Origin of the sequence: Antrihabitans spumae (genome assembly GCF_043944905.1) — a bacterium.
GTDB lineage: Bacteria > Actinomycetota > Actinomycetes > Mycobacteriales > Mycobacteriaceae > Antrihabitans > Antrihabitans spumae.
Window position 1 is genome coordinate 1 of sequence record NZ_JBIMSN010000003.1, and the last position, 56184, is coordinate 56184.

Annotated in this window: 59 protein-coding genes and 1 pseudogene (1 of these 60 only partly in view); 46 read left to right on the forward strand and 14 right to left on the reverse strand. The window is 64.2% G+C overall.

All coding sequences use genetic code 11. The features are described from left to right. Positions 1-71: 71 nt before the first annotated feature. The 4 genes from ACHIRB_RS00625 to ACHIRB_RS00640 form a co-directional block, all read right to left on the reverse strand. A complete protein-coding gene (locus tag ACHIRB_RS00625) occupies positions 72-1868 on the reverse strand; it encodes an acyl-CoA dehydrogenase (protein ID WP_395123214.1) in 1797 nt (598 codons plus the stop codon). A gap of 32 nt (positions 1869-1900) precedes the next feature. Then, entirely contained in the window at positions 1901-2680 is a 780-nt protein-coding gene (locus ACHIRB_RS00630) for a class I SAM-dependent methyltransferase (RefSeq protein WP_395117191.1), read from the reverse strand. A gap of 9 nt (positions 2681-2689) precedes the next feature. Next, positions 2690-3199, reverse strand: coding sequence for a DUF2505 domain-containing protein (locus tag ACHIRB_RS00635; protein WP_395117193.1), 510 nt, complete (start codon positions 3197-3199; stop codon positions 2690-2692). 61 nt (positions 3200-3260) lie between these two features. Continuing rightward, the gene (locus ACHIRB_RS00640) at positions 3261-3764 is read right to left on the reverse strand and encodes a DUF2505 domain-containing protein (RefSeq protein WP_395117195.1); all 504 of its coding nucleotides are present in this window, start codon (positions 3762-3764) and stop codon (positions 3261-3263) included. On the opposite strand from ACHIRB_RS00640, the gene ACHIRB_RS00645 reads away from it, so the two are divergent. The 4 genes from ACHIRB_RS00645 (at position 3763) to ACHIRB_RS00660 (ending at position 7206) form a co-directional block, all read left to right on the forward strand. Beyond that, on the forward strand, positions 3763-4881 hold the full coding sequence (locus tag ACHIRB_RS00645) for a UDP-N-acetylmuramate dehydrogenase (RefSeq protein ID WP_199704470.1): 1119 nt from the start codon (positions 3763-3765) through the stop codon (positions 4879-4881). The two genes, ACHIRB_RS00640 and ACHIRB_RS00645, sit on opposite strands and share 2 nt — an antisense overlap. 45 nt (positions 4882-4926) lie before the next feature. Continuing rightward, positions 4927-6183, forward strand: a complete 1257-nt coding sequence (locus ACHIRB_RS00650) for a L,D-transpeptidase (RefSeq protein WP_395123215.1) — start codon at positions 4927-4929, stop codon at positions 6181-6183. 79 nt (positions 6184-6262) lie between these two features. Continuing rightward, a complete protein-coding gene (locus ACHIRB_RS00655) occupies positions 6263-6634 on the forward strand; it encodes a TA system antitoxin ParD family protein (protein ID WP_395117199.1) in 372 nt (123 codons plus the stop codon). Beyond that, positions 6631-7206, forward strand: a complete 576-nt coding sequence (locus tag ACHIRB_RS00660) for an AAA family ATPase (RefSeq protein WP_233529042.1) — start codon at positions 6631-6633, stop codon at positions 7204-7206. Before ACHIRB_RS00655 ends, ACHIRB_RS00660 begins: the two co-directional genes overlap by 4 nt. 5 nt (positions 7207-7211) lie before the next feature. On the opposite strand, the gene ACHIRB_RS00665 is transcribed toward ACHIRB_RS00660, so the two are convergent. Next, positions 7212-7949, reverse strand: coding sequence for an SDR family NAD(P)-dependent oxidoreductase (locus ACHIRB_RS00665; protein WP_395117201.1), 738 nt, complete (start codon positions 7947-7949; stop codon positions 7212-7214). A gap of 40 nt (positions 7950-7989) precedes the next feature. Next, complete coding sequence (locus ACHIRB_RS00670) at positions 7990-9015, reverse strand: TauD/TfdA dioxygenase family protein (protein WP_395123216.1); 1026 nt, start codon at positions 9013-9015, stop codon at positions 7990-7992. Positions 9016-9349: 334 nt separating this feature from the next. Here ACHIRB_RS00670 and ACHIRB_RS00675 point away from each other — a divergent pair. After that, positions 9350-10628 (forward strand): annotated as a pseudogene (locus tag ACHIRB_RS00675) (ROK family protein). Positions 10629-10653: 25 nt separating this feature from the next. Here the strand turns inward: ACHIRB_RS00675 and ACHIRB_RS00680 are convergent. Continuing rightward, entirely contained in the window at positions 10654-11682 is a 1029-nt protein-coding gene (locus ACHIRB_RS00680) for a tocopherol cyclase family protein (protein ID WP_395123217.1), read from the reverse strand. Positions 11683-11756: 74 nt separating this feature from the next. Continuing rightward, on the reverse strand, positions 11757-12155 hold the full coding sequence (locus ACHIRB_RS00685; protein WP_395117204.1) for a PaaI family thioesterase: 399 nt from the start codon (positions 12153-12155) through the stop codon (positions 11757-11759). A 69-nt stretch (positions 12156-12224) separates the two neighbouring features. On the opposite strand from ACHIRB_RS00685, the gene ACHIRB_RS00690 reads away from it, so the two are divergent. The 8 genes from ACHIRB_RS00690 (at position 12225) to ACHIRB_RS00725 (ending at position 19065) form a co-directional block, all read left to right on the forward strand. Beyond that, positions 12225-13073 carry an SDR family oxidoreductase gene (locus tag ACHIRB_RS00690; RefSeq protein WP_395117206.1) on the forward strand — a complete coding sequence of 283 codons (849 nt, stop codon included), beginning with the start codon at positions 12225-12227 and terminating at the stop codon, positions 13071-13073. A 12-nt stretch (positions 13074-13085) separates the two neighbouring features. Next, positions 13086-13922, forward strand: a complete 837-nt coding sequence (locus ACHIRB_RS00695; RefSeq protein ID WP_395123218.1) for an alpha/beta fold hydrolase — start codon at positions 13086-13088, stop codon at positions 13920-13922. 22 nt (positions 13923-13944) lie between these two features. Beyond that, positions 13945-15297, forward strand: a complete 1353-nt coding sequence (gene mshA / locus ACHIRB_RS00700; RefSeq protein WP_395123219.1) for a D-inositol-3-phosphate glycosyltransferase — start codon at positions 13945-13947, stop codon at positions 15295-15297. Continuing rightward, the gene (locus ACHIRB_RS00705; RefSeq protein ID WP_395123220.1) at positions 15294-15815 is read left to right on the forward strand and encodes a type III secretion system chaperone family protein; all 522 of its coding nucleotides are present in this window, start codon (positions 15294-15296) and stop codon (positions 15813-15815) included. Before mshA ends, ACHIRB_RS00705 begins: the two co-directional genes overlap by 4 nt. 4 nt (positions 15816-15819) lie before the next feature. Further along, entirely contained in the window at positions 15820-16584 is a 765-nt protein-coding gene (locus tag ACHIRB_RS00710) for a phosphoglyceromutase (protein WP_395123221.1), read from the forward strand. 150 nt (positions 16585-16734) lie between these two features. After that, complete coding sequence (locus tag ACHIRB_RS00715) at positions 16735-17982, forward strand: sensor histidine kinase (protein ID WP_199704482.1); 1248 nt, start codon at positions 16735-16737, stop codon at positions 17980-17982. Continuing rightward, positions 17979-18668: a response regulator transcription factor gene (locus ACHIRB_RS00720; protein WP_199704483.1), complete on the forward strand. Its 690-nt coding sequence runs from the start codon at positions 17979-17981 to the stop codon at positions 18666-18668. Before ACHIRB_RS00715 ends, ACHIRB_RS00720 begins: the two co-directional genes overlap by 4 nt. Before the next feature lie 154 nt (positions 18669-18822). After that, positions 18823-19065, forward strand: coding sequence for a hypothetical protein (locus ACHIRB_RS00725; protein ID WP_395117217.1), 243 nt, complete (start codon positions 18823-18825; stop codon positions 19063-19065). Positions 19066-19138: 73 nt separating this feature from the next. Here the strand turns inward: ACHIRB_RS00725 and ACHIRB_RS00730 are convergent, their stop codons facing one another. Then, positions 19139-19915, reverse strand: coding sequence for a DUF3109 family protein (locus ACHIRB_RS00730; RefSeq protein ID WP_395117245.1), 777 nt, complete (start codon positions 19913-19915; stop codon positions 19139-19141). 66 nt (positions 19916-19981) lie between these two features. Between ACHIRB_RS00730 and ACHIRB_RS00735 the strand changes: the two genes are divergently transcribed. The 3 genes from ACHIRB_RS00735 (at position 19982) to ACHIRB_RS00745 (ending at position 23168) form a co-directional block, all read left to right on the forward strand. Beyond that, entirely contained in the window at positions 19982-20935 is a 954-nt protein-coding gene (locus ACHIRB_RS00735; protein ID WP_199704485.1) for a Ppx/GppA family phosphatase, read from the forward strand. Continuing rightward, positions 20932-22101 (forward strand): prolipoprotein diacylglyceryl transferase, encoded by a 1170-nt coding sequence (locus tag ACHIRB_RS31210; RefSeq protein ID WP_417282099.1) that lies wholly within the window; start codon positions 20932-20934, stop codon positions 22099-22101. Before ACHIRB_RS00735 ends, ACHIRB_RS31210 begins: the two co-directional genes overlap by 4 nt. Positions 22102-22202: 101 nt before the next feature. Continuing rightward, complete coding sequence (locus ACHIRB_RS00745; protein ID WP_395117247.1) at positions 22203-23168, forward strand: sugar phosphate isomerase/epimerase family protein; 966 nt, start codon at positions 22203-22205, stop codon at positions 23166-23168. Here the strand turns inward: ACHIRB_RS00745 and ACHIRB_RS00750 are convergent. Next, a complete protein-coding gene (locus ACHIRB_RS00750; RefSeq protein WP_199704487.1) occupies positions 23127-23543 on the reverse strand; it encodes a hypothetical protein in 417 nt (138 codons plus the stop codon). The genes ACHIRB_RS00745 and ACHIRB_RS00750 overlap by 42 nt on opposite strands. A 95-nt stretch (positions 23544-23638) precedes the next feature. Between ACHIRB_RS00750 and ACHIRB_RS00755 the strand changes: the two genes are divergently transcribed. The 7 genes from ACHIRB_RS00755 (at position 23639) to ACHIRB_RS00785 (ending at position 29142) form a co-directional block, all read left to right on the forward strand. Further along, positions 23639-24286 carry a MerR family transcriptional regulator gene (locus ACHIRB_RS00755; RefSeq protein WP_395117219.1) on the forward strand — a complete coding sequence of 216 codons (648 nt, stop codon included), beginning with the start codon at positions 23639-23641 and terminating at the stop codon, positions 24284-24286. Between the two features lie 38 nt (positions 24287-24324). Further along, a complete protein-coding gene (locus ACHIRB_RS00760) occupies positions 24325-25161 on the forward strand; it encodes a thioesterase family protein (RefSeq protein ID WP_395117249.1) in 837 nt (278 codons plus the stop codon). Between the two features lie 82 nt (positions 25162-25243). Further along, positions 25244-26059, forward strand: coding sequence for a pyrroline-5-carboxylate reductase (gene proC, locus ACHIRB_RS00765; RefSeq protein WP_395123222.1), 816 nt, complete (start codon positions 25244-25246; stop codon positions 26057-26059). Positions 26060-26185: 126 nt separating this feature from the next. Next, positions 26186-26428 (forward strand): helix-turn-helix domain-containing protein, encoded by a 243-nt coding sequence (locus ACHIRB_RS00770; protein ID WP_199704490.1) that lies wholly within the window; start codon positions 26186-26188, stop codon positions 26426-26428. Positions 26429-26656: 228 nt separating this feature from the next. Then, positions 26657-26758 carry a 30S ribosomal protein bS22 gene (locus ACHIRB_RS00775; RefSeq protein ID WP_003402602.1) on the forward strand — a complete coding sequence of 34 codons (102 nt, stop codon included), beginning with the start codon at positions 26657-26659 and terminating at the stop codon, positions 26756-26758. A gap of 279 nt (positions 26759-27037) precedes the next feature. Further along, a complete protein-coding gene (locus tag ACHIRB_RS00780; protein ID WP_307829621.1) occupies positions 27038-28129 on the forward strand; it encodes an NAD-dependent epimerase/dehydratase family protein in 1092 nt (363 codons plus the stop codon). Further along, positions 28126-29142, forward strand: coding sequence for a lysophospholipid acyltransferase family protein (locus ACHIRB_RS00785; RefSeq protein ID WP_395123223.1), 1017 nt, complete (start codon positions 28126-28128; stop codon positions 29140-29142). The genes ACHIRB_RS00780 and ACHIRB_RS00785 overlap by 4 nt, the downstream gene beginning before the upstream one ends. Before the next feature lie 11 nt (positions 29143-29153). Here the strand turns inward: ACHIRB_RS00785 and ACHIRB_RS00790 are convergent, their stop codons facing one another. Continuing rightward, on the reverse strand, positions 29154-30146 hold the full coding sequence (locus ACHIRB_RS00790; RefSeq protein ID WP_199704492.1) for an HAD family hydrolase: 993 nt from the start codon (positions 30144-30146) through the stop codon (positions 29154-29156). Positions 30147-30226: 80 nt separating this feature from the next. Between ACHIRB_RS00790 and ACHIRB_RS00795 the strand changes: the two genes are divergently transcribed. The 12 genes from ACHIRB_RS00795 to ACHIRB_RS00850 all read left to right on the forward strand — a co-directional run bounded on the left by ACHIRB_RS00795 (position 30227) and on the right by ACHIRB_RS00850 (position 40741). After that, complete coding sequence (locus tag ACHIRB_RS00795; protein WP_199704493.1) at positions 30227-30487, forward strand: glutaredoxin family protein; 261 nt, start codon at positions 30227-30229, stop codon at positions 30485-30487. Positions 30488-30656: 169 nt separating this feature from the next. Continuing rightward, on the forward strand, positions 30657-31535 hold the full coding sequence (locus ACHIRB_RS00800) for a redox-sensing transcriptional repressor Rex (protein WP_395123224.1): 879 nt from the start codon (positions 30657-30659) through the stop codon (positions 31533-31535). Then, on the forward strand, positions 31532-32953 hold the full coding sequence (locus tag ACHIRB_RS00805) for a glutamyl-tRNA reductase (protein ID WP_199704495.1): 1422 nt from the start codon (positions 31532-31534) through the stop codon (positions 32951-32953). Before ACHIRB_RS00800 ends, ACHIRB_RS00805 begins: the two co-directional genes overlap by 4 nt. Continuing rightward, a complete protein-coding gene (gene hemC, locus ACHIRB_RS00810; protein ID WP_199704496.1) occupies positions 32950-33936 on the forward strand; it encodes a hydroxymethylbilane synthase in 987 nt (328 codons plus the stop codon). The genes ACHIRB_RS00805 and hemC overlap by 4 nt, the downstream gene beginning before the upstream one ends. Before the next feature lie 105 nt (positions 33937-34041). Beyond that, positions 34042-35604 carry a bifunctional uroporphyrinogen-III C-methyltransferase/uroporphyrinogen-III synthase gene (locus ACHIRB_RS00815; protein WP_199704497.1) on the forward strand — a complete coding sequence of 521 codons (1563 nt, stop codon included), beginning with the start codon at positions 34042-34044 and terminating at the stop codon, positions 35602-35604. Between the two features lie 85 nt (positions 35605-35689). Continuing rightward, positions 35690-36679 carry a porphobilinogen synthase gene (gene hemB, locus ACHIRB_RS00820; protein ID WP_395123290.1) on the forward strand — a complete coding sequence of 330 codons (990 nt, stop codon included), beginning with the start codon at positions 35690-35692 and terminating at the stop codon, positions 36677-36679. Then, positions 36676-37200 (forward strand): hypothetical protein, encoded by a 525-nt coding sequence (locus tag ACHIRB_RS00825; protein ID WP_395117235.1) that lies wholly within the window; start codon positions 36676-36678, stop codon positions 37198-37200. The genes hemB and ACHIRB_RS00825 overlap by 4 nt, the downstream gene beginning before the upstream one ends. Positions 37201-37594: 394 nt before the next feature. Continuing rightward, on the forward strand, positions 37595-38062 hold the full coding sequence (locus ACHIRB_RS00830) for a hypothetical protein (RefSeq protein WP_395117237.1): 468 nt from the start codon (positions 37595-37597) through the stop codon (positions 38060-38062). Next, positions 38052-38300 (forward strand): hypothetical protein, encoded by a 249-nt coding sequence (locus ACHIRB_RS00835; protein ID WP_395117238.1) that lies wholly within the window; start codon positions 38052-38054, stop codon positions 38298-38300. Before ACHIRB_RS00830 ends, ACHIRB_RS00835 begins: the two co-directional genes overlap by 11 nt. Before the next feature lie 46 nt (positions 38301-38346). Further along, positions 38347-38628, forward strand: a complete 282-nt coding sequence (locus ACHIRB_RS00840; RefSeq protein ID WP_199704501.1) for a metal-sensitive transcriptional regulator — start codon at positions 38347-38349, stop codon at positions 38626-38628. Positions 38629-38757: 129 nt separating this feature from the next. Further along, positions 38758-39897: a PQQ-dependent sugar dehydrogenase gene (locus tag ACHIRB_RS00845; protein WP_395112957.1), complete on the forward strand. Its 1140-nt coding sequence runs from the start codon at positions 38758-38760 to the stop codon at positions 39895-39897. Between the two features lie 4 nt (positions 39898-39901). After that, positions 39902-40741, forward strand: coding sequence for a cyclase family protein (locus ACHIRB_RS00850; RefSeq protein ID WP_395123225.1), 840 nt, complete (start codon positions 39902-39904; stop codon positions 40739-40741). A 69-nt stretch (positions 40742-40810) separates the two neighbouring features. On the opposite strand, the gene ACHIRB_RS00855 is transcribed toward ACHIRB_RS00850, so the two are convergent. Further along, positions 40811-42712 carry an acyl-CoA dehydrogenase family protein gene (locus ACHIRB_RS00855; protein WP_395118345.1) on the reverse strand — a complete coding sequence of 634 codons (1902 nt, stop codon included), beginning with the start codon at positions 42710-42712 and terminating at the stop codon, positions 40811-40813. A 96-nt stretch (positions 42713-42808) separates the two neighbouring features. On the opposite strand from ACHIRB_RS00855, the gene ACHIRB_RS00860 reads away from it, so the two are divergent. Together ACHIRB_RS00860 and ACHIRB_RS00865 are read left to right on the forward strand one after the other, a co-directional pair. Next, positions 42809-43498, forward strand: a complete 690-nt coding sequence (locus ACHIRB_RS00860; RefSeq protein WP_395118347.1) for a TetR/AcrR family transcriptional regulator — start codon at positions 42809-42811, stop codon at positions 43496-43498. Positions 43499-43545: 47 nt separating this feature from the next. Beyond that, entirely contained in the window at positions 43546-44760 is a 1215-nt protein-coding gene (locus tag ACHIRB_RS00865) for an acyl-CoA dehydrogenase family protein (RefSeq protein WP_395118384.1), read from the forward strand. A gap of 54 nt (positions 44761-44814) precedes the next feature. Here ACHIRB_RS00865 and ACHIRB_RS00870 read toward each other — a convergent pair whose 3' ends face one another. Next, positions 44815-45309 carry a group II truncated hemoglobin gene (locus ACHIRB_RS00870; protein WP_395118349.1) on the reverse strand — a complete coding sequence of 165 codons (495 nt, stop codon included), beginning with the start codon at positions 45307-45309 and terminating at the stop codon, positions 44815-44817. 65 nt (positions 45310-45374) lie between these two features. Between ACHIRB_RS00870 and hemL the strand changes: the two genes are divergently transcribed. The 7 genes from hemL (at position 45375) to ACHIRB_RS00905 (ending at position 54517) form a co-directional block, all read left to right on the forward strand. Then, on the forward strand, positions 45375-46697 hold the full coding sequence (gene hemL / locus ACHIRB_RS00875; RefSeq protein ID WP_395118386.1) for a glutamate-1-semialdehyde 2,1-aminomutase: 1323 nt from the start codon (positions 45375-45377) through the stop codon (positions 46695-46697). 11 nt (positions 46698-46708) lie between these two features. Beyond that, positions 46709-47359, forward strand: coding sequence for a histidine phosphatase family protein (locus tag ACHIRB_RS00880; protein ID WP_395118351.1), 651 nt, complete (start codon positions 46709-46711; stop codon positions 47357-47359). Beyond that, positions 47356-47994 carry a TlpA disulfide reductase family protein gene (locus ACHIRB_RS00885; protein ID WP_395118353.1) on the forward strand — a complete coding sequence of 213 codons (639 nt, stop codon included), beginning with the start codon at positions 47356-47358 and terminating at the stop codon, positions 47992-47994. The genes ACHIRB_RS00880 and ACHIRB_RS00885 overlap by 4 nt, the downstream gene beginning before the upstream one ends. Then, positions 47991-48800 (forward strand): cytochrome c biogenesis CcdA family protein, encoded by an 810-nt coding sequence (locus ACHIRB_RS00890; RefSeq protein WP_199704508.1) that lies wholly within the window; start codon positions 47991-47993, stop codon positions 48798-48800. Before ACHIRB_RS00885 ends, ACHIRB_RS00890 begins: the two co-directional genes overlap by 4 nt. 13 nt (positions 48801-48813) lie before the next feature. Further along, the gene (gene resB / locus ACHIRB_RS00895) at positions 48814-50454 is read left to right on the forward strand and encodes a cytochrome c biogenesis protein ResB (protein ID WP_395123226.1); all 1641 of its coding nucleotides are present in this window, start codon (positions 48814-48816) and stop codon (positions 50452-50454) included. A gap of 16 nt (positions 50455-50470) precedes the next feature. Further along, on the forward strand, positions 50471-51430 hold the full coding sequence (gene ccsB / locus ACHIRB_RS00900) for a c-type cytochrome biogenesis protein CcsB (protein WP_395118388.1): 960 nt from the start codon (positions 50471-50473) through the stop codon (positions 51428-51430). Between the two features lie 255 nt (positions 51431-51685). Further along, positions 51686-54517 (forward strand): aminotransferase class I/II-fold pyridoxal phosphate-dependent enzyme, encoded by a 2832-nt coding sequence (locus ACHIRB_RS00905; RefSeq protein WP_395123227.1) that lies wholly within the window; start codon positions 51686-51688, stop codon positions 54515-54517. Here ACHIRB_RS00905 and ACHIRB_RS00910 read toward each other — a convergent pair whose 3' ends face one another. Further along, positions 54518-54979, reverse strand: a complete 462-nt coding sequence (locus tag ACHIRB_RS00910; protein WP_395118361.1) for a winged helix-turn-helix transcriptional regulator — start codon at positions 54977-54979, stop codon at positions 54518-54520. Between the two features lie 85 nt (positions 54980-55064). Here ACHIRB_RS00910 and ACHIRB_RS00915 point away from each other — a divergent pair, with 85 nt between their 5' ends. Together ACHIRB_RS00915 and ACHIRB_RS00920 are read left to right on the forward strand one after the other, a co-directional pair. Continuing rightward, positions 55065-55751: a nitroreductase gene (locus ACHIRB_RS00915; protein WP_395118363.1), complete on the forward strand. Its 687-nt coding sequence runs from the start codon at positions 55065-55067 to the stop codon at positions 55749-55751. A gap of 88 nt (positions 55752-55839) precedes the next feature. Next, on the forward strand, positions 55840-56184 hold the beginning of the coding sequence (locus ACHIRB_RS00920) for a lactate 2-monooxygenase (RefSeq protein ID WP_395118365.1). 822 nt of this gene lie beyond the right edge of the window; the window shows 345 of its 1167 coding nt (coding positions 1-345); its start codon is at positions 55840-55842; the stop codon falls past the right edge of the window.

Consider the following 56184-nt stretch of genomic DNA (forward strand, 5'->3'; position numbering starts at 1 on the left):
AACAACGCCGAAAACACTCGCCGCTTGACTCTTAAAGCCTAGGGATGTCTCACGAGCGGCGTAGCCGCCTGCTAGAACCAGGCGTCCGACATATCCAAGGTAGTGCGGTCGAGGCTCGCGAGCAGATCGAGTTGCGGGGCCGTTTTCGGAAGTTCGTAGCGATAGAAGTACCGACCAGCCTGTCGTTTGCCGTCGTAGAAATCGCCGGTCTTCCCGTCGGCCGCCACGAGCTGTTCCAGCCAGATCCACGCCACGACAACGTGACCGAATGCCTCGAGATAGATCGAACTGTTCGCCATGGCGGCTTCGATGTCGCCGCCCGCGAACATCTCCGCGGTCACGGCAAGCAGCCGCTGCGACGTCGCCTGCAGAGCCACCCCGAGTTCCGCGAGCTCGCCACCGCGCTCCGTTGCCGCAGCCAGGGTCCCGGACAACGCGCCACCGAAAGCCAGCAGGCTCGCGCCACCATTCTGAACTGCCTTGCGCCCCAACAGATCCATACCTTGGATGCCATGGGTGCCTTCGTGAATGGGATTGAGCCGGTTGTCTCGGTAGTGCTGTTCGACGTCGTATTCCCGGGTATAGCCGTAGCCACCGTGTACCTGGATCGCCAAGCTGTTCGCTTCGAGGCACCACTGCGACGGCCAGCTCTTCGCGACCGGCGTAAGAATATCGAGCAATGCTGTTGCTCCGGAACGCTCGTCTTCCGATTCGGCGGTGTGCTGAAGGTCGACGAGGCGCGAACAATAGAGGTTCAACGCCAACGCGCCCTCGACATAAGACTTCTGCGCCAGCAACATTCGCTTCACATCTGCGTGACCGATGATGGGAACCTGTGCGGCACTTGGGTCCTTGCTCAGCGGCGAGCGGCCCTGCTCGCGAGATCGGGCGTACTCGAGCGACTTCAGATATCCCGTGTAGCCGAGACTTGTTGCGCACAAGCCGACTCCGAGGCGAGCCTCGTTCATCATGTGGAACATGTACGCGAGTCCGCGATGCGGCTCGCCGACCAGATAGCCGACCGCACCAGCCGCACCGCCGGGCGTGTACCTACCCTCACCGAAATTGAGCACGGTGTTGGTCGTGCCGCGAAACCCCATCTTGTGATTGAGCCCGGCGAGCACGACGTCGTTGCGTTCGCCGATCGAGCCGTCCGAGTTCACCAGAAAGCGGGGTACGACGAACAGCGAGATACCTTTCGTACCTGCCGGACCGCCGGGGATCTTCGCAAGCACCAGGTGGACGATGTTCTCGGTCAGTTCGTGATCGCCGCCGGAGATCCACATCTTGTTACCGAACACGCGGTAGGTGCCGTCGTCGCGAGGCTCGGCGCGGGTGACGATGTCGGCAAGCGAGGACCCGGCCTGCGTCTCCGACAGGCACATCGTGCCGAAGAAGCGGCCGTCGAGCATCGGGCGGACATAGGTGTCGATCAGTTCCTCGGAGCCATGTGCCACAAGGAGATTGGCGTTGCCGAGCGTGAGGAACGGATAACCGGACGTGCCGACGTTCGCCGCCTGGAACCAGGCGAAGCACGCTGTCCCGACCGTGAACGGCAACTGCGCACCGCCGAACCTGTTGTCGAACGTCATACCGAGCAGGTCGGCCTTCGCGAAGGCGTCGAGTGCGGTCGCTACCTCGGGGATGATCGTCACACGATCGCCGTCGAACGTGGGTTCGTTGGCATCGTTGAGCTTGTTGTGAGGTGCGAAATACTTTGTCGCGACCTGTTCGCAGAGGTCGAGGACCCCATCGAAAGTCTCGCGTGAGTGGTCGGCGAACCGCTTCCTTGCCGTGAGCCCCTCGACGTCCAGCCATTCGTAGAGCAGGAAGTCGAGATCTCGTCGCGACAGCAGTGTCGAGCGCATACTTTCACCTTTCACCGGGGTCCTATCGCAGGCTAGCTCGCCGGCGCAACTGCGTCCCACGGGACGGTCAGTACGTTGTCGCGCATGCGCCTGCGTTGGACCGTCACCGGTACACCGGCCGAATGCAGCAACTCCAGCGCCGACCGCCACCGGACCCGCGGACCGAACGGTGCGACCGCTGCCGCTGACGCCCAGGCGCGGTCTGCGGCGGCCAGCAATTCGTGGACCCGCTCACCGGGAATGTTGCGATGGATCAACGCTTTCGGGAGTCGCTCGGCGATGTCGGACGGTCGCTCGACGGCGAAGGGATCCCATGCGAGGGTGAGCGAGACCGGGCCGTCGGCGTCGAGCAGAATCCACGAACAGCGACGACCGATCTCGTCGCAGGTGCCGTCGACGATCAGGCCACCCGGCCCCAGACCGGATCGCAGCCTCGCCCACGCATCCTCGACCGACTCTTCGGGGTACTGACGAAGAACGTTGAAGGCGCGCACCAGAACCGGTCGCAGGCCCGCGAGTTCGAAACCGCCACGGGCGAACGTGACGCCGTCCTGGCCGGCAACGACACGAGCGGGGTCTATTTCCAGACCGACTACCCGAACGACGGCTCGGACGGTCCGCAGCCGTGCCGCCAGTTCGAGTGTCGTGACCGGACTTGCCCCGTAACCGAGATCGACCACCAACGGGTCCTGCGCTGCACCCAACACCGACCGAACCCGATCGTTGTGAACGAGCCAGCGATCGCTGCGGCGCAGTCGGTTGATCCCGGTGGTGCCTCGGGTGATCACCCCCTGCGGGGCAGGCGGGCGCACCGGATCAGGTCAGGACGCTGTGAGCTTGTCGAGCCAATCGACGGTCACTTCGGCTTCGCCGCGGAACAGGTCGATCACGTTGACGAGCATGAGTTGCTCGAGCTTCGGTCCGAATCCGGGGATGTATACCTTGGCCTCCGAGGAGGTCCGCAGTGTGCAGCCTGCCTCGGTCTCGAACAGTCGCATCGTGCCTGTGAGGCTGCCGGGACCTCCAGGAATCGACGCCGCGTACTGACCCGTCACCTCGGGGCCGAACGGCGAGAAGCTCTGCTTACGGGTGATGACCATGTCTTTGCGCATCACCGTCTGTGCGATCTCGGGCAGCAGTTCTCGCGGGAGGATGTGGTGGAACACGAGGTCGATACCCGACGGTCCGACCTCGAAGCTCTCGATGTGATTCGGCGAGAACTCGCGCATCTTCTCGACGATCGCTTCCCAATAGTCACGGTTCGTCAATGCCGAATACACCTGCTCGGTGCTGTAGTGATACCGGGCGGAATAGTCGATTCGGCGGGCCATGGGCATTTAGATTACCGGGCCGCCGAACCCCGTTCGAACGAGCGTCCGCCCAACAGCGCGGTCAGGTTTGCTCCGACGTCCAATTTTCGGTGAACGCGTCTTCCTTCTCGTTGAGGCGCCGCAGCTGCTCTGCGATCGCCTCTTCGATCTTGCCGCCGAAGAACGGAATGTCGACGGTGACCGTGCCTTCGATGCGCAGCAGGGAACCGGTGCCGTCGGTCGTGAGCGTCAAAGTTCCGTAGATCTTGCCCGGTGCGCCTTCGGTTCGGACGGAGAATGTTCCCGTCGCCGAGCCGTTGCGTAGGGGTCCCCAGGACTCGGTGCGATCGATTCTGAGGTCGCCTGGGCGGATCCTCGTCACCATCGGCGGCAGATGTTTGGCTGCGATGCCCTGGATGAGGGTGACCGAGAACGTGTCCGAATCCATGCGCGCTTCGACCAATTCCGCACCTGGGCCGCCGATCTCGGCAAGCCGGTCCTTCCAGTACTGCTCGGTGGTGAAAGCTGCGTGCAGAGCATCGACGGATTTCGTGTGCCGAGCGGAATGCTCGATGCGGTGTCCCATGCGCGGCACGCTACCGTTTGCAGTTGTGTTGAATCCACGCCTGCGTGCCGAACTCACTTCGGCGGGCGCTGTGCTGTCGGAGCAGGTCCCGCTCGCGGACCTCACGACGTTGCGCGTCGGCGGACCCGCGCGTGTTCTTGCCGAAGCGTCCACGACAGCGGCGTTGGTCGCAACGGTCCGCCTGCTCGATGCGGCAGGTATCCCGGTGCTGGTGCTTGCCGGTGGCTCCAACCTGCTGATTTCGGACGAGGGCTTCGACGGCGTCGTCGTGCGGGTTGCCAACGACGAGATTCGGATGGACGCAGCGAGCGTGTCGGTCGATGCGGGTGCCGAATGGGATCGGGTGGTCGCCGAGACCGTCGCCGCTGGTCTTGGCGGACTCGAATGTCTTTCCGGTATCCCCGGTTCCGCCGGTGCGACGCCGGTACAGAACGTCGGTGCCTATGGCGTCGAAATATCGTCGCTGCTGACGAGCGTCGACCTGCTCGATCGTGCGAGCGGCGACGTCCGAACCGTTGCTCCCGACGAACTCGGGCTCGCCTACCGGACCAGTGTGCTCAAGCATTCCGATCGTGCGGTCGTCCTGTCCGCGACGTTCGCGTTGCGCTCGGACGGGACGAGTGCGCCCCTGCGATTCGGCGAACTCGCTCGCGTCCTCACCGCAGACGAAGGTGAAACCCGCCCTGCGGCGCAGGTACGAGACGCGGTCCTCGGGCTCCGCCGCAGCAAGGGAATGGTCCTCGCGGCAGACGACAACGACACCTGGAGTGCCGGCTCGTTCTTCACCAATCCGGTTGTGGCAGAAGAGGACCTTTCGACCGTATTGTCCGCAATCGCCGACAGAGTGGGCGAGGTCACGGTGCCGCGTTTTCCCGCTCCCGATGGGGTGAAACTGTCCGCCGGGTGGCTGATCGAGCGCGCGGGATTCGCGAAAGGCTTCCCCGGCGTCGACGCTCCTGCTCGTTTGTCGACGAAACACACGCTTGCCTTGACGAATCGTGGTTCAGCACGGGCGTCGGACATCGTCGACTTGGCCCGAACGGTTCGCGCAGGGGTGCACGCGGCCTTCGGGGTGACACTCGAACCGGAGCCGGTGACCGTCGGCCTTTCGCTGTAGCCGGATCTCCTCGGTAGGGGAGAGCTCGCAGGTAACGTGGAGCGAGTGACTAGACGCAGTGCTCGGCAGATCTGGGGTAGAGCGTTCGCAATCGTGACGGCATTGCTCGCCACGCTGGCGCTGCTTGTCGGCTGCAGCACCAAGTCGGACACCGAGCAGCCTCCCGAAGCCAAGGGTCCGCAGATCGTCTACGAACCCGCGGCCGATGCCGACGACGTCAGTCCGATCGCACCGGTTTCGGTGCGGGTCGAAGACGGCACGCTGCGCGACGTCACCCTGACGAACCCGGCAGGCAAGCCCGTCAAGGGCGCCCCGAGTGCCGACCTGACGACGTGGACTGTCGGCGAGCCGCTGGGCTACGGTGTGACCTACACCTGGTCGGGCACCGCGGTCGGCGCGGAGAACAAGACAGCGCCCATCGAGGGCAGCTTCACGACTCTGACGCCGGATTCGCGGACCTCGGCAAACATTCAGATCGCCGACGGTCAAGAGGTCGGCATAGCGGCGTCGATCATCGTGCAGTTCGATGCGCACGTCGAGGACAAAGCCGCGGTCGAGAAGGCGTTGACGGTGAAAACCGATCCGCCGACCGTGGGCTCGTGGGCATGGTTGCCCGACGACAACGGCTCGCGCGCACACTGGCGCCCGCAGAACTACTGGGTGCCTGGCACCAAGGTCAGCCTCGACGCGAAGCTCTACGGCGTGAACTACGGCGACGGCGCCTACGGCGATTCCGACATCACGTCGAACTTCTCGATCGGCCGCAGTCAGATCGTCAAGGCCAGTGCGCCGAGCCACCGCATGCAGGTGATTCGTGACGGCGAGGTCGTCTTCGACTTCGCGGTCAGCTACGGCGAAGGCAACGAAGACCGCAACGTCACTCGCAGCGGTGTGCACGTCGTCAGCGAAAAACACGAAGATTTTCTGATGTCGAATCCGCCGTTCTACGAGAACGTTCGCGAACGCTGGGCAGTTCGTATCTCGAACAACGGCGAGTTCATCCACGCCAATCCGGAGACGACCGGCGTGCAGGGCTCGTCCAACGTCACCAACGGTTGTATCAACCTGTCACCGGAGGACGCTGCGGTGTACTTCCCGACCGCGCTGTACGGCGATCCGGTCGAGGTGACGGGAACGCGGATCGACCTGTCGGCGGCGGACGGCGACATCTACGACTGGACCATCGACTGGGACACCTGGAAGTCGCTCTCGGCGCTAGCCGAGAAGCCTGGATCTCCGGTGTCCGCGACCGCGGTCAAGCCGGCGCCCATTCCGGCACAGCCGTCGACGCCCGGTCGCTGATCCGCGTTGTGACGTGGTAAAACTCACCTTCGCCTGCGCTGTTGCAGACTGCTACAGTTGATCGGAGGAGGTCACTGCCATGGCGACTACATCACCGACACGGATCGACAACGAGCTCTACGCGTCCGCGAAACTTGTTGGCGGAGTGATGAGCCGCAGCGCCGCTCAGCAAATAGCGCACTGGGCGCGGATCGGCCGCGAACTCGAATCCTCACACAGCGTCTCGCACAGCACCATCGCCGACGTTCTTGCCGGCCGCAGAGAATACGACGCGCTTACCGAGCGTGAGCAGGCAGTGGTCCGCGCGGAATGGACCGAACGAATCGGCGCCCGCCGTGAAGAGCTGAACCTCGCCGCCGAGTTCTCCAGCGCTGGACGCTCGTACGTCGAACTCGACGCAGACGGCAACGTCGTCCACCATCCCCGTGCCGACGAGTCGGGAAGGGCTTGAGCCCTGACCCTGTCCTGCACACCATCGCGGGACCCAACGGTGCCGGGAAAACCACCTTCTACAACCGTGTGCTCGGACCAGCCACTCGATTGCCGTTCATCAACGCCGACGTCATCGCGGCGCAGCGGTGGCCGGAGCACGCCGCTGAGCACTCCTACGATGCCGCGAGGATTGCCGCCGAAGAGCGTGCGCAGCAGATAGCCGACCGGCGCTCGTTCGTCGCCGAGACCGTGTTTTCCCACGAGTCGAAACTCGAGCTGCTCCGCGACGCGAACGCGGCGGGTTTTCACGTCAGCGTCCACATCGTGCTGATACCGGAGCAATTGGCAGTCGCCCGCGTTGTCGACCGGGTAGCGAACGGCGGCCACTTCGTCCCCGAAGACAAAATTCGAGAACGCTTCGGTCGGCTGTGGGGATTGCTCGCGATCGCGATAGCCATGGTCGACCAGGCCTACGTCTACGACAACACAACCGCAGCCAACCCCTTTCGGCTGGTCGCGAGCTTCGCCGACGGCCGCCCAACCCATATGCCGGTGTGGCCGAAGTGGACGCCCGCCGAGCTGCGTGGCTGAGCCGGTCAACTCCGCCGATTGAACCTGCCTGCACCTGCCTGGTCGCGCGGTTGCACAACGATCTGATCGAGGTTCACGTGCGACGGTCGCGATGCGGCGAACGACACGATCTCGGCGATGTCGCTCGCGACAAGGGGATCGATACCCCGATACACCGCGGCGGCTTTGTCCTCGTCGCCGTCGAATCGGACGAGGGAGAACTCGGTTTCGACGGCACCCGGCGCAATCTCGGTGAGCCGCAGGGGTTTTCCGAGTAGCTCCCCACGCAGGGTGCGATGCAGCAGGGCCTGCGCATGTTTGGCCGAGGTGTAGCCAGCCCCGTTGTCGTAGGAGACGAGCGCGGCGATCGACGTGATCGTGACGATCAGACCGTTGCCCGATTCGATCAGCTTCGGCAGCAACGCCTTCGTGATCCGCAACGTGCCGAGGACGTTGGTTTCCCACATCCACCGCCAGTCGTCGAGATCGGCGTCTGCAACCGAGGCGACGCCCTTGGCGCCGCCCGCGTTGTTGACCAACACGTCGACCCGGGGAATCACGGCGGTGAACGCCGCGACGGAGTCTTCGTCGGTGACGTCCAACTGCAGCGCCGTTGCGCCGATCTCGGCTGCGAGCTCTTCGAGTCGATCGACGCGCCGGGCTCCGATCACGACGTCGAAGCCGTCCGCCGCGAGAGCGCGCGCGGTGGCTGCGCCGATCCCAGAACTTGCTCCGGTGACGACTGCTGTGCGGTTCGTAGTCATGGTCGCGATCGTAATGCGAGGCGTCCTCGGTCCTCGCTACTCAGCCCTCGATCACCGAGTAGTGCTCGGCGTCGCCGGTGATGGACCGACTACGTTCGCCGTGCACGTCGACAGGTACGTCGCCTGCGAGCGTGATGCGGTTGAGGCGTCGGTACTGGTCGTCGTAGTCGGCAACCGCGTAGTGCTGGGTTGCCCTGTTGTCCCAGATCGCGACGTCGCCCACCGCCCAGTTCCAGCGGGTCGTGAACTCCAGTGTTGTGACGCGGTCCTGCAGGAGCGAGAAGATCGCCTGTGATTCCTTCGAGCCGAGACCGACGAACTGCTTGACGAAGTGACCGAGCAACAGAGTGCGCTCGCCGGTTTCGGGATGTATGCGCACGACAGGGTGAACCGTCTCGAAGTAGGTCGATTCGAACTCCGCTCGGTACTCCCGCGTCTTCTCGTCGGCAGCAGTTCGAGCCGATGCCGCGGCGTAGTCGTAGCGGTTCGTGTGCACTGCCCACAGGTTCTCGACAAGATGCTTGAGCGGTGTCGGCAGCGCCTCGTAGGCCGCGGTCGTCGACGCCCATGTCGTCGTTCCGCCGTACTCGGGCAGGGTGACCGCGCGGAGTATCGAGGCCTTGGGGATGCGATCGACGAACGTCACATCGGTGTGCCAACTGTTTGCCTTGCCGTATTCGGAATCGATCGCGAGGGTCTTCGTCCCGCGGGAAGTGACGGTCGGATGCGGTGTGGTCGGCGTGCCGAGCAACTGCGCGAACTCGTATTGGGTGTCGTCGTCCAAGTGACCTTGATCGCGGAAGAACACAACCTTGTGCTCGAGGATCGCGTTGCGAACGAGCTCGACGGTTGCTGGATCCAGGTCGCCGCCGAGCGTGATTCCGTCGATGCGGGCGCCGATGTGCGCACCGAGTTTCACCACGGATGGTGTTGTTGGAGAAGACGTTTCCGCTGACGAATAGACATCGATCGACACTGGGTGACCTTTCGGATGGGGGTGCGCGTACGCGGGCTGCAATGCCCTACGCAACCAGCGCTTGCTCGCGCCGCCCATCCTTTCGGTCACGCTGATCACAAGCGGCCCGACCTGCGCCGATTGGACAACATGTCGCGGGGTGCTAGATTTTGCCTATGTCTACCGGCCAGTCGACCGCTCTGCGGGTCACCTATGTGACCTCCGCACTGGGTTCACGGCTGCCGCTCGCGCGCGAACTGTGTTGTCGCTGTCGCTGTAGCTGTCGCTAGCGCGCTGCGCCATCGCCTCGCCTTCGGGTGAGCCCGGCTTTCCTCGACGAGTCGATCAGGTGCCGCTGCCAGCGTGGTTTCACCAATCCAGCGCCAGATCCCAGTGATCGCCTAGACACTTCCCGCAGCCCGGGACTCGAACAAGGAACTACTTTATGTCGACTCCAACACTTGCAGCACCGGCACTTGCAACACCGTTAGAACTGTCGCGCGTCGTCTCCAATCGCGCACCCGCACGCGTTCAGATCGTCGCACCGGAGCTGCGAATAGCTGACAATCCGGCCGCCGCAGTACTCCGTTCGGCATCGACGCAAGGCCCCATATCTCGTGATACCGCTGCTCGCACAACAGGATTGAGCATCGCGACCGTGAACAGACAGGTCGCAGGTCTGCTTGGGGCCGGACTCCTGCGCGAACGTGCCGACCTGACGGCGTCCGGCGCGATCGGTCGCCCGCGGGTGCCGTTCGAGGTCAATCACGAGCCGTATTTGACCGTCGGCATTCACGTCGGTGCCGTGGTCACCAGTGTCATCGCGAGCGACCTGCGCGGTCGCATTCTCGGTGGCGTCGAGATTCCGACACCTCGCGCGAACCAGGACGTCGCGCTCGCAGCAATCGCCCGCAGCGCAAAGGCTTTCACCTCCAGATGGCATCGCAGACAGCCACTGTGGGTCGGCGTGGCACTCGGTGGGCGGGTCGATTCGGCCACAGGTACCGCAGACCATCCTCGGCTCGGCTGGCAAGGGGGCACGTGTCGGCGCGATCGTCGGTGAGACGCTCGGCCTTCCCGTGTCGGTCTCGGCGCACGTCGAGGCAATGGCGGCCTCGGAGTTGTTGCTCGCGCCTCGCAGCCCGGACGACCGAGATCCGGTCGGCACCAGCCTGTACTTCTACGCCCGCGAAACCGCAGGCGTCGCCTTGACCATCGACGGCAGGGTCCACACGCCGAACAACGGCCCCGGTTCGATCGTGCACCTACCGACCGGCTCGGACGCGACGTGCGAATGCGGCCAGAAAGGTTGCTTGGAGGCGACGGTCAGCGACCGCGCGCTCCTGCGCCGGGCGATCGCCGAGGGCATACTCGTCGGTGATTCCCGCCCCGCGATCGGCAGCCTGTACGACGCAGCGGCAGCGGGTTCGACTGCGGCGCACGAACTTCTGGTCGAGCGTGCCCAGATTCTCGGGCGTACGGTCGCAATGCTCCGCGACCTGTTCAACCCCGATCGTGTGATTCTCGGTGGGCAGTCGTTCACCGAGTATCCGGCCGGGATTCCGCATGTCGCAGCGGCCTTCGCGCAGACGTCTACGTTGTTGCGCAAAGACATTCGAGTCAGCGGATTCGGCAACCGGGTGCAGGAGTTCGCAGCGAGCGTCACCTCGTTGAGTGCGCTGTACGCGGATCCGCTGCCGTCGATGCGGCGTTCGCTCGGCTAGGTCGCCTGGCTACGTCCTGTCGGGATTAAGTCGGGGGCGCGGCGACGGTCTGAACATCGCCGCCGCGTCGCTCGATTTCCGCCCTCGCATGCTCGATACCGCCGAATTCGAGTGCTGCGAGCTGTGATTCGCCGCGCCACACGATGTCGGCTCGACGCCGGACGACAACGTCGAGCCGGGCGCCGAGATGTGCGATCGCAGCAGGCACATTCTTGCGTTCCGCAGCGATCGGGACCGGAAGAACGAATGCGTCCTCGATCGGCGACCGACCTTCGATCTCGATGCCGGAGCGGGGATTTCGGCCGTGCAGCGACCACTTCTGATCGTCGACCTTCGCGCGGACGTGCGAGGTGCTCGGGCCGCCGAAGCGCAGGACGTTACCGTCGGGCAGCCGTAGCGCGACCAACGTAGTCTCGATGCGAAGTTTGCCTGTATTGAAGATGCCGCCTGCGAACGCAAGGCACGCACCCGAATCGTCGAAGCCCTGCGCTTGGCCGCACCACCAGGTCTCGGGGAAATTGCCACCACCCCAACGCTTCTCGGCATAGACCTGGGCGCCGGTGAGGTCCCACTGCTCCGTTCCGATCGTCGCGGTTCCCGTCACCGTCCCGCCGAAGAGCCACGGATGCCAACGCTGGGCTACGGCAGGTATGGACTGGAAGAAGCTTGCGCCGCCGAACACCTTGTGCGGCCAGGTCACAGGTTCGGAAATCCGCACGTCGATCCGTGCGTCGATACCGAGATCCACTGTGAGCCGGTCGGATCGGCCCTCGAATGCACTTCCGGCCCGCGCCCCGAGGCGCTTCGGATCCGCGACGCCCTGCGGGTGCACCGCCGTGCGCAGGAACCCGTTCGGGTGCGCGGCGAGGACAAGCGTCGACCACGGTCCGTCGGGGCCCTTGTTGACGCTGATCAGCGCCGTGAGAGTGCGCCCGGTCTCGGGTTGCGTGAACCGCCAGAGGTAGCCCTCCGACGGGACTCCGTGTGCGGGCAGTGGGTCGCCGAACGGTAGGTCGGCGCCGGTGGCTCTGAATCGATCGAGCAGGCTCGGCATGGGGGTCACGTTAGCGAGGGTCCCGATCGTGAAGAGTCCGACCCCCTACAGGGGGCGCAACTCTTCACGATTCGTCAGGACCGCGGCGTCAGGACTGCCTGCGACTGTGTGGTCTGCGCGACGAGCTTGCCTGCCTCGTCACGAACCTCGGTCACGATCGCGATGGTCGAGCGACCTGCATGCAACGGCCGGGCTGTTGCAGTGACAGCGCCGCTGCGCACGCCCTTGGTGAAAACGGTGCTCGAGCTCGTCGTCGATGTGCTCGCGCCGGGCGGCAGGTTCAGGAACGCGCACACGGCTCCGATCGTGTCGGCAAGCGTCATGATCGCGCCGCCGTGCATACCGCCGCCGGTTGTCGTGCGGTCCTCGTGCCAGGCGAGGCGCCCGACCGCCTCTTCCGGCGTTGCGGAGATCAATTCGACGCCGGCGCTCGCGGCGAAGGGAATGGATGCAATCACGTCTGCGGGGTTCATGACCTCGGATCATAGGGAAGGAAGTGAACCAGGGTTCGCATTCGGTTCAATCGCTGATACGGTTCGAAAATGGCATCGAAGTCTGAGAATCTGAACGGTCGAATCGTCGCGATCACCGGTGGCGCGCGTGGTATCGGCAAGGCGACGGCGAAGGCTCTCGTCGACGCGGGCGCTCGAGTTGCGATCGGCGATCTCGACAGCGACCTGGCCGCGCAGACTGCCTCGGAGATCGGCGGCGGCACCATCGGACTGCCGCTCGACGTCACCGATCGCGACTCCTTCGAAGGCTTCGTCGCAGCTGCGGAGGCAGCGCTCGGCGCACTCGACGTTTTGATCAACAACGCGGGCATCATGCCGGTCGGCCGCTTCGTCGAGGAGGACGACGCCACCGCTCGCCGCCTCGTCGACATCAACATCCACGGCGTGCTGTACGGCATGAAGATCGTGCTGCCGCGCTTCGTCGAACGGGGCAGCGGCCACCTGATCAACATCGCGTCCGCCGCGGGCAAGGCCGGCTTCCCCGGTGTCGCAACCTATTCCGGAACCAAACACTTCGTCGTCGGCGTTAGCGAAGCAACTCGACTCGAATTGCGCGGCACGGGCGTCGAGGTGTCGTGTGTGATGCCGAACATCGTCAACACCGATCTCGGCTCCGGCATCGGCCACGCCCGTTTCATCCCGAAGAGCGAGCCGGAAGACGTTGCCGCCGAGATCGTCTCGGCCGTGCGCAAACCGCATTTCGATGTGTACGTACCGCCGCTGATCGGACCGATCAACAAGATCGTCGGCGTCCTGCCGCGTGCGGGCCGCGAAGGGATCGCCAGGCTGCTCAAGGCGGACACCGTCATCCTCGACGTGGACTGGGATCAGCGGAAGACCTACGAGGATCGCGCATCCAAGTCCGATCCGCTGCACTAAGAGCACTAGTCCGTGCCGATTCGCGAGGCCACCTCCGACGATGGCACCACCATCGTCTACCGCGTCAGCGGACCGGAAGCGGCAAGGCCGTTGGTGTTGCTGCACGGTTGGGCGGCATCGCTGCGCTGCTGGGGTGACGAGGTGCTCGATAGCTTGTCGAAGGAGTACCGCGTCGTCGCGCTCGACCTACGTGGGCACGGCTATTCCGGCGCACCGGAATCGGGCTACGACAATCCGAAGAATTGGGCCGCCGACGTGGCAGCGGTCCTCGCTGCGGAACGGATCACCGCCGGAGCCGTTCTACTCGGCTGGTCCTACGGCGGCCTCGTGCTGTGCGACTACCTCGCGGTCGACGGCACGTCTGCGGTGGCGGGCATCGTCTTCGTCGGCGGCATCACGGGAATCGGGCGCGGTCAGGGCGGTGGCCGGGTCGGGCCCGCGATGCGAGCAGCGATCCCCGGCGTCTATTCCGAGAAACCGGGAGTTGCGCTGCGGGCGTTCGGCGCGTTCGGCGACGCGAACACAGGTGCTCGCGACGATGTCGGTGCAGTCGCGCAGAACATGTTCGGCATCAGTCTCAGCACCCCGCCGAGGGTCCGCGAAGCGTTGTTCGCCAGGGAAGCCGGCCACGACGACCTGCTGCGTGAACTCGACGTTCCCGCGTTGATCGTGCACGGATCGGCCGACCCTGTCGTCGAACCATCGGTGGCGGAACATGGCGCGCAATTGCTGCCCGACGTCCGCGTTTCGATCTGGGAAGGTACGAAACACGCACCGTTCGTCGAAGACCCGGCGCGGTTCGTAGCCGAGATCACGACCTTCGTGGCGGGACTCGACCGGGCGCCGTGAGGCCACAGTGCAGTATGGAGGTGTGAGTTCCTTGCGAAGCAGCCGCCTGAAGCGGGTGGCGGTCCTCTCGGTTCACACCTCGCCGCTCGCTCAACCTGGGACCGGCGATGCCGGTGGGATGAACGTCTACGTACTGCAGACCGCTCTTCAGATGGCCCGTCGCGGTGTCGAAGTGGAGATCTTCACGAGAGCGACCTCGTCCGCCGATCCAACAGTCGTCGAAGCTGCGCCGGGGATACTCGTCCGCAACGTCGTCGCAGGCCCGTTCGAGGGCCTCGACAAAAGCGACCTACCGACGCAGTTGTGTGCGTTCGCCGCAGGCGTCCTGCGGGAAGAGGCTCGGCACGAGCCCGGCTACTACGACCTCGTGCATTCGCACTACTGGCTGTCGGGCCAGGTCGGCTGGCTGGCGCGTGATCGCTGGGGGGTACCGCTCGTCCATACCGCCCACACGCTCGCGGCGGTGAAGAACGCTGCCCTCGCCGAGGGTGATACGCCGGAACCCGCGGCACGCGAAATCGGCGAGCGGCAAGTGGTCGCAGAAGCCGACCGTCTCATCGCGAACACCTCCGAAGAAGCCAAGCAACTCATCGAAACGTACGGGGCATCCCCGGAAAAGACCGACGTCGTAGCTCCCGGAGCAGATCTCGCGAAGTATCGACCCGGCGATCGCGCGGCCGCACGTCGCGAACTCGGGCTGCGCGACGACGAGCACATCGTGACCTTCGTCGGGCGCATCCAGCCGCTCAAGGCCCCCGACGTTCTCGTGCGAGCCGCTGCAGATTTGCTGGCACGCGATGCGACCATGCCGCTTCGGGTACTTATCGTCGGCGGACCGTCGGGAACGGGTCTGGAGCGGCCCGATTCGCTGATCGATCTCGCACGAAGCCTCGGCATCAGCGAGCAGGTGACCTTCCTGCCACCGCAACCGCCGGATCGGCTCGTCGAGGTGTATCGCGCGTCGGATATCGTTGCGGTCCCGAGCTATTCGGAGTCCTTCGGGTTGGTCGCCATCGAAGCTCAGGCCTGCGGTACCCCCGTCGTCGCCGCCGACGTCGGTGGCCTCGGTACTGCGGTCCGCAATCGAGAAACGGGCATTCTGGTTCAGGGACATCGAACCGAAGACTGGTCGTCCGCGATTCGCTGGATGCTTGCCGATAAGCACGAGCTGGTCCGGATGGGGGAGAACGCACAGCGGCATGCGGCCAACTTCTCCTGGGAGCGGACCGCGACCGGTTTGCTGGCGAGCTACGAGAAAGCGCAGGAAACGTACGCGGGGGCTCTGGGTCGTATCGACACTCAAACCACAACGAAGGTGGACGCCATGCACCGGTTACGCGAATTGATCAGACTTCGACGCGGTGTGCGCGCGTGAGCGCCGCCGAACTGGCCGACGTGATCGAGGGTGCGCTGCGTGACCGTGAGTTGGAATACACGCGCAAGGGCGTCGACAACTTCGTCGTCGAACTGCCAGGCGAACGCAAACTGAAGACGACGTGCTTGCTGACTCTCGGCAAGCACGGCGTCCGGATCGAGGCTTTCGTCTGTCGGCATCCGGACGAGAACGATGCCGGTGTCCACAAATTTCTGCTCCGGCGGAACCGGCGACTCTACGGAGTGCACTACACGATCGACCGCGTCGGCGACATCTATCTCGTCGGCAGACTGTCGGCGCACGCGGTCACGCCCGAGGAGCTGGACCGCGTGCTCGGTCAGGTGCTCGAGGCCGCAGACGGTGACTTCAACACCCTGCTGGAGCTCGGATTCGCGGGATCCATTCGCCGCGAATGGGATTGGCGTACTGCACGCGGTGAGTCACTCGCGAACCTGAAGGCATTCGAGCATCTCGTGCACGGTGCGCAGGACGGGCGCGGCACCGACGTGCCAGGATGATCGCATGACTGACGAAAGCCCCCGTAGCTCCGTTGGAACGCTTGTGCTGCTGCGCCACGGCGAGAGCGAATGGAACGCCTCGAACCAGTTCACCGGCTGGGTGGACGTGAACCTGACCGACAAGGGAATTGCCGAGGGTAAACGCGCAGGCAGCCTGATGCGGGAGCAGAACGTGCTTCCCGACGTCGTCTATACCTCTTTGCTGCGCCGTGCGATCAGTACCGCCAACATCGCGCTCGACGTTGCCGACAGACACTGGATTCCGGTGGTCAGGGACTGGCGGCTCAACGAACGCCACTACGGCAAACTGCAGGGCCTCAACAAGGCGCAGATCCGTGACGAATTCGGCGACGAGCAGTTCATGGCATGGCGTCGCAGTTATGACACCCCGCCGCCCCCGATCGAGGCCGGCACGGAATTCAGCCAGGACGGCGATCCGCGGTACGACGGCATCGACGTTCCGCAGACCGAATGTCTCAAAGACGTCGTCGTCCGGATGATCCCGTATTGGGAGGAGACCATCTCCCAGGATCTGCTCGCCGGTAAGAACGTTCTCGTCGCAGCACACGGCAATTCGTTGCGCGCTCTGGTCAAGCACCTCGACGGCATTTCCGACGACGACATCGCGGGCTTGAACATTCCTACGGGCATCCCCCTGCGCTACGACCTGGACGAAAATCTCAGTCCGCTCAATCCCGGCGGGACCTACCTCGATCCTGATGCGGCGGCTGCAGGCGCGGCGGCGGTTGCCAATCAGGGCGCAAAATAGACCCCGAGTAGGTATCGGACCGCAAGTGAATGTTCGACCCGGCCAACTCTGGGTTAACGCCGGGCGAACATCACTCTTCTGCCGTGTGACCTGCGCCAAAAAGGCTGCACCCTGCGTTGGTGAGGGTTACATCGAACGTACGATTGCCGCGTGAGTGTTGTTCAGGCGGTGCTGCTGGCTCTCGTGGCAGGCTTCGCCGGTTTGATCGCAGGTGGCCTGATTGTTCCCTATGTGAACACCAGGACCACTCAGCGTCGCCAAGCGCAATCCGGGCTCACGATGTCTCAGGTTCTCGATCTGATCGTTCTCGCCTCCGAGAGTGGCATCGCAGTCGTGGACAAACACCGCGACGTCATCCTGTTCAATCCCCGTGCCGAGGAACTCGGCGTCGTGCGTAACCGCCTGATCGACGAACGCGCCTGGGTGGCCGCCAAGCGTGTCCTCGCCACCGGTGCCGAAGCAGAAGCCGACCTGAGCGCGAAGAGTCCCAACAGCAGTCGTGAACGGATCGCCGTTCGATGTGTGGCCAGGTTGCTCAGTCGTGAAGACACCAGCTTCGTCGTCCTGTTCGCCGACGACGATTCCGAGCAGGTCCGGATGGAAGCGACCCGTCGCGACTTCGTGGCAAACGTCAGCCACGAACTCAAGACGCCGGTGGGAGCGCTCAGCCTGCTCGCCGAGGCGCTGCTCGAATCCGCCGACGACCCCGAGTCGGTAGCCCACTTCGGTCGCCGCGTGCTCGCCGAATCGTCCAGGCTCGGCAACATGGTGAACGAACTGATCGCGCTGTCGCGCCTGCAGGGTGCGGAAAAGCTGCCCGACCTCGACGTCGTCGACGTCGACGAGGTGGTAGCCGAGGCCGTCGACCGCTCCAGAACCACAGCCGAGGCAGCCGACATCACCGTCAGAACCGACCATCCGAGTGGTCTGGAAGTTCTCGGTGACAAGACCTTGCTCGTGACCGCGTTGTCGAACCTCGTCGAAAACGCGCTCGCGTACTCGCCGAAAGGTTCGCAGGTCTCGGTCAGCCGCTCTATCCGAGGCGGGAAAGTTGCAATGGCCGTCACCGACCGCGGTATCGGGATCGCGAAGGAAGATCAGGAGCGGGTGTTCGAGCGGTTCTTTCGCGTCGACAAGGCGCGGTCGCGCGCGACGGGTGGAACCGGCCTCGGCCTCGCGATCGCCAAACACGTTGCAGCCAACCACAACGGCGAAATCACGTTGTGGAGCAAAGTCGGAACAGGCTCGACGTTCACCCTGCGCATCCCTGCCTATCTGGAAGCCGATCCCGACGACGACATCGGCTCGTCCAGATCCAACGACCGACGAGACACCGCCGCGCATCGAGAAGTACTGCCGCGCGGCGCGACAACAACAAATGTGGAGGCCAACCGATGACGAGTGTGTTGATCGTGGAGGACGAGGAGTCGCTGGCCGACCCGTTGGCGTTCCTGCTCAAGAAGGAAGGCTTCGAGGTGACGGTCGTCGCCGACGGACCCTCCGCTCTCGCCGAGTTCGACCGTTCCGGAGCCGACATCGTGCTGCTCGACCTGATGCTGCCAGGGATGAGCGGCACCGATGTCTGCAAGCAGCTGCGGACTCGGTCCGGCGTTCCCGTCATCATGGTGACCGCACGCGACAGCGAAATCGACAAGGTTGTCGGCCTCGAGCTCGGCGCCGACGACTACGTCACCAAGCCGTATTCGGCACGCGAACTGATCGCCCGGATCAGGGCGGTGCTGCGACGTGGCTCGGACAGCGAACTCGACGGTGCAGGCGAGACCGGAGTTCTCGAAGCCGGCCCCGTGCGGATGGACGTCGAACGCCACATCGTGCTCGTCAGCGGAACGCAGGTTACGTTGCCGCTCAAGGAGTTCGACCTGCTCGAGTACCTGCTGCGCAACTCCGGTCGGGTGCTCACCCGTGGCCAGCTGATCGATCGGGTGTGGGGAGCCGACTACGTCGGCGACACGAAGACGCTCGACGTGCACGTCAAGCGACTGCGCTCCAAGATCGAAGCGGATCCGGCCAAGCCAGAACACCTCGTGACGGTGCGCGGACTTGGCTACAAACTCGAAGCGTGAGTTGCTAAGCTGCACAACATGACTGCCGGGTCGGCTCTTCGCCGTTCACAGATCGGACACCCGGCCACCGCTTGATCCGGGCCCGTGCCCCGCCGCCTCCGCTGCTCGAAACCCGCCTCTTGGGCGGAATCCTGCAGCGGAAGGAGGTGAAAGCATGATTCCGGATCCAGACAGTCGCCACCAAGACCTGAAGTGGCAGCACTTCGTCGAGCGTCATGGCGTAGGCGACGTGATCGACGGCGTCGTCGTCGACGTTGTGGTTTTCGGCTCGTTCGTCGAATACCGAGGTCTGCACGGCCTCGCGTTTCAACTCGAATGGCCCGTCGGCACACAGGTGAGCGTGCGAATTCTCGCAATCGACAGCGAGCGTCGTCGCTTCAGCCTCGAAGCAGCATGATCGTCTGCTAGTCGCGTAGCGGCGATCGTCGAGCGGCCGGGCCCGGTTACCGATAGCGGTGATCGGGTCCGGTTCAGGTGCGTTGGGCGTGGACGGTGGCGGGGTGAATCGCGATGAGCCCCAAACCTTCTCGCCGTTTGCAGTGCCGTGCGAGCTCCGCGTACGCGGCTTTGCCGAGCAACTCGGTGAGCTCCGGGGCGTAGGACTGCCACACGGGTCGCGTCCCGACATGAGCGTCGGGCGATCCGCTGCAGTACCAATTCAGATCCTCGCCACCCTCACCCCAGCCACGTCTGTCGTACTCGGTGATGGTCGTCTTGAGAATCTCGACACCGTCCGGCCGCGTGACCCAGTCCTGGGTTCGGCGAATCGGCAACTGCCAGCACACTTCCGGCTTGACCTCCAACGGCTCGATGCCTTTACGCATCGCCATGATGTGCAGCGAACACCCGAGGCCACCCTCGAAACCCGGCCGATTGAGGAAGATGCAGGCGCCCTGATAACGCCGAGTCCGTAGTGCGGGCTCGTCCTCCAGCTCGTCTTGCTCGACGTAGCCCTTCTTGCCGACGCCCTTGTCCATGAACTGCCAGTCCTGCGGTGTGAGCAGCTTCACGGCTTTGTCGAGCTTCTTACGATCGTCGTCGTCGGAAAAGAAGGCGCCGTGTGAGCAGCAGCCGTCGTCGGGACGATCGGCGATGATCCCCTGGCACGCTGCGGTACCGAATACGCAGGTCCAGCGAGAAAGGAGCCACGTCAGATCGGCGACAACGATATGTTCGGCGTTGTCGGGATCGGTGAATTCGATCCATTCGCGCGGGAAGTCGAGATCTACTTCGGGTGTCGGCGCCATCTTGTGCGAAGGCCGACCATCACCTGCTGTCACAAGGGCTGACCGTAGACCCAGTACCGTGTCCCTGTGCGCCTAGGGGTACTCGACGTCGGAAGTAACACCGTCCATCTACTTGTAGTGGACGCACATCGTGGTGGGCACCCACTGCCGATGAGTTCGACAAAGGCCACCTTGCGGCTGTCGGAGAACATCGACGACGCAGGGCGGATCACCCGTACAGGCGAAGATCGGCTGGTCTCGACGGTCGACGAGTTCGCAAGCATCGCCAAGACCTCGGGGTGCGGTGAGCTGATGGCGTTCGCGACCTCGGCGGTAAGGGATGCGGACAACTCGGAGGCGGTCCTCGCTGCGGTAAGGGAGAAGACCGGCGTCGAACTCGAAGTGCTTTCGGGTGTCGACGAAGCCAGACTCACCTTTCTCGCCGTCCGCCGCTGGTACGGGTGGAGTGCCGGTCGAATCCTCAATCTCGACATCGGCGGCGGATCCCTCGAACTGAGCATCGGTCACGACGAAGACCCCGACGTGGCCGTCTCTCTGCAACTTGGTGCCGGCAGGTTGACGCGCGACTGGTTGCAGGCGGACCCCCCAGGAAAGCGTCGCGTCGCTGTGCTGCGCGATTGGCTGGAGGCAGAGCTTGTCGACCCGGTGAAAGAACTGAACACGGTCGGAGCACCCGACCTCGCGGTCGGCACGTCGAAGACTTTCCGATCCCTGGCCCGACTCACCGGTGCGGCACCGTCCGGTGCAGGTCCACGGGTCAGACGAACATTGACGAGCAGCGGCTTGCGGCAACTCATCGCCTTCATATCCCGGATGACGTCGTCCGACCGTGCAGAATTGGAAGGCGTGAGCATCGACCGTTCGCCGCAGCTCGTGGCAGGCGCGTTGATTGCCGAGGCGGCCATGCGGGCGCTGCAGGTAGAGACGATCGATATTTGTCCGTGGGCACTGCGCGAGGGATTGATATTGCGAAAGCTCGATACCGAGATGGGCGGTGACCTGGTGGTGAGCACCCGATGACGACAGAAAACGGCACGGACGACAACGGCTCCGGCGAACCCAAACAGATCTCCGTGGCCGAACTGCTCGCCCGCAACGGCCAGCAGGTGGCCTCCGCCGCCGGTGGGCGTCGTCGGCGCGGAACCAAGGGCGGAATCTCCGTCGCCGAACTGACAGGCGAAATACCGGTGATCCGGGATCCGTCGCCGTCGGGTTCGTTCCATGCGGTCCTCGACGACGAACCCGTCGACGATCCCGAGGCCGAAGCGCGCGCTGCAGCAGAGGCGAAAGCCGCCGACGAGCGCGCCGCACAAGAGCGCGACGAGCGGATCGCTCGCGACAAGCTTGAACGGGACAAGCTTGACCGGGAGAAGGCCGAAAAGGCCGCGCGTGAAAAAGCTGCGTCCGAAAAGGCTGTGTCCGAAAAAGCTGCGTCCGAAAAAGCTGCGTCCGAAAAAGCTGCGTCCGAAAAAGCTGCGTCCGAAAAGGCTGCGCGTGAAAAGGCCGCGTCCGAGAAGGCCGACCGTGAGAAGGCCGCACGTGATCGGGTAGCCGCAGAGCGCGCAGATCGGGACAACGCCTCTGCCGAAACGGCCACCGCAGCGTGGCCTGCCGTGCCGAAGGGCGCCGAACGTCAGCCTGGTCGGGATTCCGCTGCCGACCTCGATGCACCCCAGGACAAGGCTCCCGATCTCGTCAAGCGGGCCGAGTCGGAAACGCAGAGTCCGACGGCGTGGTCCTCGGCCGAACGTGAACCGCAACTGCTTTCGGGTTCGACCGTCGCCGGCGACCTGATGCGCGGCAGACAATCGGGTGAACTCGACTCCGAGTTCGATAGCGACTCCGACACCGACGGGTCGGTTCAGCTTCTCGACGATCGGACGCCGAGCGAAAACACCGAAGCCGAGACGAAGCCGGAGCGCAGTGCTGCGCGACAATGGCTCGTCCTGCTCGGGCAAGCTGTCGTCGCCGTCATCGCGGGCGCACTCATGTTCACCGGCTTCGAGAAGCTGTGGGACATGTTGCCGATCGTCGCGCTCGTGCTGTCGGTTCTCGTGATTCTCGGACTGGTTGCGCTCGTGCTCGTCCTACGCAAGACCGAAGACATCCTGAGCATCGTGATTGCCGTCGTAGTAGGAGTTTTCGTGACATTGGGTCCGCTCGCCTTCCTGTTAAGCGCCCGTTGAGCGACATATTCGGCAGCGCGGCCGGTACCGACAAAGCGTCGAGCGACACAACGCAGGGAGGTCGCGCTCGCAGGGGACGGCGTCGCGAGATTCTCGTCGGGATGTCGACGGCATCGGTCTATCCGCAGAACACCGAAGCTGCGTTCCGCTACGCCGCGGAGCTCGGTTACGACGGTGTCGAGCTTATGGTCTGGGCGGAATCGGTCAGCCAGAATCTCGACGCGGTCAAGGCGCTTGTCCGCAAGTACGGTGTGCCCGTCCAGGCGGTCCACGCACCGTGCCTGCTGATCTCGCAGCGGGTGTGGGGTGCGGATCCCGTCGCGAAGTTGGAGCGATCGGTTCGGATGGCGGAGTCGCTCGGCGCAGGCAATGTCGTCGTGCATCCGCCGTTCCGGTGGCAGCGTAAATACGCGGAAGGCTTTCGCGACCAGGTCGCCGAGTTGGAGTCGTCCAGTCACGTCATCGTCGCCGTCGAGAACATGTTCCCGATGCGAGCGGACAGCTTCTTCGGCAGGCGAGACGCTGCGGTCGAACGTTTGAAGCGTCGAGGTGGTCCTGGGCTCGGCCTTTCGGCGTTCAGCCCGTCGTACGATCCGACCGATTCCGACCACGATCACTACACGCTCGACCTGTCGCACACGGCTACGGCGGGTATGGATGCGATGGCTCTCGCAGCGCGGATGGGGCCGCGCCTGACCCACCTGCATCTAGCCGACGGTCGCGGCGCGGCCTACGACGAGCACCTCATCCCCGGCCAGGGCACACAGCCGTGTGTCGAGGTCTGCGAGTACCTCGTCAAACGTGGCTTCGACGGGCAAGCTGTTGTGGAGATCAACACGCAGAACGCCAAGACGACAACCGAACGCGCGTCGATGCTGCATCAGGCGCTGATGTTCGCTCGAGTGCACCTGAACAGGCGGACGATTCCCGAGCAGCCTGCGTCAAGCGGGTCGGATTCGGAACCGCCGAGCTCGGAACCGCCGGCCTCCGAAACGACGCAGCAGGTCGAATCGCAGCAGGTCGAGTCACAGCGCGCTGACTCCGGCGACGACGACGGCAACTCCTGAGATAATCAGGCCCACCGTCAAGAGGGCCGCGCCGATCCAGATCGCGGCGACCATCCGGCCGGGTTTCTGTGGATCGTGTCCGAGGACGGAGAGAAAGAATCCGATCGGAACGAAGATGGCCGCGGTGAGTACGGCGATGGTGCCTGCGGCGCCCCAGACGTTGTCAGCGCCTGCGGCATGGGTGAGCACGCCGATGGTGAGGCCGAGCGTCACGAGCACCCCCGCGTGGGCGTGACCGGCCCGGAAGAAGGTCTTTTGCAGCTCGTTCGCACCGTGCGCGCCGGTCACGACGCGCAGCATGAACGTGCCCCCGAATGCGATGCCGACGACGGTCAGCACAGTGACGCCCAGCACGATTGATAACAGAGGTTGCATGATTTCTCCCCGGGGCGAGTAGTGTTCGACAGCAGTGGATACCTCGACTATCCAATAGTGGATAGTCGAGGTATCCAATGTCAAGGAGGACTTTCGTGCGGGTATCGGAACTGGTGGCAGCCAGTGGGGTGCCGCTCGCGACCGTCAAGTACTACCTGCGCGAAGGCCTGCTGATGCCGGGGGAGTCGACAAGTGCGACGCGGGCCGACTACACCGATCTGCACCTGCGCCGACTGACGCTGATCAAGGCACTCGCCGGCATCGGTCTACCACTGCCCAAGATTCGCGTCATCGTCGAGCTGATCGACGAACCACGGGAATCGCTGTTCGACACACTCGGCCATGCCCTCGCGGCGTTGCCGCCCTACCTCGAGCCCGTGCGAGAGGGCTATCCGCGAGCGAAAGCAGCACTCGACCGCCTCGGTCAGATCTACGATCCCGACTACCCGGCCGTCGCGCAGTTGGAACACGCGCTCGCCGCCGCGGAAGACGTCGGCATCCCGATGAGCGACGAGCGGCTGCGCAGTTACGGCGAACACGTGCTTGCGATAGCGCGGATCGATCTCGCATCGATGCCGGCTCGATCTCCAGAATCCACTGTCGAGTACGCCGTCCTCGGGACTGCCATCTACGAACCCGTGCTCGCAGCACTTCGCAGACTCGCTCATCAACATCTGATGGCGACGATGCTTCTCGATCCCGATGCCGACCCCGATGCCGACGAAAGGGCACACGACCGATGACCACCGAAGAACGAAGCGCAACGACACCCGTGGACGCGATCTCGTCGGCACCGTTCCGCGAACTGTGCACGCTGACCGATGTCGACACCGATCGCTACGGCGGCACGATCGATCCCATCTGGACGATCGGCAAGAAAGTGCACGGTGGCGCAATGCTCGCCGTGTGCGCTGCAGCAGCCAGGCGGAAGCTGCGGTCGGGGACGGGTCCGTCCGCGCAATTGCAGCCGGTCTCGGTCAGTGTCGACTATCTCGGTGCGCCGGACCCCGGTGCCGTCGATCTGTCGGTCGAGGTCCGCAAGCTCGGTCGGCAGATCTGTCTCGTCGACGTGAACCTCATGCAGGGTGACCGCGTCGCCGTTCGTGCCGCCGTGACGCTCGGCACGCTCGACGTCGATCCGCCGGTGCACCAACTCGACGCTCTGACATCCATGCCGGCCGAGCCGCCGGAGGACGCGCATCGGTACGACGGCAGCAGCCCGCTCGGCAAGGTCGTGAACATAGCCAAGGGTTGCGAACTTCGTCTCGATCCGACCTCTGCGGCGTTTATGACGGGTGGTCAGGGTGAGCCGATGCTGCGCCTGTGGGCGCGACCGTTCGCCGAGGACGAGAACGATCCCGATATCGCGCCGCTGTTCGCGATGATGGCCGGTGACATCAGTCCGCCGGTCGTCTTCAACCGCGGCATGTTCGGTTGGGCGCCGACGATTCAGCTGACGACCTATCTGCAACGCAGGCCTGCGCCGGGCTGGTTGCGTGTCATGTCGAGCAGCAGGTCTATCGGCACGCGCTTCTTCGACGAGGATCACCTGATCCTCGATTCGACCGGTGCCGTCGTCGTTCAGAGCAGGCAACTTGCGTTGATCCCGCAGCGGTAGGCGGCTTCGCCGCTCGTGCGTCCTTTCGGTGGGCGGGACCACCGAAAGTGCTCACGAGGCCGAAGGCCCTATTGTTTCCGCCATGACGAGAATTGCAGTTATCGGTGGCGGCCGGATCGGTGAGGCACTGGTCGCCGGGCTCCTCGAGGCAGGCCGTGCGACCAAGGACCTTGTTGTCGCCGAACAGATGCCTGCCAGGGCGAAGGAACTCGCACAGGAGTTCGGCGTGCGCGTGACGACCGTCGCCGACGCCGCCGAAGGTGCCGACGTGATCGTGGTTGCGGTCAAGCCGGGCGACGTCGACGCCGTGATGAGCGCACTGTCCGAGGTCGAGCTCGATGCCGAGCGCGAGCAGCTACTCGTCTCGCTCGTCGCCGGTATTCCGACGAGCCGCTACGAACCCAAGCTGCCCGCAGGTTTCCCGGTGATCCGGGTGATGCCGAATACCCCGATGCTCGTCGGTGAAGGCATGAGCGTCCTGGCGCCGGGTCGCTACGTCAAGGATGCCCACCTGGACTTGGTGCGTGACGTCCTGCAATCGGTCGGCAAGGTCGTGACCGTCGCCGAAAACCAGATGGATGCGGTCACTGCTGTATCGGGATCGGGGCCGGCATACTTTTTCCTCGTCGTCGAGGCCATGGTGGACGCTGCGGTAGGCCTCGGATTGGCCCGGAAGACGGCGACGGAGATCGTCGTTCAGACCATGATCGGCTCTGCGGCGATGCTCGACCGCTCGAACGAAGACGCCCACGAGCTGCGAGCAGCAGTAACTTCTCCGGCCGGAACGACCTCCGCAGCGCTTCGAGTTCTCGAGCAAAACGGCCTCCGATCTGCATTCATAGAGGCTTTGCACGCTGCGAAGGACCGTTCGGCGCAACAGGGTGTCACAAACGAATAAAGGTTCATTTGCCCACACCCGTCGCATTAACCCCACTGGTCCCGCTAAGCTCCACACAGCACGTGCGTGTCTGTTCCGCCGGTGGGGAAGCCGGCGGCGCGAGTCGTGCCGGAGGTATGTGGGTCTATGGCGTCTGTAAACAAGCCGCCGCAGGGTTCAGGATCGTCTTCGGACGGTCAAGGCACCCTCGGTGGAACGCAGTTCCTCACGGTCGCCGAAGTGGCGAGTCTGATGAGGGTGTCCAAGATGACGGTGTACCGACTCGTACACGGAGGTGAACTACCTGCCGTGCGCGTCGGGCGTTCGTTCCGGGTGCACTCGAAGGCGGTGCACGACTACTTGGAGACCTCGTACTTCGACGCCGGCTGACGGGTCGAAGGTCAACATCACTGGCGCGGTGGCTCAGGGTGCGCGCAATGCGATCGGCGATATCCGAACGTGAGCGTTCGGGTGACCTCGGTTTCGTTGTGCGTGCCCGGCACGGGTACGATGGTGACCTGTCGTGCCAGCCGGTTTCTTGGGCGCTGTGCGGAAAATGAAGGCGTACGTATCCGGCGTGCGCAACCAGGCAAAAGAAGAACGCGAGGGCTACCCGCTATGGGTTCTGTGATCAAGAAGCGTCGCAAGCGCATGTCGAAGAAGAAGCATCGCAAGTTGCTTCGTCGCACGCGAGTGCAGCGTAGGAAACTCGGCAAGTAGCCGAACACAGCGTGGATGCCCGTCCCTTTCGAGGGGGCGGGCATCTCCTGTTTCGGATCTGATTCTGGTCGCTCGACCACTTGTCGGCCGTCTCATGATGTGGGATTCGTAACATTAATTAACTGTAAGAAGCTGCTGCAAACCTGTCGGGCGGCAGACGTAGTCGTTAGGCTCGACCACGTTGGTCGAAGCTGATCAGGCAGTTCGATCGTTTCGAGACCACATCGGGGCAGATGTGTCAGGACCGGATCGGGTCCACCTCAGCGCGAGGAGTCGCAAGTGAGTCAGAACGAACGCGGTGTGCACACACCGAGCGTCGTGCTGGTCACGGGCGCGAGCAGATTCCTCTCCGGCTATCTGGTTGCCAGACTCGCGCAGAATCCTGCGATCGACAGGGTCATCGCAGTCGACGTCAAGACGCCGAGCAAAGACATGCTTCGCCGGATGGGCAGGGCCGAGTTCATCCGCGCCGACATCCGCAATCCGCTTATCGGCAAAGTGATTTCGGGCAACAACGTCGATACGGTCGTCCATGCGGCGACGATTTCGCGCCCGCCCAAGTCGGGTAGTCGGACCGCGATGAAGGACCTCAACGTCCTCGGCGCCATGCAGTTGTTCGCCGTGTGCCAGAAGGCGCCGAGTGTGCGCAAAGTTGTGGTTCGGTCGTCGTCGGCCGTCTACGGCGCCAGCGCGAGGGACCCGATCAAGTTCACCGAGCAGATGAGCGCGCGGACCCCACCGAAGGGCGCATTCGCGCGCGACACGATCGAGGTCGAGGCATTCGCGCGCGGCCTCGGGCGTCGTCGCCCGGATATTGCGATCTCCACCCTGCGCCTCTCACCACTCGTCGGGCCACGGCTCAACGGCGCGATGTCGCGATACTTCGCGCCCCCGATAGTTCCGACCATCATCGGACGCGATGCTCGGCTGCAACTCCTCCACGAAGAGGACGCGCTCTCGGCGTTGGAGCACGCGACCGTCGGCGGACGCGCGGGCACGTACAACATCGCAGGTGACGGCGTGATCATGATGTCGCAGGCGGTCCGGCGCGCGGGCAGGATCGAAGTGCCGATGCCGTTCTTCCTGTTCCGCACCGCAGGCAAGGGCCTGATGGGCACGGTCATGCGCGAGTTCACCCAGGAGCAACTCGACTACTACCACTTCGGCTGCGGTCTCGAAACATCGAGAATGCGCACCGAACTCGGCTTCGAGCCACGGTGGACGACACTGCAGGCATTCGATGATTTTGTGAAGGGCGCAGCGCTGCGGCCGGTCATCAACCCCGAATGGATCAATTCGGCAGAAACCAGATTGCTCGAGCTCGTCGGAGCCCAAGCCGGATCGCCGAATACGAAGGGCATTGCGAGATGAACGAAGTAGCGAAGGTCATCCCTCTGCACACGGACGCGGCGGCAAAGCCGAGTCGCTCGGTGAGTCGGCGTCGTCACGCGATCGACACCGAGCAATTCGGCGCAGTCACGTCGATCACCGAGCGCATCGAGGAGTCGAACCCGCCGCAATCGCTCGCCGAAGGTATTCGTCGCCGGGTCTCGAAGCAGATCTCCGGGACCGCCGACTTCCTTCGCCGTCGCGTCGTCGGTGACTACCACGTCGACGAGTTCGGCTTCGATAGCCACTGGGCCGAGTCGATCTTCCTTCCTGCGTTGCGGCCGATCTACGACAACTGGTTTCGCGTCGAGGTCAGCGGCATCGAAAACCTGCCGTTGCACGGCGCCGCACTGATCGTCGCCAACCACGCTGGTGTCGTTCCGATCGACGGGCTGATGACGTCGGTCGCGGTGCACGATCACCACCCACTCAATCGGCCGCTGCGCATGCTTGCAGCCGACCTGCTCTTCGAGACGCCCGTTGTCGGCTCGATCGCTCGCAAGGCCGGTCATACGCTCGCCTGCAACCCCGATGCCGAGCGGCTGCTGCGCAACGGCGAACTCGTCGCTGTGTTCCCCGAAGGCTTCAAGGGCATCGGCAAGCCCTACAACGAGCGCTACAAGCTGCAGCGGTTCGGCCGCGGTGGCTTCGTGTCGGCGGCAATGCGGACCGGAGCGCCGATCATTCCGTGCTCGATCGTCGGATCCGAGGAGATCTACCCGAAGATCGGTGACCTCGCGCCGATCGCGCGGCTGCTCGGACTGCCGTACTTCCCGGTCACTCCGCTGTTCCCGCATCTGGGTCCGCTCGGCCTGATTCCACTGCCGTCGAAGTGGTACATCGAGTTCGGCGAGCCGATCTACACCGACTCCTACACACCGGCCGACGCCGACGACCCGATGGTCACGTTCGAGGTCACCGACCACGTCCGCGAAACGATTCAGCAGACGCTGTATCGGCTACTTGCCAAGCGGCGCAACGTCTTTCTGGGATAACGCCAGGCTGCTCAGCCGAGCAGTTCGCGGCGTCGCGTAATCGCAGCCGCCAGGGCGCCGCCTGCCGCGCCGAGCACGAGTGCGGTCGGAACGCCCACCTTCGCCGCTTTGCGCGCGGTCCGGAAATCCCGGATCTCCCAGCCGCGGTTCTTGGCAAGCTCCCGCAGATCCGAATCGGGATTGATCGCGACCGCTGTGCCGACGAGCGAGAGCATCGGTACATCGTTGTGGCTGTCGGAGTACGCGGTACACCGCTTCAGATTGAGACCTTCACGGATGGCAAGGGTGCGTACCGCGTGCGCCTTGCCCATGCCGTGCAGGATGTCGCCGACGAGACGACCTGTGAACAGACCGTTCTCGCTCTCCGCCACGGTCCCGAGAGCACCGGTCAGCCCGAGTCGCTTGGCGATCACCTGGGCGAGTTCGAGCGGCGTCGCCGTGACCAGCCAGACCTGCTGCCCGGCGTCGAGGTGCATCTGCGCGAGTGCGCGCGTGCCCGGCCAGATCTTCTCGAAGATGATCTCGTCGTAGATTTCCTCGCCGAGTCGGGCGAGTTCGGCTGTCGATCGGCCTGCGATGAAGGACAGTGCCTTCTCGCGGCCGCTTGCAACGTCGTTGCTGCTTTCCTTGCCTGTCACGCGGAACTTCATCTGCTTCCACGCGAAGTCGACCAGGTCGGAGGTATTGAGGTACTTCCTTGCGGCAAGGCCACGTGCGAAGTGCACGATCGACGCGCCCTGGACCATCGTGTTGTCCACGTCGAAGAATGCGGCAGCGGTTAGGTCGCGGGGGATCGCAGGCTGCTCTGTGTCGGGCTCGAGAGCTGAATTCGCTTCGGCTTCGTGCAGCGCGAATGCGGCCTCCGCGCTCGCTTCGCCTGCAAGATTTGCGCGGACTTCGGCTTCCGTCGGTCCCAACGGATTTCGTGGACGACGACGGCTCGTGCCAGCGCTCAGCCGGCCGACGACCGGCCCTGATCCGTCCGGACCTGATTGGCCAGGCACTCATACCTCCCGTGTCGGCGTTCGAACCTGCCCAACAACATTAGCCCGGCTGGTTCTTCTCCGATGGCAGAGTAAACGCCATGACACCGCCCACACATTCCGTTGTACTGCTGACCCGCGCCGGCTGCGGACTCTGTGAGCGGGCACGGGGGCAGCTCGTCTCGATCTGCGGTGAGGTCGGAATCGAACTCGAGTCCGTCGATGTCGACGCAATTGCCGCGACGTCACCCGAATTGCGCGCCGAGTACGGCGATCGTCTGCCTGTCGTGCTGCTCGACGGTCGGGAGCACAGCTATTGGGAGGTCGACGAGGCGCGGTTGCGAGCAGACTTGCAGCGCTGAGGATTTGCGCCGAAACGTAGCGGTTCGGCGCCGTCGCTGTCGCGGGGGTGATCGGTGGGGAGGATCGCCGACTTTGGGAATGGCTTCACAAGCAGTTACCGTGGTGTGAAACATTCCCCGGAACAGCGTGAACCCCGGCAGCTGAAACCGCCGGACGAGGAGCCAAAACGTGACCGAGCAGCACCCGGCGCCAGGTGTGCGCGGCGTTTCCGCTGCTCCCCGAAGCGATGGTTTGCACTCGACGAAGAGTCTGCATGCGGCCAAGGACATTCCGCAAGCAACGGTCTCGCGTCTGGCTACCTATCTTCGGGTGTTGAGCGTCATGGTCGACGAGGGAACGCTCATCGTATCCAGCGAGGAGTTGGCTGCGGCGGCGGGTGTCGGTTCGGCGAAGCTGCGTAAGGATCTGTCGTTCCTCGGTCCGAACGGGGTCCGTGGCGTCGGCTACGACGTCTCGCGGTTGCGCGATCGGATCGAAACCGCGCTGGGCCTCGACCAAGGCCATCGGGTCGTACTGGTCGGTGTCGGCAACCTCGGTAGAGCACTCGCCGGGTACGGCGGTTTCGGCCGCAGGGGATTTGCCATGGTCGGCCTGTTCGACACCGCGCCAGGCGTCGTCGGCACCGTTGTCAGCGAACTCGAAGTGCGTGACGCAGGTGCTCTGCTCGCGGCGTGCATCGAGTTGCAGCCGACCATCGCCGTCATCGCGGTTCCCGACGAGGCTGCACAGAACGTGTGCGATCGCCTGGTCGAGGCCGGTCTGCGCTGCATCCTCAGCTTCACACCGGTCGAGCTCGAAGCACCGGATCACGTCGAGGTCCGCCGGGTCGATCTTGCGGTCGAAATGCAGATGTTGTCTTTCCGCAGTGCACGCAACGCCGAGATCGTCGATGCCGAAGCTGCAACCGCCAACCAGTCTCGTGTTCCGTCGACCCGACTCGGACGCAGCCGAGGTCCGCGCAGTGCCGCGACCGCGGCGAGCGCACCGGCGCAGGGCACCGTCGCGAACACGACTACCAACAGCAAGGGATCGGTGGTTCGGCAATGAGCGTTCTGCTAGTCGGGATTTCGCATCGGAGCGCCCCCGTCGCAGTCCTCGAGCGTGTCGCCATATCGGAGACCGATCGACCGAAGCTGACAGACAAGATGCTGGCGTCGAGCCACATTTCCGAGGCGATGATCGTGTCGACCTGTAATCGCGTCGAGGTGTACGCGGTGGTGGATGCGTTCCACGGCGCTCTTGCCGAGGTCGGCGAGTTGCTTGCCAAGCACGCGGGGATGCCGATGGCAGACCTCACCAAGCATGCCTACGTTCGCTACAGCGAGGCCGCTGCAGAACACCTCTTCGCGGTTGCCAGCGGACTCGATTCGATGGTGATCGGCGAGCAGCAGGTGCTCGGCCAAATTCGCTCGGCGTATGCGTCCTCGGATGCGCAGCAGGCGGCAGGCAGGGTGCTGCACGAGCTCGCTCAGCACGCGCTGCGTGTCGGCAAGCGTGTGCACTCCGAAACCGGAATCGATTCGGCGGGCGCGTCGGTCGTGTCCGTTGCGCTCGATCGAGCAGCCGCGCTGATCGCGGGCGCCGGCGCAACCAGCGGCACCGGACTGGTCGGGCGAACGGGCGTTGTCGTCGGAGCCGGTTCGATGGGTGGGCTGTCGGTCGCACAGCTGACCCGTGCCGGCATCGGCAAGATCATCGTCGTCAACCGCACCCGTGAGCGCGCCGAACGGTTGGCGGAGACCGCCCGCTCGAACGGCGTCGAAGCCGAAGCCGTCGCTCTCGACGAGCTCACGTCGGCAATGTCTCAGGCCGACGTCCTCATCACCTGTACAGGCGCGGTCGGAACTGTCGTCACTCTCGCCGCGGCGCATCTCGCGCTTTCCGACCGGCGCAGCGACAGCCCGCTCGTCATCTGCGACCTCGGTCTGCCGCGCGACGTCGAGCATGCCGTCTCCGGACTTCCCGGGGTGAGCGTCATCGACATGGAGACGCTGCAACGCGATCCCGCAGCGGGTGCAGCAGCAGCCGACGAAGATGCCGCACGCGACATCGTCGCGGGTGAGCTCGCGTCCTATCTGACCGGCCAACGACTCGCCGAAGTCACTCCCACCGTCACAGCACTGCGTCAGCGCGCTGCCGAAGTGGTCGAAGCCGAACTGATGCGTCTGGAATCCCGGTTGCCGAGTCTCGACGATCCGCAGCGTGACGAGGTTGCTCGTACCGTTCGACGCGTCGTCGACAAACTGCTGCACGCGCCGACCGTCCGGGTGAAGCAACTCGCCTCGACGCCAGGCGGAGACACCTATGCCGAAGCGCTGCGCGAGCTTTTCGAATTGAAGCCCGGAGCTGCCCAGGCCGTCGCGACTCCGATGGAGATCGGCGCCGTCGAGTTGGCCGACGATTTCACGATCGGACACGAGATCGCCGACGTCATCCGCGCGCAGGAGCGGGGGGCGAGGCCATGACAGCCACCACCGCATCGGCCGACGAGACGTCCGTCGACACCCAGACGGTCTGGAAGATCGGCACCCGCGGCAGCCTCCTTGCGACTACGCAGGCGGGAACCGTTCGCGACGCGTTGATCGGCGCAGGTCACCGTGCCGAGCTTGTCATCGTGCGGACCGCAGGCGACGAGTCGTCGGAGCCGGTCGCCAAGATCGGTGTCGGGGTCTTCACCACTGCGCTTCGCGATCAGCTCGCTGCGGGCGCTGTCGACATCGCCGTGCATTCGTACAAGGACCTGCCGACCGCACCCGACGCCAGGTTCACCATCGCAGCCATCCCGGTGCGTGAGGATCCGCGTGACGCGCTCGTCGCCCGCGACAATCTGGTGCTCGGCGAATTGCCCGCCGGTTCTCGGATCGGTACGTCGGCACCACGTCGCATCGCTCAGCTGCATGCGCTCGGCCTCGGGCTCGACATCGTGCCGCTGCGCGGAAATCTCGATACCCGGCTGTCGAAGGTCAGCAGCGGTGAACTCGACGCTGTTGTCGTCGCACGCGCAGGTCTTTCGCGGATCGGCCGTCTCGACGCGGTGACCGAAGCACTCGAACCCGTGCAGATGCTGCCCGCGCCTGCCCAGGGTGCGCTCGCGGTCGAGTGCAGGGCAACCGATACCGAACTTGCCACCGCGCTGTCGGCGCTCGACGACGCACCGACGCGCGCGGCCATCGTTGCCGAACGTGCAGTGCTCGCCGAGCTCGAAGCAGGCTGCACAGCACCGGTCGGCGCACTGGCCGAGGTCGTCGAATCGATCGACGAAGACGGCCGAATTTTCGACGAACTTTCCCTGCGCGCCTGCGCGGTCGCGATCGACGGTTCGGACGGCGTCCGCGCCTCCATCGTCGGATCGCCGGACCGCGCTCACGAGCTCGGTCGCGACCTTGCTCGCGAGTTGTTGGAGCTCGGCGCGCGTGAACTCATGAGAGGGGGTGGAGGCGATGGGTGAGCCGGTACCTCGACCTCCTCGATTGCGGTCGGTGCCGCCAGCCACAGCCACCGACCAAACGATGAACCTGATTGCTCGAGAAACAAAAGCACTGGAGAACAACCCATGAGCCGAGCCCGCAAGAACACTCCCGGACGGATCCTGTTCGTCGGATCCGGCCCGGGCGATCCGGCCCTGCTCACTGTGCGTGCACGCGATGTGCTCGTCGGCGCCGAGCTGGCCTTCACCGATCCCGATGTCGATCGCGGCGTCGTCGCTTTGATCGGCTCTGCCGTCGAATGCGATGCCGAGACCGGCGAGCCGGTAGCCGAGGTGCGACCAGCGCTCGGTGACCCTGCAGAGGTCGCCAAGATGCTGATCACGGAGGCCCGCAACGGACACGATGTCGTCCGCGTCGTCGCAGGCGATCCGATGACGACCGACTCGGTCATCTCCGAGGTCGGAGCCGTCGCCCGCACGCAGGTGCATTTCGAGGTACTGCCCGGCCTGCCCGGCGGTTCGGCTGTTCCGAGCTACGCCGGTATGGCGCTCGGTTCGACGCACACCGAGGCCGACGTTCGTGGCGAGGTCGATTGGACTTCGCTCGCGGCCGCACCCGGACCCCTCGTTCTGCATGCCACGTCGGGTCATCTCGCCGAGACGGCAAGTGCCCTCGTCGAGCACGGTCTTGCGCCGCAGACCCCCGTTGCCATCACCGTGCGCGGCACGACACGTCAGCAGCGGACCGTGGATGCGACGCTCGCGACGCTGAACGACGCCGGTGCCGAACTGCTCGGACCGCTGGTCGTGACGGTCGGCAAGGTAGTCGGTCAGCGCAACAAGATGTCGTGGTGGGAATCGCGCGCACTCTACGGCTGGACGATCCTCGTGCCTCGCACGAAGGATCAGGCAGGCGAGATGAGTGAGCGGCTGGTCACGCACGGTGCCATCCCCATCGAGGTGCCGACGATCGCCGTCGAGCCGCCGCGTAGTCCCGCGCAGATGGAACGCGCAGTCAAGGGTCTCGTCGACGGCCGCTATCAGTGGGTCGTGTTCACCTCGACGAATGCCGTGCGCGCGGTGTGGGAGAAGTTCGCCGAATTCGGTCTCGACGCTCGGGCGTTCTCCGGCGTGAAGATCGCCTGCGTCGGTGAGGCGACTGCCGACAAGGTGCGGTCGTTCGGTATCAAGCCGGAACTCGTGCCGACCGGTGAGCAGTCGAGCCAGGGCCTGCTCGACGAATTCGCGCCCTACGACGACGTTTTCGACCCGGTCAACCGAGTCCTGTTGCCGCGTGCGGACATTGCGACGGAGACCCTCGCAGAGGGTCTGCGTGAGCGCGGCTGGGAAATCGACGACGTCACCGCATATCGCACGGTTCGGGCGGCACCGCCCCCAGCCGAGACCCGCGAGATGATCAAGACCGGCGGATTCGATGCCGTGCTGTTCACCTCGTCTTCGACGGTCCGCAATCTGGTCGGCATTGCCGGAAAGCCACATGCGCGGACACTGGTGGCGTGCATCGGACCGAAGACCGCGGAGACCGCGATCGAGTTCGGCCTGCGCGTCGATGTGCAGCCGGAGTTGGCCCAGGTCGGTCCGCTGGTGGAAGCTCTCGCCGAGCATGCGTCCCGGCTGCGTGCCGAGGGTGCGCTCCCGCCGCCGCGCAAGAAGAGCCGTAGGCGCTGACGCGCCCTGTGCGCGGTCAAGGAGGTCCACAAGCTTGTTGATAGACCCCTTGACCGCGCACAACCGAACGAAGTGAGGGTGACCCATCTTTCCGGCCGATCGTCCGCGCAGATTGCGTCGAACTCCCGCGTTACGTCGTCTCGTAGCTCAAACATCGCTGGAGCCAAGACATTTGGTGCTGCCGATGTTCGTAGCCGACGGCATCGAGGCGCCACGTGAGATTTCGTCGATGCCCGGCGTCGTGCAGCACAGTCTCGACTCGTTGCGTTCCGCGGCAGTCGATGCGATCGCCGCGGGCGTCGGCGGGTTGATGCTGTTCGGCGTACCGAGAGCCGAGGACAAGGACGCGACCGGGTCGGCTGCGTTCGATCCCGATGGCATTCTCAATCGCGGATTGCGAACGCTGCGAAGCGAATTGGGCGTCGACGCTGTTGTCATGGCAGATACCTGCCTCGACGAGTTCACCGATCACGGCCACTGCGGCGTCCTCGATGCGCACGGCGCGGTCGACAACGATGCGACGCTGTCGCGGTACGTCGATATGGCTCTCGCGCAGGCGGATTCGGGTGCGGACCTACTCGGTACGAGCGGCATGATGGACGGCCAGGTCGGTGCGATCAGAAGCGCACTCGATGCTGCCGGGCAGACCGATGCGGGCATCATCGCGTATGCCGCGAAATATGCGTCGGCCTTCTACGGACCCTTCAGGGAGGCTGTCGGATCGTCGCTGCAGGGCGATCGACGCACCTACCAGCAGGACAGTGCGAATCGACGTGAGGCGCAGCTGGAAACCGACCTCGACGTTGCCGAGGGCGCCGACATCGTCATGGTCAAGCCGGCGATGTCCTACCTCGACATCTTGCGCGAGGTCGCCGACCGATCGCCGGTTCCCGTTGCCGCGTACCAAATCTCCGGCGAATATTCGATGATCGTCGCCGCTGCGAACAACGGCTGGATCGATCGCGATGCTGCTGCGCTCGAATCGTTGGTCTGCATCAAACGGGCCGGCGCAGACGTGATTCTCACCTATTTCGCGGTCGACATCGCGCGCACGCTGTCGGGAACGTCGTCATGATCACGAACCCAGCAAAAGCTGAGCCGGCGCCGGTACCTGTCGACGTCGCAACGGCATACCAGTTGTGGTGGGGCGTCATCGGATTCGGCTTCGTCAATCTCCTCGGCTCGCTCGCGCTGATGTTCGGTGAGCGCTCGAGTCTCGCCGAACAATTGCTGAAAGACGTCACCGCCCGAGATCCGAACCTGAAACTGACCCAGGACAGTGTGGAGTTGCTGGTGTTCGCCGGCATGGCTCTCGTTGCGGTCATCGGCCTGGTGGTCGGAGCTGTCGCCCTTGTGATCGGGTACCAGATGCGTCGCGGTCGACAGTGGGCGCGGACGCTGCTGACCATGATCGGCGTGCTGCTTGTGATTCTCGCCGTGCCGAATCTGCTGGGTCTTGCTGCGCCCGACAGTGCTGCGATGCTGGTCATCGGTGGTGCGAGCATCGTGCAGGCCGTGTTGGCCGCAGGTGCCATCTACCTGATTCACCGCAAAGAATCGAACGCCTATTTCCTGCAACGCTTTACTCGAACCTGAGCTTGACGCCATCGGACGCGCCGTGAGTTTGCACGCGACACGCCCACCTGTACTGTGAGTGCTGTCACTGGGTTTGCGGTTGGCTCCTGTTGGTAATCCATTGTTTGGAATAGTGACACCGCACAGCCACCGAGTGGTCATTGACGTATGGCATTCGCGTGCGAGTCACGCGACTTATCGGGCGAGTTTGCGAAGGGTCTTTCAACAATGCGCGTAGTGATCGAGCAGGACCACAGTCTGAGGCGCGAGCTGGCCATCATCGGCGTCATCGTGGCGTTGTTCGGACTCGTTGCGGTTGTGCTGCTCACCGTTCCCGGCCTGCTCGGCTGAGGAGTACCGGCTCGCGGATCGTTCCGCCGCGCGAGCAATCGCGTATGTGCCGCAAGATGGTCCCGTGACTTCCTCGCCTGATTCTCCGATCAATCTGCCGCGTCCCTCGTCGGTCTCCGTCGCCTACTGGCTGTGGATGTTCGCCGCCGTGGTGCTCGTCTTCTCCGGACTTCTGATTGCCACCACGTCCGGTGACGTGCTCCGAACTCGCCTGGTCGATCTCGGTACGAATGCGGACAGTATCGACGGACTCATTCGGCTGATTCGCGGTATCGGCGTTGTGTCGTTGCTTGTAGGCGTCGTCGTCGGTTTTCTGTCCGGTGCTGTCAAGGCCGGCGACGCCAGATATCGACGTGCGCTGGTCACACTGTCCGGAATCTTCGCGGTGCTGCAGATCGCCACCGTCCTCCTCGGACTGAGCCCGACCTACCTCTTGCTGGTTCCCATCTTGCTGATCACTGCATCGGTCGTCGTCTATCGGCCGGCGGCAGCACCGTGGTTCTCGAACCCACGGGAGTCGGATGACGCGTAGGGCTGCGCTGATCGCGTGTGAGAGCGTCGTTGTCGTGCTCTGCGTGGTCGCGGTGTTTCTCTGCTGGGGACAGGGTGTGCGGACGTCCGATTTCGGTCCGGTTCTCGAGGGCGCCCCGCCGTACTCGGGCACCTACTATTCGGGCTCGTGGCTCACGTTGGCGGTTCTGCTCGTTCTGATTGCCGGGGTGCTTACCATCGACTGTGTGCGGCGCGTTCTCGGTCGCGAAGAGACCTAGCTTGCGAACGAGGCTCTTGAGTACCTAAGGGGGGTATGGTAGAGAAATGAACTCGTACTCTCCGGAGAAGGACGAGCTGCTCAAGCGGCTTCGGCGGATCGAGGGCCAGGTCGCGGGTATCTCGCGGATGGTCTCCGACGACCGCTACTGCATCGACGTGCTCACGCAGGTATCCGCTGTCACCAGTGCGCTGCAATCGGTTTCCCTCAAATTGCTCGATGCCCACCTCGCGGGTTGCGTCGTTGCAGCAGCGCGCGAAGGCGGACCCGAGGCCGATGCGAAGGTGAAGGAAGCCTCCGACGCGATCGCGCGTCTCGTTCGTTCGTAAAGGCGGCTGCGCCGCTCGTGAGTCCTTTTGGTGGGCGGGCCCTCCGAAAAGACTCACGACCCGCGTGGCCGCCTCGCCATTTGTCGGATAGGTTGATCGCGATCTGAACCGATGCCGAGGGGCGTGCTGATGCGGCGATCGATACTTGTTGTGGTGTGTGCTCAAGTATTCGCGCTCGTCGTCGCGCTGTGCCACACCTCCGTCGCGTCGGCACAGCCCGCGCCGCCCTTGCCCGCTCTGCTCATCACAACGGCGATCACCGGCCTGAAGAAGCCGTGGGATGTGGCCCAGGCGCCGGATGGGGCAGTCATCACCGGCGAGCGCGGTGGCAGGTTCGTGGTCAAGCGGCCCGACGGCAGCGTGGAGCAACTGGCCGCCGATCTCACCGATCTTTATGTCGAGGGCGAGACCGGGCTCATGGGATTGACCCTGGCACCCGACTTCAGCTCGACCCGAACTCTGCTCACCTGCCAAGGGCACCGCGACGCGGCGGGGACCGACATCCGTGTCGTCGCTTGGACGGTCGATGTCGGGTGGACGACCTTGACGAGGGGTGCGACCGTTCTCGCGGGGATTCCCGTGGGACCGGAAGGTCGCCACGACGGGTGCCGAGTGCTTGCGGCCGCCGACGGCACGCTGTACGTCGGAACCGGCGATGCAGCGAGCCCTTCGGTCCCGCAGGATCCGAATTCCTTCGGCGGCAAAGTTCTTCACATCAACGCCGACGGGTCTCCCGCAGCGGGAAACCCTGATCCGCGCAGCCCGGTGTTCACCCGAGGTCATCGCAACCCACAGGGGCTGGCAGTGCAACCGGGGACCAGGCGCATCTATGCGATCGAGCAGGGCACCGACCGCGACGACGAAGTGAACCTGCTGCAGTCCGGCGGCAACTACGGCTACAGCCCCGACCTGATTCCGTTTTTCTACAACGAAACCGTGCCGATGACCGATCCGATTCGGGTGCCCGGCGCGATTCCTGCGGTGTGGAGTTCGGGCGCACCGACGTTGGCCACGCCGGGTGGCACCTTCGTCGCCGGCTCGGGCTGGGGCGAATGGGAAGGGGCCCTTGCGATTCCGACACAGCAGGGCAAGAAGATGGTGTTCCTGAAGCTCGCTGAGGACGGTCGCAGCGTTGTGCACACCGCGGTGGCGTTGGAGAACCAGTTCGGTAGGCTGCGCTCCGCCACCGCTACTGCGGACGGGTCGCTGCTGATCACCACCGACAACGGCAAGGACGACCAGGTCCTGCTGCTCACCCCGAGGAGCTGACGCCGTGTGCTCTCCCGCGGTTATGGCGCACGTGCACAAGCAGGTGACTCGGCGGGCGGCTGCGATGAGCCGCCGCGCGCTGCTCGGAGCGGTCGGATCGGTTGCGGTCGGCGCAGTCTCGATGGCGGCACCTGCAGGCGCGAAAGAACTCGCGAGCGGCGAGGTCGTCGACCTGACACACATTCTCAGTACTGGGTTTCCGGTGTGGCCGGGTGACGAACCGTTCGCGATGAGCGCTGTCGGATCGATCGATCGCGGCGGTTTCTACATCAACAAACTGCAATTCTCCGAGCACATCGGCACGCATATCGACGCGCCTGCCCACAAGATCACCGGCGGTTTGACGACCGAACGCATCGCCGCCCAAGACCTCGTCGCACCGTTGGTCGTCGTGGATATCGCTGCGCGCGCCGCAGTCGACCCCGACGCTGTGCTGACCATCGCCGACCTCGAAGTGTGGGAGGCCGCGCACGGACGCATCCCGGATCGCGGCTTTGTCGCCATGTATTCGGGATGGGAAGCGCGGCTGAGCGATCCGCGCACCTTCGTGAACCAGGATGCACTCGGCATCCCACATGCACCTGGCTTCGCGCCCGAGGCCGCGACGTTCCTCGTCGAGCAACGCAACGTCGTAGGAATCGGGGTCGACACGCTCAGCATCGATCGTTCGAGCAGCACCGACTACGGCACACACGTAGCCGTACTCGGCGCAGGCAGATACGGCGTCGAAGCACTCGCAAATCTGGCCGCGGTACCCGCTGCTGGTGCGACCGTCGTGATCGGTGCCCCCAAACACGCTGGCGGGTCAGGGGGTCCGTGCCGGGCTCTCGCCCTGCTGACGTAGGCCGCAAGCGGCTCGTGAGTCCTTTTGGTGGGCGGGCCCTCCGAAAGGACTCACGAGTGGCATAGCCGCCTAGTGTTCCAGCATTGCGGCGCCGAGCAGATACTCGGGAACGCCGAGACCGTCGACCAGTTCGCGTGCATGAGGACGCAGCACCCGGCAGCGATCGTTGATCGCCCGTGTCACTGCCTTCGCTCGTTCCACCGAGAGGTAGCGGTGCTCCATGAACCAGGCTTTGTCCTCGTCGATGATGGACAGTGCGTACAGGTCGCACAGATCGTTGAGCAGTTCCTTGGTCTCGGGGTCGGCGCAGGTGTCGATACCGCCGATAAATGCTTCCAGGACAACACGATCGATGTGCGCACGAGCGGCGTGCAGGACGTGGTCCTGCACGAAGTTGAACGCATCGAACGGGTCGTCTTCGCGCTTGGACGCACCCTGCAGGCGACGTGCGGCGGTGCTCAGCAGATATTCTTCGCGGTCCTCGAACATGCCGAGCTGAGTACCGCGGTTGAAGAGGCTGCCTTCCTCTTCGTTGTCCTGCCGCGTGTCGATGATGGTCTGCAAGATTTGGATTGCGGCCGTGCGTTTCTTGACCAGATCGCCGACGGTCACGGTCGCGAACTTCATCCATTCGACCGGGCTCATGCCGTGAATCTCGTCGGCGTAACCGGTCAGCAGTTCTTTCGCGACCAACTGCGTCAGGACGACGTTGTCGCCTTCGAACGTCGTGAAGACGTCGGTGTCGGCCTTCAACGCGACCAGGCGGTTCTCCGTCAGGTAGCCGGCGCCACCGCAGGCTTTACGACATTCCTGAATCGCGCGCGTCGCATGTTCGGTGTTGGCGGCTTTGAGTCCCGCAGCGCGACCTTCGAGTTCGCGCTGTTCGTGCGGGTCCGCGTCGTCGGAGGTCTGAATCTTGTGCAGCTTCCCGATCAGTTCGTTCTGCGCGAAGCCGAGTGCGTAGGACTGCGCGATCAGGGGGAACAATCTGCGCTGGTGCGCGAGGTAGTCCATGATCAGAACTTCTTCGTCGCTCTTGGGCGCGTTGAACTGCCTGCGCTGCAACGCATATCGGGTCGCGATGGTCAACGCGACCTTCGTCGCGGCGGCGGCGGAACCACCGACGGTCACGCGACCGCGCACCAGCGTGCCGACCATGGTGAAGAACCTGCGATTGGTGTTGTCGATCGCCGACGAGTAGTTGCCGTGCTCGCTGACGTCGCCGTATTTGTTGAGGAGGTTCTCACGCGGGATGCGGACCTGATCGAACATGATGCGGCCGTTGTCGACGCCGGGTAGTCCGCCCTTGTAACCGCAGTCCGACGTGGTGACGCCCGGCAGGTCTTTGCCGTCCTCGTCGCGGATGGGGACCACGAAGCAGTGCACGCCCTTGGACTCGCCGTCGATCACGAGTTGCGCGAAAACCGCTGCGACACGGGCATGTTGGGCCGCACCACCGATGTAGTCCTTGCGTGCGGACGGCGTCGGGCTGTGCACGACGAATTCACGTGTCTCGTGGTCGTAGGTCGCGGTCGTCTCGAGTTCTTGGACGTCGCTGCCGTGACCGGTCTCGGTCATGGCGAAGCAGCCGAGCAGGTCGAGATCGATCAACGGCTTCACGTAGAGATCGTGATGGCGCTTGGTGCCGAGGTTTTCGATCGCACCACCGAAGAGGCCCCACTGGACGCCGGCCTTCACCATCAGCGAAAGGTCCGACATCGCAAGCATTTCGACGCTGGTGACGGCGCCCGCAACGTTGCCGGTGCCGCCGTGCTCCACGCTGAACGCGCTGCCTGCGTAGCCCTCTGCCGCAAGGAGTTGCATCTGCGACAGCGCCTTCGCGCGAGCCTCGGCCAGGTCGGGGGTGTAGTGAGGGAGAAATTCCGGGCGGTTCAGATCCACGCGGGACTTCTCGCGCAGTTCGTGCCAAGGTCCGTCGAGGGTCTTGCGGAGGTGGTCTGCGATGGCCATACCTTCAACGTTAGCGCGCCGGGAGGTCCGGTGAAGGTGAGTTGCCGCACTCGACCGTCCTTGGACTCGAGGGACGATTCACGTATAAGTAGCGACATGTCAGTGCAACGGCCGGATGCCGAGTCCGACTCCGTTGTGCCGCCGTCGCTCGCGCGGGCATCGCTGCTTCGTGAGCCGCCGGCGACCCAACGGGGTAATCGGACGCGGGCTGCGCTGATCGAGGCGGCGCGGGTCGTCTTCGAGCGTGACGGTTACGTCGATGCGCGACTGACCGACATCGCAAAAGAAGCCAACTGTGCGACCGGCTCGTTTTATACCTACTTCGCGGGCAAGGACGAAATACTCGCCGCGGTCCTCGAGATCGCGCAGGAGGACATGCTGCATCCCGGCACCGGACGCGTCGCTCCCGCTGACGATCCGCATGCAGTGATCGAGGCGAGCAATCGGGCGTACTTCGAGGCTTACCAACGCAATTCGCGGCTGATGGGTCTCCTCGAGCAGGTGTCCAACGTCGATCCGGCATTTCGCGAGCTGCGACGCCGTCGCAGCGATGCGTTCGTTCAGCGCAATGCACGTTCGATCGCGGACCTGCAACGCCGCGGGCTCGCCGACCGTGAGTTGGATGCGGAGCTCGCGTCGCGCGCGTTGTCATCGATGATCAGTCGGCTCGCCTACGGCGCGTTCGTCGTCGGCGACGGACCAGGCGATTCGGCGACGTTCGAGCAGTTGGTGTTCACAGCGACCCGGATCTGGACGAATGCGCTGCGCATTCCGGATCGAACTTGAACTTGACGTCAGATTCAAGTACGTTTCGAGCAATCGACACAGAGGAGATTTCCATGTTCGAGGCAAGTGCCCGCAGCCTGAAATACCAGGCCGACCTGCTGGCGTTTATGGACGAGCATGTGTACCCGGCGGAATCGGTCTACGACCAGCAGATGCGCGAGGCGGGCGATCCGCACTTCCACCCGCCGATCCTCGAAGAACTCAAGGCCGAAGCCCGCAAGCGCGGACTGTGGAATCTCTTCCATCCGCACGAGGAGTGGGGGCCGGGGCTCACCAACCTCGAATACGCTCCGCTGGCAGAAATCATGGGGCGCAGCCACATTGCGCCCGAGGCGTGCAACTGTTCGGCGCCCGACACCGGCAACATGGAGGTGTTCACCCTCTTCGGCACCGACAAGCACAAAGAGCTCTACCTGAAACCGTTGCTGGAAGGCACAATTCGGTCAGCGTTTGCGATGACCGAACCCGATGTCGCGAGCTCGGACGCCACCAACGTCGAAATGCGGATGGAGCGCGACGGCGACGCCTACGTGCTCAACGGCCGAAAGTGGTTCGCGTCCAACGCAATGCACGCGAACTGCAAGGTCCTCATCGTGATGGGCAAGACCGATCCGAGCGCAGCGACGCACCGCCAGCAATCGATGATGGTCGTGCCGATCGACGCACCCGGCGTGACGGTCGTGCGTAACCTGCCGGTCTTCGGGTACCAGGACCGCGAGGGCCATGCGGAGATCACCTTCAACGACGTCCGCGTCCCGCTCGAGGACGTATTGTCCGGCGAGGGCGAAGGTTTCGCGATCAGCCAGGCACGCCTCGGACCGGGCAGGATCCATCACTGCATGCGGGCGATCGGCATCGCGGAGCGCTCACTCGAATTGATGTGCAAGCGGGCGTCCTCGCGGGTCACCTTCGGTCAGCCGCTGAGCGAGCGAGCCAACATTCAGGACTGGATCGCCGAAGCGCGTATCGACATCGAGATGGTCCGTCTGCTGTGCCTCAAGGCAGCCCACATGATGGACACGGTCGGCAACAAGGCGGCTCGCGTCGAGATCGCAGCGATCAAGGTCGCGGCTCCCAACGTCGCGCTGAAGATCATCGACCGTGCGATCCAGGTCCACGGCGGCGGTGGCGTCACCGACGATTTCCCGCTCGCGATGGCCTATGCGCACATCCGTACGTTGCGCCTCGCCGACGGACCCGATGAGGTGCACAAGCGCTCGATCGCCCGCTACGAACTGCGCAGGCACACCAAGCCAGCGTGAGGGTCGCCCTGACCTCGCTGGATGGTGTGAGGGGCGCCCTCGCGCCGCAAGCTGCTAGCCGAAATACGGCGGGGCGACGCCCCAACCCCAGCGCGGAACGGGTGCGTGCGGGACGACCGGTGCGTCGGGCTGCGAATTGTGCATCGCAAGTCGCGTGCCCCACTCGACATAGGCCATAAACGCCGACCTGAACTCCGGGTCGTCGGGCAGTCCAGCGTCGTCGGCGGCGAGGCTCATCGTCGACGCGAAGCGATGGCGCTGTTCGGCCGTGATGCCGAGGTTGACGTGATGGGCCAGCATCCGCTCGTACCCACCGAGCTCTGCGGTATAGGTCGCCGGACCACCGAACACCTCGCACCACCAGGTCGTCACGTGCGCGCGATGCTCTTCGCTGACGCCGCCGGGAAACAGGGGAGCGATCAGGTCGTCGTGCTCGACGCGGTCGTAGAAGGCATCGATCAAGCGTCGAAACGCCGGACCCCCACCGGCCCAGTCGTACAGGGTCGGATCCTTGCTCGGATCCTTCGAAACCGATGTGTCTTCGGTCATGGAAACAAGGGTAGGCCCGGGAGACAACTACACCCTGTCGGAGACGATTTGCTTTCGATGAGACACTGGGTGTCGTGACTGTCTCCACCGCCAATTCAGCTCGGTTGTTCGATCGTGCCAGCGCAGTTATCCCTGGTGGCGTCAACTCCCCGGTTCGGGCGTTCCAGTCGGTCGGCGGCACACCGCGTTTCATCGCGAAGGCCGCAGGTTCACGGCTGACGGACGCAGACGGCAACACCTACGTCGACCTCATCTGTTCGTGGGGCCCGATGATTCTGGGGCACGCGCATCCGGCCGTCGTCGAGGCTGTGCAACGAGCTGCCACCTCGGGTCTTTCGTTCGGCGCCCCGACCGAGGCCGAGATCGAACTCGCCGAAGCGATCGTCGAACGCGTTGCACCCGTCGAGCAGGTTCGCCTGGTCAACTCCGGTACCGAAGCGACGATGAGTGCGGTCAGGCTGGCTCGTGGATTCACCGGGCGCAGCAAGATCGTCAAGTTCGCGGGTTGCTACCACGGCCACGTCGACGCATTGCTCGCCGAAGCGGGTTCGGGCGTCGCGACACTCGGACTGCCGACCTCACCAGGCGTCACGGGCGCTCAAGCCGAGGACACGATCGTCCTTCCGTACAACGACCTCGATGCCGTCGCCGCAGCGTTCGCAGCAAATCCGGGTGAGATCGCGTGCGTCATCACCGAGGCTGCGGCAGGCAACATGGGTGCTGTTGCACCTGTGCCAGGTTTCAACGAGGGGCTTGCCAGGCTGACCAAAGCGCACGGCGCACTGCTGATCATGGACGAGGTGATGACGGGTTTTCGCGTCAGTCCGTCCGGCTGGTTCGGTGTCGACGGCGTCGCGGGCGACCTCTACACGTTCGGCAAGGTGATGTCGGGCGGCCTGCCTGCCGCAGCATTCGGCGGAAGCAGCGAGATCATGAGCCGCCTCGCACCTGCCGGTCCGGTGTATCAAGCAGGCACACTTTCGGGTAATCCCGTCGCCGTCGCCGCTGGTCTGGCGACGCTGCGCAACGCCGATCAGGCCGTCTACGACGCACTCGACCGCAACTCGCAGCGGCTCGGCACCATGCTGGGTGATGCACTCACCGCAGCGGGCGTCACCCACCGAGTCCAGTTCGCAGGCAACATGGTGAGCGTGTTCTTCAGCGATCGACCCGTCGTCGACTATGCCGGCGCGAAAGCGGCGCAGACGTGGCGCTTCCCAGCCTTCTTCCACGCGTTGCTCGAGCGTGGGGTCTACCCGCCGCCGAGTGCGTTCGAGGCCTGGTTCGTCTCTGCCGCGCTCGACGACGACGCTTTCTCGATCATTGCCGACGCCCTGCCCGCTGCCGCCGAGGCTGCAGCGGCAGCGACCGACCCGACCGACACCTGAGGGACCCAGACGTGACTCGTAACGACCAGGCCGACACCAAGACGATCGTGCACGTCCTTCGCCACGGCGAAGTGCACAATCCGAAGGGCATTCTGTATGGCCGGCTCCCCGGCTTCGGGTTGTCCGTGACCGGACGATCGCAAGCCGCGGCAGTTGGTGCTGCGCTTGCCCATCACGACATCAGCCATGTGATCGCGTCGCCTTTGCAACGCGCGCAGGAGACTGCCGGCCCGATCGCGGCGGCCCACGGCGTCGAGATCCAGACCGATGAAGACCTGATCGAGGCTGGCAACACGTTCGAGGGTTTGCGGGTCGCCGTCGGCGACGGTGCACTCCGCAAGCCGCGGCACTGGTGGAAGCTGCGCGATCCGTTCACGCCGTCGTGGGGTGAGCCCTACCTGCAGATCGCGCACCGAATGTTGGCTGCGGTCAACAAGGCTCGGGTGGAAGCGGTCGGGCACGAGGTCGTTCTCGTCTCGCATCAGTTGCCGGTGTGGACCTTGCGCAGGTTCCTGCAGGGCGACCGACTCTGGCACGATCCGCGGCAGCGTCAGTGCGGTCTGGCGTCGTTGACGTCGCTGGTCTACGAGGGCGACACCCTGGTCGACATCGTGTACTCGGAGCCTGCGGGCAGCTCGGATCCGAGGGTGACGGGAGCATGAGGCGCTTCGCGCTCGTGAGTCTTTTCGGAGGGCGGACCCTCCGAAAAGACTCACGAGCAGCTTGCTGCCTACTCCTGGCGGCGCTTGTTATCAGCGGCTGTTCCACAGGCACCGACGCAGTGGCGCAAGGTGGCACCTTCGACTTCGTTTCACCCGGTGGCAAGACCGAGATCTACTACGACCCGGCAGGCGACCGCGGGTCCATCGGCGACCTCTCCGGACCCGACCTCATGGTCGAGGGCAAGACGACGTCGCTCTCGGATTTCGAAGGCAAAGTCGTCGTCATCAATCTGTGGGGCCAATGGTGTGGACCCTGTCGAGGTGAAGCCGACGACCTCGAAAAGGTCTACGAGGCAACCAAAGACAGCGGTGTCGCCTTCCTCGGCATCAACGTGCGCGACGGTCAGAAGGACAAGGCGCAGGACTTCGTCATCGACAACAAGGTCGGCTACCCGTCGATCTACGACCCCGCCATGCGGACCCTGATCGCACTCGGCGGCAACTTCCCGACCAGCGTCATCCCCACCACCCTCGTTCTCGATCGGCAGCATCGCGTCGCCGCTGTCTATCTGCGTGAACTGCTTGCGGAGGACTTGCAGCCGACCGTCGAACGCCTCGCCGGAGAAGCTGCATGACCGTCCTTGCCGGTGTCGGTGACACGTTCGGGTCGACTGCGGCGAGCGGTCCGCTCATCCTTGCGCTCGGTGCCTGTGTGCTTGCGGGCCTCGTCTCGTTCGCGTCGCCGTGTGTGGTCCCGTTGGTTCCGGGCTACCTGTCCTACCTCGCGGGAGTGGTCGGCGCCGACGCGCCGCCGGTGACCCCTGCCGAAGCCGTACAGACGAAGGTCCGAACCGGACGCGCTCGCGTCGTCGGCGCCTCCGCCCTCTTCGTCGCGGGCTTCACGGTTGTGTTCGTCCTTGCGACCGCAACGGTTTTCGGTGTGACGCAATCACTTTCGGTCAACCGGGAGGTGCTGCAACGGGTCGGCGGTGTGGTGACCATCCTGATGGGACTTGTGTTCGTCGGTCTCGTTCCTGCCCTGCAACGTGACGTCCGATTCGAGCCGCGACGCGTCAGCAGCCTCGTCGGCGCACCGCTGCTCGGCGCGGTGTTCGCACTCGGCTGGACCCCGTGCCTCGGCCCGACCCTCGCCGGGGTGATCTCGGTTGCATCGGGAACAGAGGGTACGACGGCAGCTCGTGGCGTGAGCCTCATCGTCGCGTACTGCCTCGGCCTCGGGTTGCCGTTCATCATCCTTGCGTTCGGGTCGGCGAAAGCGTTGCGAGGCGTCGGCTGGCTGCGTCGTAATGCGCGTGCAATCCAGATCTTCGGTGGTGTCCTGCTTGTCGCGGTCGGCATCGCGCTCGTCACGGGCGTCTGGGATCAGTTCGTCAGCTGGGTGCGTGACGCCTTCGTCTCCGACGTGACGTTGCCGATATGACAGAACCCTCGATATGACTGACACTCTGACCAGAGAGCCGACGCGACCGCCCCGCCAGTCCCTGCCCGGCCGCGGGATCGCACTCGTCCGCAACACCTGGCGCGGACTCACCAGCATGCGGACCGCCTTGGTCCTGCTCTTCCTGCTTGCCCTGGCCGCGATACCGGGGGCGTTGCTGCCGCAGCGCAGTCTCAACACGCAGAAGGTCGAGCAGTACATCGCCGACCGCCCGTCGCTCGGACCGCTGATGGACCGCTTCGAACTCTTCGATGTGTTCGGCAGCTTCTGGTTCACGGCGGTCTACGCGTTGCTGTTCATCTCGCTGGTCGGGTGCATCGTTCCGCGGTGCGTAGACCATGCGCGCGCACTGCGGACCCCGCCCGTCCCTGCGCCCCGCAACTTGGGCAGGCTGCCGCACCACCACCTGACGACCGTCGACGGTGACCCTCAGCAGCTCGCGTCCGAGATCTCGTCGCAACTGAAAGGTTGGCGTTCGCGGACGCGTTCGGCCGACAACAGGTCGGCGCACGACGGCGAGATCACCGTGTCGGCCGAGAAGGGGTACACCCGCGAACTCGGCAACCTGGTCTTCCACCTCTCCCTCGTCGGGTTGCTCATCGCCATCGCGGTCGGGAAGTTGTTCGGCTACGAGGGCAACGTGATCGTCATCGCCGACCCCGACGGTCCGGGCTTCTGCACGACCTCGCCTGCGGTGTTCGACTCGTTCCGTGCGGGCAACGTCGAGGACGGCACCGGGCTCGAGCCGATCTGCGTACGCGTGAAGACCTTCACGGCCGACTATCTGGACAACGGTCAGGCCGAGATGTTCACCTCCGACATCGAATACCAAGCCGGCGACGACCTTGCCTCCAATACGTGGCGTGACAGTCAGCTGCGGGTCAACCATCCGCTGCGAGTCGCGGGGGACCGCGTCTATCTGCAGGGTCACGGCTACGCACCGACGTTCACGGTCACCTTCCCGAACGGTGAGACGCGGACCGAGACGCTGCAGTGGCGACCCGACGACGCGACGACGTTCTTGAGCAGCGGCGTCATGCGGTTCGATCCGCCGGGTGGGTTGTATCCGAACACGGCGGATCGGCGGAAGAATCAGATCGCGATCGAGGGCCTGTTCGCGCCGACCGCCTCGTTCCACGGCGAGTTGCTGTCGTCGAGCTTCCCTGAGATGACGAAGCCCGCTGTCGCGATCGACATCTACCGTGGCGATACCGGACTGGACACCGGTATCCCGCAGTCGCTCTTCGCGCTCAACAAGGAACTGATCAACCAGGAGCGTCTGACGAAGGAAGCCAGAGTGAATCTGGAGCCCGGCGAGTCGACCTCGTTGCCCGATGGAACGCAGGTTCGCTTCGATGGCGCGAAGGAATTTGTGAACCTGCAGGTGTCGCACGATCCGGCGCAGGGTTTTGTGCTCGGCTTCTCGATCTCGATGATGGTGGGGTTGCTGGTGTCGCTGCTCATCAAGCGGCGCAGAATCTGGGTACGTCTGTATCCCGCCGATGGCGAACGACGTACCGTAGTAGAACTTGGCGGGTTGGCCAGAACCGACCACGCCGGGTGGGGTGACGAGTTCGATCGATTGTGCGACCGACTGCTGCCGGATGCACGATCCACCAAGCAGAACAAGACATAGGAACCAACTGAGCATGCTGCCGATCAACGAGACCCTTGCCGGATACAGCGACCTGTCGTTCCGGTCTGCCTTCCTCGTCTACGTGCTGTCGTTTCTGCTCTTGATCGGGCAGTACGCATCGGCACGGGTCAAGCAGACCGCTGCGAAGGAAATGGTCAACGCCGGACCCGCTGCCGGGGTGCCTGGCCGCCTCGTCGAAGCGCCACGCAAACCGTGGTCCGAGCGCCTCGGCAACATGGGCGTTGCGGTGCTCGTTGTGGGCGTTGCGCTGCATCTCGCGTCGATCGTGTTGCGCGGCTTCGCAACCGAACGCTTCCCGCTCGGCAACATGTACGAGTTCGTGACGATGGCATGCGCCGCGGCGGTGCTCGTCGGGTTGACGATCATGCGTGGCGAGCGGTTCCGTTCGATGTGGGTGTTCCTCATTCCCCCTGTGCTCGTTCTGATGTTCCTCGCGGCAACGGTGCTCTACGCCGACGCCGCTCCTGTCGTGCCGGCATTGCGTTCGTACTGGCTGCCGATTCACGTAACCATCGTCAGCATCGGCAGTGGTGTTTTCCTGGTTTCCGGTGTCGCGAGCGCGATGTTCCTGTTGCGGATGCGTCACCCCGAAGGCAGTGAAGCCAGCAGCGTCTGGGGTCGGCTCGCGTCGAGAATGCCCGACGCGCAGACGCTCGATCGCCTGGCCTACAGGACGACGATCATCGGGTTCCCGCTGTTCGGCGCCGGTGTCATCCTGGGCGCCATCTGGGCGGAATCGGCGTGGGGACGCTTCTGGGGTTGGGATCCGAAGGAGACGGTCGCCTTCATCGCGTGGGTCATCTACGCCGCCTACCTGCATGCGCGCGCGACCTCGGGCTGGCGCGACACCAAGGCGGCGTGGATCAACATCGCCGGCTTCGTCGCGATGATCTTCAACCTCTTCGTCATCAACATCGTGGTTTCCGGCCTGCACTCGTACGCGGGCTTGACCTAGAAGGCCGAGTGCTGCGGACGCTCCACGATCACGTCCGCCGCGCGGAAGCCCGCCGCTTCGCAGGAATAGTGGAGCTTCAGCAGCAGCCTGGTGAACGAAATCTGGCTTCTCGAGGAAGCTTCTCTACAGATCGGGCATAACTGTCCAAAGCAATCTCACCCGCCAGTTTTCGGGCCTACGGTTGGTTTTGTCGCCACGTCGTCTCAGCGATTGCGAAGTCGGCTCCGGTGGTGGTCATAACTGCGGAGGTTGGACATGGCCGAGGTCAATGCACGTGCCTACAACAGTGTTTGGCAGTTCAGGGCCGATGCGTGGTGTCGGCTCGAAGAGGCGGCCGAGCGGTTGGCGAGAGCGTCGTCGCACGGCAAACCGACCGACCAGCTGGCCGATACCGTCGGCGACCTCGTCACCAAACTTGCTCCCTACGAACACTTCTGGGCATTTCCCGGCAAGACCTTCTTCGCTCAGACGCAGCGGCAGTTCACTGCCGGTCACTACGACCGGTTCGCGCGAACGGTTGCGAAGATCAATCGAGCACTGGTGACGGAGTCCTATCGCGGCGGCGAATCGCTGATCAACGTCGCGCACGATCACGAAGCTCTCAACACCGACAACGGGCAGCAGGAAGACATTTCGGCCGATGGCAACGAACGCCCCTACTTCGAGGTACTCGTCGTCGAGTCGATGTCGGAGTCGCAGGAGCGGGCGCTGCGCAAGGCGGTCCGCAGTTGGCGGCGTTCCGATGACGAGTTCATCTACGAACTCGTCGTCGTCGGCAGCGGCGACGAGGCTGTGATCGCCGCGCGGCTGAATGTGAACCTGCAGGCCGTCGTGGTCCGTCGCCGTTTCGCGCACAAGTCCAGTCGCGAACTCGCCGCGCTCGGCGACTTCGTCGACAGCCAGGTCTCCGACGACCTGGCTGACCATCCACCGGAGGAGCGAGCGCAAATTCTGGCCGCCTCGATCTCCGATATCCGGCCCGAACTCGACCTCTATCTGATGACCGAGATCGAAGTCGAAGACATGGCCGGGCGCGTCGGCCACAACTTCCGCAGGGTCTTCCATGCGCGCGAAGGTGTCCTCGAGCTGCACCTGAGCATCCTGCACGGCGTCGCCGAACGGTATCGGACCCCGTTCTTCAGCGCGCTGAAGCAGTACAGCCACCGGCCGACCGGAGTGTTCCACGCGTTGCCGATCTCGCAGGGCAAGTCGATCGTCAACTCGCACTGGATCAAGGACATGGTCAGCTTCTACGGCCTCGATGTGTTCATGGCGGAGACGTCGGCGACGTGCGGTGGTTTGGATTCACTGCTGGAGCCGACCGGCCCGCTGCGTGAGGCGCAGGACCTCGCGGCGAAGGCCTACGGGTCACGCCACACCTACTTCGTCACCAACGGAACGTCGACGGCGAACAAGATCGTCGGCATGGCCTTGATCGCACCGGGTGACATCGTGCTCGTCGACCGCAACTGCCACCAGTCCCATCACTACGGAACCATGATGGCCGGCGCCCACGTCACCTATCTGGAGGCGTATCCGCTGAGCAAGTACTCGATGTACGGCGCTGTTCCACTCGTCGAGATCAAGGCGAAGTTGCTGGGTCTGCGGCGGGCGGGCAAGCTCGACCGCGTCAAGATGCTGATGCTCACCAACTGCACCTTCGACGGCGTCGTCTACGACGTCGAACGGGTGATGGAAGAGTGTCTCGCAATCAAGCCGGACCTCGTATTCCTATGGGACGAAGCGTGGTTCGCGTTCGCCCGGTTCCATCCCGTGTACCGGACCCGCACCGGAATGGCGGCCGCGAAGACCCTTCGGGAACGGATGAAAGACCCTGCGTATCGCGAGCGCTACAACGAATATCTGGCCGAGCGAGCAATGCATCCGGAGCCGACCGACGAGGAGTTGCTCGAGCAGCGACTGCTGCCCGATCCAGCGCAGGCGCGGGTGCGCGTCTACTCGACCCAATCGACGCACAAGACGCTGACCTCGCTGCGGCAGGGTTCGATGATTCACGTCTTCGATCAGGACTTCGATCAGAAGGTCGCCGAGACCTTCCACGAGGCCTACATGGCACACAACTCGACCTCGCCGAACTATCAGATCCTCGCCTCGCTCGACCTCGGTCGACGGCAGGTTGCGCTCGAAGGCGTCGAGCTCGTCCAGAAACAGATCGAAAATGCGATGCAGCTGCGCGACGCGATCGACAACCATCCGCTGCTCAGCAAGTACATGCACTGCCTCAGCACGGCGGAGCTGATCCCCGAGGAGTTCCGGCCGTCGGGTATCGCACAGCCGTTGCGGTCGGGTTTGGCGAACATGATGGCAGCCTGGGCCGCTGACGAGTTCGTTCTCGATCCGTCGCGAATCACGCTCTACATCGGGCCGACGGGCTACGACGGCGATACCTTCAAGCGGCAGCAGTTGATGGATCGCTACGGCGTGCAGATCAACAAGACGTCGCGAAACACCGTGCTGTTCATGACGAACATCGGTACGACGCGTAGTTCGGTCGCCTATCTGGTCGAGGTGTTGGTCAAGATTGCTCGCGAACTCGACGACCATCTCGCCGACCTCAGTCAGACCGAGCGAGCGATACACGACCGCCAGGTGGCGAGTCTGACTGCCGACGCGACGTCGATGCCCGACTTCAGCGGTTTCCACACGAGCTTCCTCGATCTCGGCGGCGACGGTGAGCCGACGCCGGAAGGTGACGTGCGCAAGGCGTTCTACCTTGCCTACACCGATTCGTTCTGCGAGTACCTCTCACCCGAGGAGGTCGAGTCGAAAATAGATGCGGGACAACAGGTTGTGTCGGCGACATTCGTGACGCCCTATCCGCCCGGATTCCCCGTGCTGGTGCCGGGGCAGGTGTTCAGCAAGCAGATTCTGAACTTCATCCGCTTCCTCGACACGCGTGAGATTCACGGCTACCAGCCGCACCTCGGTTACCGCGTCTACACCGACAAGGCGATCGAAATGGCAACGCCGACAACGACTGTCGCGCCAGCCATCACGAACGGGAATGGCAGCGCCGCGGCGAGCAAGCACTCCGGTAAGCGCAAGTCGAAGGCTGCCGCAGACTGATCAGCTCTCGGCGGGCAGTTTCATGCCCGGTCCTGCTTCGAGTTCGATGTCGCGAGCGGTGAGTTCCGTTGCGCACGAGTCGCATTCGAGCCTCACGTGCGCAGCACCACCGCAGTCGCGATGCAGATAGTGGACCGGCGGGCCGTCGGGCGCCATGTAGGTATCGCCCCAGTCCTTGATCGCCATCAGGATCGGATAGATGGCGTGGCCCTTCGGGGTCAGTCGGTACTCCTCGTACGCGGTGCCCGCCGCCTGTTGTTTGACGAGGATGTCGTGTTCGACGAGGCGGTCGAGGCGGTCCTGCAATCGGCTACGTGAGATTCCTAGTGTGTTCTGCAAGGCGTTGAAACGTCGGACGCCGGCGAAGGAGAACTTGAGAACGAGCAGCGTCCAACGGTCGCCGAAGATCACCAGTGGTCGCGTGATGGAGCACGGGAGGTCGGCAAGTTCTTCGTAACGCACAACGTCGATCCTACCGGTATCGAAATGAGACTGGTCGTGTTAGCGTTCAGTCTCGAAATAGGACCGACCTGTCGAGGAGTTCTGTATGAGCACAACCACCGATTTCGCCGCGCTGTCCCGAGTGCTCGACGAACGCTGGACCTGCCGCCAGTTCCTGCCGGACCCGGTTCCGAGGCGCGATATCGAGCAGTTGCTACGGCTGGCCCAACGCACGCCGTCGTGGTGCAACACGCAGCCATGGCAGGTCGTCGTCACCGACGGCGCCGCGACCGAGCGGTTCCGCAAAGAACTCCTCACCCACATCCAGAGCGGGGTCGGGCCCGCGCCCGACCTCGAATTCCCCGCTCAGTACACCGGCGAATATCGGCAGCGTCGCCGCGACTGCGGCAAGCAGCTCTACGACAGCATCGGGATAGCCAAAGGCGATCACGAGCGGACCATGAAGCAGATGGTGCGCAACTTCGAACTCTTCGATGCGCCGCACGTCGCGATCATCACGACCGAAGCCGATCTCGGCGTCTACGGTGCCGTCGACTGCGGTCTGTACATCAACACTTTCCTGCTCGGAGCACAGAGCCTCGGCCTTGCCGCTGCCCCACAGGCTGCACTCGCGTCCTATTCGCCGTTCCTGCACGAGTACTTCGAAATACCCGAGCACCGGCACGTGGTAGCGGGCATCAGCTTCGGCTACGCCGATCGAGAACATCCGATCAACACGTTCCGCACAGCGCGTGAAAATGTCGACTCGGTTGTCACCTGGCACGAGGTCTGACTGCTGAGCTCCGTCTACACGGGATAGTGTCGAGCCTGATTCTCAGCCGGTGCACTCGACGACGCGTTGTAGAAAGAGGTTACCAACGATGGCAACCCTCGCGGACTTCCAGAACGAGATCTATCTGCAGGGACTCGGAGGCACCACGCCCGAGTTTCCGACGGACCTCACCAAGTTGGAAGCGCTCGCCGAGCAGGTCATGACGCCGGAGGCCTTCGGCTACGTCGCAGGTTCGGCTGGTGCAGAATCGACCGCCAAGGCCAACCTCGACGCGATTCGGGACTGGCGAATCGTGCCACGGATGCTGCGTGACACCGGAACTCGCGATCTGTCCGTCGAACTGTTCGGGCAGAAGCTACCCGCGCCCGTGCTGCTCGGCCCGGTCGGCGTGCTGTCGATCGTGCACCCGGCCGGAGAACTTGCGGTAGCGCGG

Coding starts and splice junctions, on each gene's coding strand:
- ACHIRB_RS00775 (WP_003402602.1), top strand. CDS start 26,657: ATGGGTTCTGTGATCAAGAAGCGTCGCAAGCGCATGTCGAAGAAGAAG.
- ACHIRB_RS00730 (WP_395117245.1), bottom strand. CDS start 19,915: ATGGCGCCGACACCCGAAGTAGATCTCGACTTCCCGCGCGAATGGATC.
- ACHIRB_RS31210 (WP_417282099.1), top strand. CDS start 20,932: ATGACGACAGAAAACGGCACGGACGACAACGGCTCCGGCGAACCCAAA.
- ACHIRB_RS00665 (WP_395117201.1), bottom strand. CDS start 7,949: ATGACTACGAACCGCACAGCAGTCGTCACCGGAGCAAGTTCTGGGATC.
- ACHIRB_RS00855 (WP_395118345.1), bottom strand. CDS start 42,712: ATGGCCATCGCAGACCACCTCCGCAAGACCCTCGACGGACCTTGGCAC.
- ACHIRB_RS00815 (WP_199704497.1), top strand. CDS start 34,042: ATGAGCCGAGCCCGCAAGAACACTCCCGGACGGATCCTGTTCGTCGGA.
- ACHIRB_RS00750 (WP_199704487.1), bottom strand. CDS start 23,543: ATGCAACCTCTGTTATCAATCGTGCTGGGCGTCACTGTGCTGACCGTC.
- ACHIRB_RS00680 (WP_395123217.1), bottom strand. CDS start 11,682: ATGCCGAGCCTGCTCGATCGATTCAGAGCCACCGGCGCCGACCTACCG.
- ACHIRB_RS00845 (WP_395112957.1), top strand. CDS start 38,758: ATGCGGCGATCGATACTTGTTGTGGTGTGTGCTCAAGTATTCGCGCTC.
- hemC (WP_199704496.1), top strand. CDS start 32,950: ATGACAGCCACCACCGCATCGGCCGACGAGACGTCCGTCGACACCCAG.
- ACHIRB_RS00710 (WP_395123221.1), top strand. CDS start 15,820: ATGACTGACGAAAGCCCCCGTAGCTCCGTTGGAACGCTTGTGCTGCTG.
- ACHIRB_RS00785 (WP_395123223.1), top strand. CDS start 28,126: ATGAACGAAGTAGCGAAGGTCATCCCTCTGCACACGGACGCGGCGGCA.
- ACHIRB_RS00725 (WP_395117217.1), top strand. CDS start 18,823: ATGATTCCGGATCCAGACAGTCGCCACCAAGACCTGAAGTGGCAGCAC.
- ACHIRB_RS00890 (WP_199704508.1), top strand. CDS start 47,991: ATGACCGTCCTTGCCGGTGTCGGTGACACGTTCGGGTCGACTGCGGCG.
- resB (WP_395123226.1), top strand. CDS start 48,814: ATGACTGACACTCTGACCAGAGAGCCGACGCGACCGCCCCGCCAGTCC.
- ACHIRB_RS00870 (WP_395118349.1), bottom strand. CDS start 45,309: ATGACCGAAGACACATCGGTTTCGAAGGATCCGAGCAAGGATCCGACC.
- ACHIRB_RS00645 (WP_199704470.1), top strand. CDS start 3,763: ATGCGCGGCACGCTACCGTTTGCAGTTGTGTTGAATCCACGCCTGCGT.
- ACHIRB_RS00905 (WP_395123227.1), top strand. CDS start 51,686: ATGGCCGAGGTCAATGCACGTGCCTACAACAGTGTTTGGCAGTTCAGG.
- ACHIRB_RS00860 (WP_395118347.1), top strand. CDS start 42,809: ATGTCAGTGCAACGGCCGGATGCCGAGTCCGACTCCGTTGTGCCGCCG.
- proC (WP_395123222.1), top strand. CDS start 25,244: ATGACGAGAATTGCAGTTATCGGTGGCGGCCGGATCGGTGAGGCACTG.
- ACHIRB_RS00885 (WP_395118353.1), top strand. CDS start 47,356: ATGAGGCGCTTCGCGCTCGTGAGTCTTTTCGGAGGGCGGACCCTCCGA.
- ACHIRB_RS00690 (WP_395117206.1), top strand. CDS start 12,225: ATGGCATCGAAGTCTGAGAATCTGAACGGTCGAATCGTCGCGATCACC.
- ACHIRB_RS00795 (WP_199704493.1), top strand. CDS start 30,227: ATGACACCGCCCACACATTCCGTTGTACTGCTGACCCGCGCCGGCTGC.
- ACHIRB_RS00635 (WP_395117193.1), bottom strand. CDS start 3,199: ATGGCCCGCCGAATCGACTATTCCGCCCGGTATCACTACAGCACCGAG.
- ACHIRB_RS00915 (WP_395118363.1), top strand. CDS start 55,065: ATGAGCACAACCACCGATTTCGCCGCGCTGTCCCGAGTGCTCGACGAA.
- ACHIRB_RS00745 (WP_395117247.1), top strand. CDS start 22,203: ATGTCGACGGCATCGGTCTATCCGCAGAACACCGAAGCTGCGTTCCGC.
- ACHIRB_RS00835 (WP_395117238.1), top strand. CDS start 38,052: ATGACGCGTAGGGCTGCGCTGATCGCGTGTGAGAGCGTCGTTGTCGTG.
- ACHIRB_RS00825 (WP_395117235.1), top strand. CDS start 36,676: ATGATCACGAACCCAGCAAAAGCTGAGCCGGCGCCGGTACCTGTCGAC.
- ACHIRB_RS00685 (WP_395117204.1), bottom strand. CDS start 12,155: ATGAACCCCGCAGACGTGATTGCATCCATTCCCTTCGCCGCGAGCGCC.
- ACHIRB_RS00655 (WP_395117199.1), top strand. CDS start 6,263: ATGGCGACTACATCACCGACACGGATCGACAACGAGCTCTACGCGTCC.
- ACHIRB_RS00720 (WP_199704483.1), top strand. CDS start 17,979: ATGACGAGTGTGTTGATCGTGGAGGACGAGGAGTCGCTGGCCGACCCG.
- ACHIRB_RS00840 (WP_199704501.1), top strand. CDS start 38,347: ATGAACTCGTACTCTCCGGAGAAGGACGAGCTGCTCAAGCGGCTTCGG.
- ACHIRB_RS00805 (WP_199704495.1), top strand. CDS start 31,532: ATGAGCGTTCTGCTAGTCGGGATTTCGCATCGGAGCGCCCCCGTCGCA.
- ACHIRB_RS00770 (WP_199704490.1), top strand. CDS start 26,186: ATGGCGTCTGTAAACAAGCCGCCGCAGGGTTCAGGATCGTCTTCGGAC.
- ACHIRB_RS00640 (WP_395117195.1), bottom strand. CDS start 3,764: ATGGGACACCGCATCGAGCATTCCGCTCGGCACACGAAATCCGTCGAT.
- ACHIRB_RS00625 (WP_395123214.1), bottom strand. CDS start 1,868: ATGCGCTCGACACTGCTGTCGCGACGAGATCTCGACTTCCTGCTCTAC.